Below are 56,483 nucleotides of genomic sequence, written 5' to 3'. Positions count from 1 at the left end.
CCCGGATGGAGCGGTCGGCGCGCCATGTGACGGGCGCACCGAACCGCGGATCCCCTTCTACAGACGCACATGGTCGCAATGGCCTGCTCAGGCCATTGTGACCGATCCTCAGCGGACCACGTCCCAGACAAGAGGCAAGTGGTATAGCGTGCCGTTCACACCTCCGTGGACACCCGCTTTCTCGCCAGGCTTGATCTGGAAATCGGGAATCCGCTTAAGCCATTCCTGAAGGAAAACCTTCAACTCCACGCGCGCAAGGAACGAGCCGGGACAACGATGCGCGCCATTGCCGAACGTCGAATGAATCGGCGTAGGCCGAGCGAAATCGACGCTCAGCGGAGCGTCGAACTTCCTCTCGTCCAGACCGTGCAGTGTCGTCGGCATGATGATCATGTCACCCGCCTTCATCTGCACGCCCTTGTACTCGAAATCGTGTGTGATCCGCCGCCCTTGATTGACCACCGGGAAGCGCCGCAGAAGCTCGTCCACGGCCTTCTGCGTCAGTTCGGGGTTGTCGATGAGCTGCTTGCGGTGGGCCGGGCTCCCGGCGAGGAATCGCGCGATAAAGCCCATTGCCGAGGCAACCGTGTCGAGGCCGCCAATCAGCACGAGACCACAGAGCCCCCGCACTTCTTCGTCGGTGAGCGCGCGCCCGTCGATCTTCGAATGGACAATCTTGCTGATGAGATCGTCACCCGGGTTCGCGCGGCGTTCCGCAATCTTCCCCCCCAGGTACTGAAAAATCGCACCGAGCGCCTTGAGCTTCTCGTTGGCATCGACCGGGCGGACCATCTTGTCAGCGAGGCCGAGCAAGTACTCGCGATCCTCGGCGGGCAGCGCCACCATGTTCATGAAAATGCCGATCGGAAGATGCTGCGCAAACCCCGCTACGAATTCCACCTCGCCCTTAAGATAAAAGCCGTCGATCAATTCGATCGCCATTTCGCGCGCCTTCTCCTCGAGCTTGCCGATTGCCTGCGGCATGAACGCGGGCGCGATCAGCGCGCGATAGGCGGTGTGCTGCGGAGGATCGAAGAAGATCGGCGGCAACGGTTGATGCTCGACGAGCGGCACTGTCAGCTGCTTCGACGAGAAATTCTCATAGTCCTTGAGGATGTGATAGATGTCATCGCCGCGCGTCGCGATCCAGTGTCCGCCGTTGCGGGGTGTCCAGAGAATGTCGGGAATGCCTTCGGCGTGCAACTGCTTGAGCGAGAGATGGTAGTCGTCTTCGGCACCCGGCGGATTGTAGATATCGATGTCGAACACTCGTTCAGGCAATACGTGCGCGGGAATTGGCGCCAGCTCCGGAGTCGCGCCATGAGCAGCTACTGACATCAGTTGTCTCCTTTCTTCAAATCGACCGGCATGTGCGGTCGGGACCATTCTTGTCGTCTGATTAACTGCAATTACAGGAACGCGCCGTACAGCTCGATATGGTGTTCGGTGTTTCCCCAAGTCATGTCGATGCAGGTGAGCCGCTTCACGTACCACCCCACCGCCAGTTCGTCCGTCATGCCCATCCCGCCGTGCAGTTGTACCGCTTGCTGCGCCACGAAGCGTGCACTACGGCCAATCAGCGCCTTTGCGGCAGTCACAGCACGATGGGCTTCCAGCTCGTCGTCATCGCCAAGTTTCGCCGCCGCAAAGTAGACCATCGATTTCGCCTGCTCTACGGCGGTCAAAATATCGGCGGCGCGATGCTGCAGCGCCTGGAATTTGCCGATCGGCGAACCAAACTGCTTTCGCGTGCGCAGGTATTCAAAGGTCAGATCGCTCAGCCGCGACATCGCGCCCACCGCTTCCGCACAGAGCGCGAAAATACCTTGATCGACGGTCCACTCGAGCAACGGATAGCCCTGATCGACGACGCCGATGACAGCACTTGCATCGACGCGCACGTCGTCCAGCACCACCTCGGCGACACGCTGCCCGTCGAGTGCCGGAAATCCTTTGACGCTGACGCCTTGCGTTCGCGCATCGACGGCGAACAGCGTGATGCCGTGCTTGTCGATCTGCTCGCCTGCGGTACGCGCCGAAACCAGCAGAATGTCCGCGCTGTCGCCGTGAAGTACAACGCCTTTGCGTCCATTCAGGATGAACCCGTCACGCGTTGGCTCGGCCCTCATCGCAACATCCCACAAATCGAAACGCGCGCCCGGTTCAAGCGTCGCCAGCGCGGTCTTCAGGCTGCCGTCCGCGATACCAGCCAGCCACTCCGCCTTGCGCGCCTCGTGTCCCGCGCGCCCGATCAGCTTCGCGCCGATTACGGCCGTCGAAACAAACGGCTCCAGTACGAGCCCACGGCCGAAGGCCTCCATCACGAGCATGGTCTCGACCGGCCCCGTGCCAAGGCCGCCATGATCCTGCGGCACGTTCAGCGCCAACACGCCCATTTCGGCCAGCGTCGTCCAGTGCGCAGCCGACCAGCCCTCGGGAGTAGCGGCGAGACGGCGCCTCGCCTCGAAGTCGTATTCCTTTTCGACGAAACGGCCGACCACGTCGGCCAGCATCTGTTCCTCTTCAACCAGCGTGAAGTCCATGGCGTGTCCTCAGATGCCGAGCGCCTGCTTGGCGATGATGTTTTTCTGCACTTCAGTCGAACCGCCGTAGATCGAAATCTTGCGCCAGTCCAGGTAGTGCGCGGCCAGCGCGTTGAGCAGCTCGCCGTTCGCGGTTTCGCCGCGCCAGTCCGCCTCCAGCGCTTCGCTTACAAAAGGCACCGCATAGGGGCCTGCGCATTCCATGATCAGCTCCGTAAGCTCCTGCTGAATCTCCGAACCGCGGATTTTCAGCACCGAAGCCTCCGGTCCGATGGGACGTCCTGCAGTTTCGGCTGAGACGACGCGCAGCAGCGACCATTCGTGCGCGATCAAATCGATTTCCACCCTGGCGATGCGATCGCGAAAGCGAACGTCCTCGATGAGAGGCTTGCCGTGCTTACGCTCGGTGCTGGCAATCTCCTTCAGACGTCGCATGAAACGCTTGCAGTTGCCGAGGCCGGCGATGTTGGTCCGCTCGTGGCCGAGCAGATACTTGGCGATCGACCAGCCGCGATGCTCCTCACCGACGAGATTGCTCACTGGCACTGCCACATTGTCGAAGAACACTTCGTTGACGTCGTGGCCGCCGTCAAGCGTGCGGATGGGTCTGACCGTCATGCCGGGCGTCGACATATCGATCAGCAGGAACGAGATGCCTTCCTGTGGGCGGCCGCTGCCATCCGTGCGGACCAGGCAGAAAATCCAGTTCGCCCATTGGGCAAACGAGGTCCAGATCTTCTGGCCGTTGACGACGTAGAACAGTTGACCGTCGCGCTCGACGCGGTCCGCACGCGTCTTGAGCGACGCCAGATCGGAACCCGCACCCGGCTCGGAGTAACCCTGACACCACCAGTCCTCCATCGAGATGATGCGCGGCAGGAACCGTTCGCGCTGCGCGTCGGTGCCGAACTTCTGGATGACAGGTCCAACCATCGAAAGGCCAAACGGCATCTGGCGCGGCGCGCCGGCGGTAAAGCATTCCTCGTCGAAAATGTTGCGCTGCGCGGCATTCCAGGCAGCGCCGCCGAATTGCGCGGGCCACGCAGGTGCGCCCCATCCCTTCCCGGCCAGAATGCGTTGCCAGCGCACGTAGTCTTCGCGCGGCACATGGCGGAAGTTCAGCACCCGTTCACGAATGTCGTCGGGCAAATGAGTCGCTACGAATTCGCGCACCGTGGCGCGAAATTCCTTGTCGGCGGGACTCTCTTTCAGGTCCATTTCAGCCTCCCGCCGGGCCGCCCCCAAGGGAGGCTGAAGCCCCCCCGGGGGGCCGCGAACAACAGTGAGCATGGGGGTCGTTTCATTTCAGGCTCCAGTCGCGGCCCGGCAAAGCACGTCGGCGCTGCCGGGCGCGGTTTCAGGCAATTTCCACGATTCCGTTGTTCAGCACCACCACATCGCGTGCGTCGACGCGCGCCCGCAGATGCAGACGCGTGTCACTGTCCCGCCAGAACTGGAAGCGCACTTCTTCGCCGGGGTACACCGGCGCGGTCAGGCGCAAGGCGAGTCGCTTCAGACGCTTTGCGTCGTTGCCCGCGAAGGTGCGAATCGCGGCGTAACCCGCCATGCCATAGGTCGCGAGGCCGTGAAGAATGGGCCGGTTGAATCCGGCTTTCGACGCCACCTCCGGGTCCGCGTGCAGGGGGTTGGCGTCGCCCGAAAGGCGGTAGATCAACGCTGCATGCGCGCCGGTCGAAAAGACGTATTCCGCGTCCGGCGCGCGCTCCGGCACAGCCGGAAGCGCTTCGGGCGGCGCGTCGCTCGCGCCCGACCCGGCGCTGAACCCTCCGTCGCCGCGCAGAAAGGACACCTGCCGGACTTCGGCAAGTTGTTCGCCCGTCGAGGCGTCGATGATGTCACGCTTGAGTTCGACGATCGCGCCCTTGCCCGCGCCCTTGTCCGAGATGCGGCTCACCCGCGTCTTGCTGACGATGGTCGCTGCAACCGGCATCGGGCGCATGAAGCGAACGTCCTGCTCACCGTGCACGAGCTTCAGGTAGTCGATGCCCGTGCGCGAATCGCGCATCCACGATTTCGGCCAAGCGAACGCGGCCGCGCAAGTCGGCATCGCTTGCAGGTCCTTTTCATAGACGTAGCGCAGCTGTTCTGCGTCCAGCGGGTCTGCGCCCAACCCGAGACCCAGCGAATACAGCATCACGTCTCGCTCGCTATATGTCTGCGTGACATCTTCGATCGGCCAGTTCTTGACGACTTCGTAGTTCAGCATGAGGTGGTAGTCCTATGTGTGCTCAGTAGTCCGTGAAGTTGGGCTTGCGCTTCTCGAGAAAGCTCGCCATGCCTTCCTTGTAGTCATCGCACTGGTTGGCGATCGGCATGTCCAACCCGGCGTGTATCACCGCCTCGTGGGGCGTCTGGAACGGCACCTCCCAGACCTGCTCCTTCATGATGCGCATCGAGCGCGGCGAGCAGTACTCCGCCATTTCACGCGCGTACGCATAGGTCTCCTCGACCAGCTTGTCCGCCGGAATTGCCCGATTCACGAGTCCCATACGTTCGGCTTCGCGCCCCTTGATCTTGCGTCCCGAAAGCAGCAGGTCGAGCGCGTGTGCCTGGCCGACGTGACGCGCGAGTATCCAGGCCATGCCGTATTCCGCGCTCAGGCCGCGGCGCGCGAATGCCGTCGTGATGGTCGCGTCTTCGGACGCAAAGCGGATGTCGCAGAAAAGGGCATGGATCAGGCCAATGCCGACGGTAGCGCCGTTGAGCATCGCGATCACCGGCTTCGGAATGGCCGGGTAGTAAGAGCAGCGCGTTTGCCAGTCGGCGCGCTTGCGCATGTCGAACGGACGCGGGAGCTTCGTCATGAGCGCGGCGGGATCACCGCCGAAGCTGTGAATATCGCCGCCCGCGCAAAACGCCTTGCCCGCGCCGGTGAAAACGATCACGCGCACGCCATGGTCCGCGCCCGCCGCTTGCATCGCCTCGTACACTTCGGTCGCCACCTGGTCGTTCCAGGTGTTCATGTGTTCCGGACGGTTCAGCGTGATCGTCGCTACCCGGTCCTTGACGTCGTACAGAATGGTCTCGAAGCGCATCAGATCCCTCCAAAGCTCAGAATGAACGCGGCAGGTCGAGCACGTGCTCGGCGACGTAGGACAGAATCAGGTTCGTCGAAATCGGCGCCACCTGATAGAGCCGGGTTTCGCGGAACTTGCGCTCGACATCGTATTCGCAGGCGAAACCGAAGCCGCCATGGGTCTGCAGACAGGCATTGGCGGCTTTCCACGAAGCCGTGGCCGCGAGATGCTTCGCCATGTTCGCTTCCGCGCCGCACGGTTGATGGTTGTCGAACAGTTCGCAGGCCTTGTAGCGCATCAGATCCGCCGCGCGCACGTCGATGTAGGCCTCGGCGATCGGGAACTGGATGCCCTGGTTCATACCGATGGGCCGGTCGAACACGATACGCTCGCTGGCGTACTTCGACGCGCGCTCGACGAACCAGTAGCCGTCGCCGATGCACTCGGCCGCGATCAGTGCGCGCTCGGCGTTGAGTCCGTCGAGGATGTACCTGAAGCCCTTGCCTTCCTCGCCAATCAGGTTCTCTTCAGGAATCTCCAGATTGTCGAAGAACAGCTCGTTCGTCTCGTGATTGACCATGTTCGGAATCGGCCGCACGGTCAGGCCATTGCCGATAGCCTGGTGCAGGTCCACGAGAAAGCACGACAGCCCATCCGACTTCTTCTTCACGTCCGACAACGGCGTGGTGCGTGCGAGCAGGATCATCATGTCCGAATGCTGCACGCGCGAAATCCATACCTTCTGGCCGTTCACCACGTACCGGTCGTCTCTTTTTACAGCAGTGGTCTTCAGCTTCGTCGTGTCCGTTCCGGTGGTCGGTTCGGTCACAGCCATCGATTGCAGACGCAATTCTCCGCTCGCGATCTTCGGCAGGTATTTGCGCTTTTGCGCCTCCGAGCCGTTTCTGAGCAGCGTATTCATGTTGTACATCTGGCCATGACAAAAGCCGGAGTTGCCGCCGTTGCGGTTGATCTCCTCCATGATCACGGACGCCTCGGTCAACCCGAGACCTGAACCGCCATACTCCTGAGGGATCAGCGCGGCCATCCAGCCGGCCTTCGTCAGCGCGTCCACAAACGCCTCGGGATAGACGCGCTCGTGATCGATGCGGCGCCAGTACTCGTCGGGGTACGCCTTCGAGAGGTCTCGCAAGGCGTCGCGCAGTTCCTGATATTGATCGGGCGGGGAAATTCGGCTCATGAATGGTTTCCGTTTGCTTGGCTGGACGCGCGGCTCACGCTGCTGCATCGATCAGTCCGCCTGCATTGGCGAGCTGGGTCAGATGATGTTCGGTCGAACCGAACTGGATATCGATCACGCTCAGGCGTCTCAGGTAGTGACCGATCTTGCACTCCTCGGTCATCCCGATGCCGCCGTGCAATTGCACGCCTTGTTGACCGACGAAGCGGCCCGAGCGCCCGATCTGCACTTTCGCCGCCGACATACTGCGATCGCGTTCCGCCGCGTCCGGCTCCTCGCTCATCATGGTCGCGAAGAGCGCCATGCTGCGCGCCTGCTCCACCATGACGAGCATGTCGATTGCACGATGCTGGAGCGCCTGGAATGATCCGATAGGCACCCCGAACTGCTTGCGGACCTTCAGATACTCCACGGTTTCTTCGTGCGCAGCTGCCATTGCACCTACGGCTTCCGCGCTCACTGCCGCAATCGCGTGCGCAACGACCGTGTCTATCAGCGGCAACGCGGCGCCCGCGGTGCCCAGAACGTCGCTATCTGGAACGCGCACGCCGGACAACTGAATGTCTGCCGCACGCAGTCGGTCTTGCGTCGGATACGGGTGGCGCGTCACGCCCTCTGCGTCGCCCCTGACCACGAACAGCCCGATGCCGTCACGCTCGCGCCTACCACCGGACACGCGCGCCGACACCACGAGAACGTCGGCGCTGCCGCCGTGAAGCACAACGCGCTTGGCGCCGTCGAGCACCCAGCCGGCGGCTTCGCGTCGTGCGGTGGTCGCAACGTCCGCGAGGTCGTACCGCGCCTGCGCCTCGTTGTGCGCGAACGCCATCTGCAACTCGCCCTGCGCAATCCGCGGCAGAATCGCCGCGCGTTGCGCCGCGTTGCCGCCAAGCCGCACCAAGCCGCCGCCCAGCACGACCGTCGCGAGATACGGTTCGACCGCGAGAGCGCGGCCCAACGCATCCATCACGATCATCGTTTCGACAGGGCCGCAGTGGCTGCCGCCGTATTCCTCGTCAAACGAAAGGCCCAACAGACCCATGTCGGCGTAACGCGCCCAAAGCTCGCGGCTGAAACCGTCCGGCTCAGCGAGATACTTCGCGCGCTGCTCGAACCCATACTCGTCTTTGACGAGCCGGTCGACGCTGTCCTTGAGCATGCGTTGCTCATCGGTGAAATCAAAGTCCATATCTGATGCTTCTCCGCAGTTCGCCCGTCGCTCAAAGTCCGAGTACGGACTTGGCGAGAATATTCTTCTGAATCTCGTTGGAGCCGCCCACGATCGAGACATGACGCGCGAAGTAGTGATTCGGCGCAACGGTGAGCGCCCATTCGGGTTCGCGAACCGGATCGGCAAGCCCACGCAGGAAGTCGAGATCGAGCGGTAAAGCATCCGGCCCTGCCACCTCGAGGAGCAATTCAGCTGCGAGTTGCTGCAGCTCCGAACCCTTGATCTTCAGGATCGAAGTCTTCGGGTCGGGCACATGGCTCTGCTGCGCGCTGCTCTCGGCGATCACGCGCATCTGCGTCATCTCCAGGGCCTTCAGTTCCACCTCGACTGCCGCGACACGTTCGCGAAAACGCGGGTCGTCCCATAGCACACCGTCGCCGCAGGGCACGCGCTTCGCAAGATCCTTCGCGTGACGCACGCGCATCTTCGAAACGCCCACGCGCGCAATGCCGCTGCGTTCGTTGCCAAGGAGATACTTCGCGTAATCCCAACCCTTGTTCTCTTCGCCAATTCGGTTCGCAACCGGCACGCGCACGTTGTCGAAGAACACCTCGTTGGTTTCATGGTGGCCGTCGATCGTGACGATCGGGCGCACGGTCAGGCCCGGTGTCTTCATGTCGATCAGCAGGTACGTGATGCCCTGCTGTTTCTTGCCGCTCGAATCCGTGCGTACGAGACAGAACATCCAGTCCGCGTGATGCGCCGTCGAAGTCCAGAGCTTCTGGCCGTTGATGACATAGTGGTCCCCGTCGCGCACCGCCTGGGTCCGCAGCGCGGCCAGGTCCGAACCGGCGCCGGGCTCGGAGAATCCCTGGCAGAACCAGTATTCGAGGCTCGCGATGCGAGGCAGGAAATGGCGCTTCTGCTCCTCGCTGCCGAACGCGATCAAAACCGGACCGATCATGTTCACGTTGAATGACAGCGTCTCGGGCGCCGGGGCCATGTGCAGCTCTTCCTTGAAGATGTATTGCTGCACCGCGCTCCAGCCCGTCCCGCCCCACGCCTTGTCCCACGCTGGCGTCGCCCAGCCGCGCTCGTAGAGCATGCGTTGCCAGCGGCGCAGGTCGGCCGCCGAATAGCGCTGCCCCAAGGTAGCTTTGCGTCGGATGTCGGCCGGCAGCGCTTCCTTGAAGAAGGCTCTGACCTCATTGCGGAACGCCAGCTCTTCGTCGGTATATCGCAGATCCATGAGTGTCTCGTTTCGTCTTTATGGGTCGCCTGTCGGGCGCGCCTCAGGCCAGCGTTCCCGCTTCTTTCAACTCGCCAATGCGGCCCGGTTCGAGCCATGCCGCCAGCGCGGCGTCGATCGTGGTCGCGTCGGGTGCCTCGGGCGCCGTCGGCTTCGCGGGCACCGTGGCGGAGAAGCGCGGCGCCGGCGCGGGCTGCACGATGCCGTCCACTTCGATGAACGTGCCGCGCGCCTTCAGATGCGCATGCCCGGGTGCCTCGGTCCACGACAGAACCGGTGCGAAGCACGCGTCCGTGTGTTCGAGCAAGGTGGTCCATTGCTCGCGTGTGCGTCGCTTGAATTTCAGCGCGAACAGTGCGCGCGCGGCGGGCCAGTTGCTGGCGTCGAGCTGCGTACCCAGGGTTTGCGGATCGATGTCGAGCAGGCGGAGGAGTTCGAGATAGAACTTGTCCTCGATGGGGCCGACCGTAATCCACTTGCCGTCCGCGCATTCATAAACGTCGTAGAAGTGCGATCCCGAATCCGTGATATTCGTCCCGCGCCCGTCGCGCCAGATGCCGGCAGCCTGCATGCCGAAGAACGTGGTAGCAAGGTTGGCCGTACCGTCGACGATCGCGGCATCCACGATCTGTCCCGCGCCGCCGTTGCGCGCATGCAGGATCGCCGACAGGAGCCCCATTGCAAGGTACAGCGAACCGCCCGCATAGTCGCCGATCAGATTCAGCGGTATCGACGGCGGCTGATCGCGGCGGCCAATTGCGTTGAGGACGCCGGTGATCGCGATGTAGTTCAGGTCATGCCCGGCGTACTGCGCGAGCGGACCTTCCTGGCCCCATCCCGTGATGCGCCCGTAAGCGAGCTTCGGATTGCGTTCGAGGCAGGCCTGCGGACCCAGCCCGAGTCGCTCGGTCACGCCGGGTCGGAAACCTTCTATCAGGGCATCGGCGCGCTCCGCCAGCGTGAGCACGAGTTCGACGGCCTCCGGGTCTTTCAGGTCGAGCGCAATCGTCTTTCGGTTGCGCAGCAACAGGTTGTAGCGCAGCGGACGCTCGATACCGAGCTTGACCGGCCGGCGACGTTCGATGCGCAACACCGTCGCACCCAGATCGGCGAGCAGCATCGCCGCCATGGGCCCCGGGCCGATGCCGGCCAGCTCGATGATTCGAACTCCTGCAAGCGGACCCATGGTTCAACCCTTGCGAGCGTGGGCGCGCATGGCGTCCCATTGCTCGTCGGTCCAGTCCTGCATCGCGCGGAAGGTCGGGCCGCCCACCCCCTGCATCCAGCGGCCGCCGTCGATCACGATCATGTCGCCGGTGATGTAGCCGGAGCCATTGGACGCCAGATACGCGTAAAGATTGGCAAGTTCCGCGTGATCGCCGAAGCGCCTCAGCGGCACCGAGCGCTCCTGCGGCTCGACCTGCGAGCCCGGCGGGTACAACTGCTCCCATGCGCCCGGCGTCGGGAACAGTCCGGGCGCCACCGCGTTCAGGCGAATGCCCTTCGGGCCCCACTCGACCGCGAGGCTGCGGGTCATGGCGAGAATACCCGCCTTCGCGGCCGCGGACGGCACGGTAAAGGCCGAGCCGGTCATCGTGGGCGTCGATACGGTACTGATCACGTTGCCCGGGTGACCCGCGTCGATCCAGCGCTTGCCCGCCGCGATCGTGCAATAGAAGCTGCCGTGCAGCACGATGTCGAGCACCGCATCCACCGCGCGCGCCGACAGGCTTTCCGTGCGCGCGATGAAGTTGGCCGCCGCGTTGTTCAGCAATACGTCGAGCGGACCATCGCGCCAGATGGTCTCCATCATCGACTCGACGGACTCGGCGCTGCGCACGTCCGCCTGCACCGTCGTGACACGCGCGCCAGGCACGACGCCGCGAAACTCGTAGGCCGTCGCATCCAGCACTTCCTTGCGGCGACCGCAGATGACGAGATCGGCGCCCAGTTCGAGGTAGCGCAGGCCGATACTCTTACCAAGGCCGGTGCCTCCCCCGGTGATGAGGATTCGTTTGTTCTTCAGCAGGTCAGGCGTAAACATATGCGTTGAACTTCCAGTAGGGACAGCAACGGAGAATGGCGGCGTCAGGCACCCGTGAAAACCGGCTTGCGTTTTTCCATGAAGGCCGTCACCGCCTCCGCGTGGTCGCTCGTTTGACGGGTCAGCGGATTGAGGTCAGTTTCGAGGCGGCATGCGTCTTCGATCGAATTGCCCGCGTTGACGAGGCTCGCCTTCAGGAGCGCCAGCGTCACTGGCGGATAGCTCGCGAAGCGCGCCGCGGCCTCGATCGCCGCATCGAGCGCGCCGCCGCTCGCGACCACCTCGCTGACCAGGCCGATGCGGCGCGCCGTGGCCGCGTCGATGACATCGCCTTTCAGCATCAACTCACGCGCCTTGCTGCCGCCGACCTTTTGCGGCAGCGTCCATAGAATTCCAGTGTCGGGAAGCAGTCCGACCTTGCCGAACGCACATGAGTACTTCGCGGTATCGGCACCGACCACGACATCGCATGCAGCCGCCAGCGACAGCCCCGCTCCATAGCACGTGCCCTCCACCGCCGCGACGACCGGCTTCGTGCCCGTATAAATCAGCTTGAACAGACGCACGCCCACCGCGATACGCTCACGAAGCGCCAGCAACTGTAGAGTGGTCGCGTGCATTTCGGACAGGTCGCCGCCCGCGCAAAAATGGCCGCCCGCGCCTGTCAGCACAATGGCGCGCGTTTGCGGATCGTCGTGCATTAGCCGGTGCAAGACCTCGGTCAGCGCAACGCGCATCCTCATGGAGAACGCGTTGCGGCGCTCGGGATAGTTCATCGTGACAATGCTCACGTCGCCTTGACGGCGCACCTGCACGATCTCGTCGGCGCCCGCGGCATTTTCCTTCTGCTCGATACTCATCGCGTTGCTCCCCGCGCTCACTCACCTGTGAAGACCGGTTCGGTCTTTTCCATAAACGCCTTACAGGCAGCCTGATGGTCTTTCGACTGACGCAGGATGGGCTGATAGTCGATCTCGGCTCGCAGCGCGCCTTCCATGGTCGTCGCCGCGTTGGTCAGCGCGTCCTTCAGCAGCGCCACGCCGAGCGGCGGCAAGTCGGCAAGACCGCGCGCAACTTCGATTGCCCTTGCGCGCGCAGTACCCGGCCCGACGACTTCGTTGGCAAGGTGAATCGTGCCGGCCTTGTCGCCGTCGATTTCAGTGGCGAGCGAGAGCATCTCCCTCGCGCGAGCCATGCCGATGCGCTTCGGAAGCGTCCACAGAATACCGGTGTCCGGAATCAGGCCGACGCGCAGAAACGCCGCGCAAAAGCGTGCATTCGACGCAGCCACGACATAGTCGGTCGCGACCGCGAGCGACAGCCCGGCGCCGAAGGCTACGCCTTCCACGGCTGCCACGACCGGCTTGGGTCCCGCCTGCATTTCACGCACTACCACGCACGACTCCGCCAGAATCTCGCGGCTTTGCAGGATCGTGCGCGTCGTCATCTCGGAGATGTCGGCGCCGGCGCAAAAGTGCTCGCCCGCGCCCGTCAGGACGATTGCCCGCGAGTCCGGATCGTCGACCATCAGCCGATGCATCGTGTCGAGCAACAACTGACGCATCTGACGTCCCATCGCGTTGCGGCGTCGGGGATTGTTTAGCGTCACGATCGCGACCGGTCCCTCGCGGGTCACCTCGATCAGCGACGTCGTATCGTTTTCTGCCGTTTCTTTTTCGCTCATGTTGGCTTCCTTCAGTCGGCCACGAACACCGGCTTGCGCTTTTCCATGAAGGCGCTCACGGCCTCCTGGTGTTCGCGGCTGCGGCGCAGGATGGGCTGCAGGTTGACTTCCGCTTCGATGGCGTCGTCGAGCGTACGGATGCCCGTGGCGAGCGCGGCCTTCAGGTGCGCGGTGGCCACCGTGGGCAGTTCCGCGTACTGTTGCGCCACCTTCGAGGCCGCGTTCAGCGCCTCGCCAGGCTCGACGACCTGATTGGCAAAACCGGTCTCGCCCGCTTCGACGCCGTTGAACTCCCGGGCACTCAGCATGAGCTCGCGTGCAAGGCCGCCGCCCACGCGCTGCGACAACGACCAATAGAGCCCCGTATCGGGCAGCAGCCCGACCTTGACGAACGCGCTCGCATAGCGCGCGGCTGATGATGTGACGACATAATCGCAAGCGGCGGCGAGCGACAGACCAGCGCCAAACGCAAACCCTTCGACGGCGGCGACGATCGCTTTCGGGCCTTCCACCATCAGTCTGAATATATCGAGCGGCAGTTCATTGCGCTGTCGATATTCGAGCACCTTGCGCGTCTGCATCTCCGAGATGTCCCCACCCGCGCAAAACGTATTGCCCGCGCCGGTCAGTACGATCGCACGGCAGGCTTCCTCATGATGCATCAGGCGATAAAGCTGCGCGTACAACGTCTCGCGCATCTTTAGCGAAAACGCGTTTCGCCGTTGGGGATAGTTCAATGTGACGATCGCGATTGCACCGTCTTGCCGGACCTGTACGATCTCTGCTGCATCGCTGCTGGTCTCTTCGCTCATCTGTCCGTCTCCTGTCGATCGGGGTTGGCGCTTTAGCGCTTACTCCGATCCCATGCAAAGCTGTTGACAGTGACCCTGGCGGGCGGCGTGTCTTACAGCGTGTCTTTACAGGGTTTCCTGCGTCCCGAGAATCACCGTGGCCTGGCTCGAGAGCACACCACCGTTACCGTGCGCGATCGCCAGTTTCGCACCGGGTATCTGGCGCTCACCAGCGCGGCCCGTCAATTGCCGCATCGATTCTTCCATCAGGAACAGCCCATACATGCCGGGGTGAACGCACGACAAACCGCCGCCGTTCGTATTGACCGCGAGCCGGCCGCCCGGCGCGATGCCGCCGTCCGAAACGAAGCGGCCGCCTTCGCCTTTAGGGCAAAAGCCGAGGTCTTCGAGAAACAGAATGGTGTTGATCGTGAAGGCGTCGTACAGCATCGCGACGTCGATATCGTTCGCCTTCACGCCCGCCATTTGATACGCACGCCTGCCCGATTCCGCTGCGGCAGTCACCGTGAGATCCGGCATGCTCGCGATTTCGCGGTGCGAAGTGGCCGAAGCCGCGCCGAGCAGATACACCGGCTTGTCGGTGAGATCACGCGCTCGATCGGCGCGCACCATGACGATCGCTGCCGCGCCATCCGTCACGAGGCAGCAATCGCGCACGGAAAGCGGATCCGACACGAGGCGCGCGCCCATCACGTCGTCGATCGACATGGGCGTGCGCATATACGCATCCGGATTCAGTTGCGCCCACTTGCGCGCGGCGACGGCCACCTCGGCCAGATGCTCACGCTTCGTGCCGTATTGATGCATATGACGCGCCGCCGCAAGCGCATACGACGACACCGGATTCATCGGCTTATACGGGCTCTCCCACGGCGAAGGACGCGACGACTGCACGAGCTTGCCCGCCGCGCTGCGCTGATTGCTCCCATATGCAATCAAGGCAACCTCGATCTGTCCCGTACACAACGCCATGGCCGCCGTGTGCGCGTAGATTTCGAACGCCGATCCGCCGCTTCGGTTGTTGTCGGTGAACTTCGGGTTAATACCGAGGTATTCGGCAAACGTGAGACCCGACAGCATGTCGTCCGGCGTGCACACGAAAAGGCCGTCTACATCGCCAGGCGTAAGTCCCACCTGGACGAGCGCGTCAACGGACGCACGCGCAGCAAGGTCCAGCGACGACAAGCCAGGTGCTTCCCCCATCCCATAGGTGGCGCCTGCCACCAGTGCGGTACGCCCGCGCAAGTTGAATTCCATTCGATCTACCTTTCATCGGTGTGACCGGCTGATGACGGCCGGCTGCGGGTTAGCGGGCGTCAGGCTGGTTCGAACACAAGCAATGCCGCATCCCCTCGGTACACGATCTTCGCCTGCACCGGCATGCCAATGCGCACGGCCTCCGGCTCGATGCCCTCCACACAACTCAGCATGCGCACACCTTCTTCCAGATCGATCACTGCGACGTTGTAGCTGGGCGTGGGCGATTTCTGGCGCACCACGGTAGTGGAATAAACCGTGCCCTTCCCGCAGGCTTCGACCCACTCCAGATCGCGCATCCCGGTAACCGGCTCAGCCACCCGCGGGTAGAAGACATAGCGGCCGCTGCCGCGGCTGCGCTGGATCATCAAGCGGCCCTCGGCCAGGAATTTCTGATAATCGACTTCAGGACAAAGAGAGTCCATTCCCCGCTCCTTCAAATCGTTTTGCCATGGGCTCACGCCGAATCGAGCCGCTCTGTCGGGCCAAAATGGAACCAATAACCGAACACTGTTCCAAATCTTAAACGCACTGGGAGCGCGCTGTCAACGGCGGGAAAGCCCTGCCGTGCCCCGCCGCGCAAGGCTGAAACTACATCCCGACCAAATTCCCGACGCACCTCGGACAAACCCGCGGGAGCCGGTTTCAGCGCTTGACGATCACCTGGCCCTTCGTTTACTTTATCGAACATTGTTCATAAACGTGAAGACTTCGAATGTGATCAGGAAGTGGCCGGCGGGGGCGACGGATCCCCACTCCGGAGACGAATCCGGGGGCCGGCCCGAAAAAACCGTTGGCAAGAGAGCTCGAAGTGACATACGAACTAACAGACGACCAGCTTCAGATCCGCGACCTCATCCGTCGCGTCGCACGGGAGCGCGTGGCGCCGCGGGCCGACGAGATCGACCGTACGGCCGGGTATCCGCACGACATGTACGCACTGCTCAAGGAGCTTGGCCTCTTCACGTTGCCGTTTCCTGAAGCGTACGGCGGCGCCGGGAGTTTGATGTCGGCGTGCATCGCCGTCGAGGAGTTCGGGCGGGTTTGCTACAACACGGGCTATCTGCTGGTCGTGCAATGGACACCGTTCGGAGCCATTCTTGAAGGCGGCACGGAAGAGCAGAAGGCCCGCCTTCTGCCGGGGCTCGCCTCCGGTGACTTACGCGGTGCTCTCTCCATTACCGAAGCGCAAAGCGGCTCCGACGTTTCGGGCATTCGCACGACAGCGCGCCGCAAGAACGGCGGCTATGTGCTCAACGGCTCAAAGATCTGGTGCACGAATTCGCATATCGCCGACTTCATTCTCGTCGCCGCCAGGACGCTCGACGAGGAAGGACAGGCGCTGGGGATCAATCTTTTCATCGTCGATCGCAACACGCCGGGCCTGACGATCGGCAACGAAGAAGACAAGATGGGCGCGCGCGGCGTGGCGTCGTGCCCCCTTTATTTCGACGATGCCTTCATCCGCGCGGAAGACCGTCTCGGGCCGGAAGGCGGCCAGGGGTTCAAGGTGGCAATGGAGGCGCTCAACACGAGCCGTCCCATCGTGGCCGCGCGCGCGGTTGGCATCGCGCAGGGCGCGATCGATCACACCGTCAAATTCATTCAGGACCGCGTTGCATTCGGCCAGAGCATCAGCAGCTTTCAGGGTGTGCGCTGGATGATCGCTGACATGGTCACCCAGACCGAGGCCGCGCGCCAACTCGTCTATCGCACGGCGTCGCTCGTCGATGCGGGCGTTAGCGGCCGTGAACTCGCCCCAATGGCGGCGATGGCGAAGATGTTCGCGTCGGATGTCGCCATGAAGGTCGCGACCGATGCCGTGCAGCTATTCGGCGCCGCAGGCATCTCCAACGAGTACCCGATCAACCGTTATTTCCGCGACGCGAAGGTGGTGCAGATCATCGAAGGGACCAACCAGATCCAACGCAACATCGTCGCGGACAGCGTGCTGGGCCGCATCAAGAAGAACTGACAACGACAGCTCAGCTAACAGCCGAGCCGACAACGACAGAGGACAGGCAATGGAAGAAATCGAAACGGTTGGTCTGGGAATTCACTGGGAGGACCTGCCCGTTGGACGCAAGTTCAAGACCGTGGGCCGCACGGTGACCGAAACGGATGTCGTGAATTTTGTTTCGGTGACCGGCATGCTGGAAGTTCTGTTCACCAACACCGAGTTTCTTCGCGAGCAGTCGGCCATCAAGGGGCGCGTCGCGCCGGGCGCGCTGGTCTTCACGCTGATGGAAGGGCTGCTCACGCAGGCCACCATGCAGGGCGTCGGCTTCGCGTTCCTCAACATGGAACTCGACATCAAAGGCCCGACCTATGTGGGCGACACGATTCACGTGGAATGCGAGGTGATCGAATGCAGGCCTAGCAAGGGGCGCCCCGGACTTGGGCTGGTGCGCACCCGCAACCGCGTGATCAGGCAGGACGGCACGGAAGTGATGGTGTACACGCCGCTCAGACTCGTTAAAGGCAAGGGATACAAGGCCTGAGCATGGAAAATCCCCAACAACCCCTCGAACCGGCGACCGGCCCGTTAGCCGGTGTCCGCGTGATCGACCTGACCATCAACGTGCTCGGTCCGGTCGCCACGCAGCTACTCGGCGACATGGGCGCGGACGTCATCAAGATCGAACCGCCCGAAGGCGACCAGAACCGCAAGAATGGCCCTGGCCGCAACCCCGACATGGCCGTGTTCTATACGATCATGAACCGCAACAAGCGCAGCGTGATCCTGAACCTGAAGCAGGCCGAATGCCGCGAAGCGCTGCTCAAGCTCGTCGAGACCGCCGACGTCATCGTGCACAGCATGCGCCCGAGTGCCGCCGAGCGCCTCGGCATCGACTATGAAACCGTGCGGGCGCGCAACCCACGCATCGTGTACGCGTCGGGTGCCGGCTATCGAATCGACGGACCCTACAAGGACCGCCCCGCTTTCGACGACGTGATTCAGGGCGAAACCGGCATTGCCGCGATGAACCGCGACGCGGACGGCTCGCCGCGGTACTTCCCCACCGTGATCGTCGACAAGTTCTGCGGCTACGTGCTGGCGTCGTCGATCGGCATGGCGCTCTATCACCGCGAGCGGACCGGTGTCGGCCAGCTCGTCCATGTGCCGATGTTCGAAACGATGCTGCAATTCAATCTTTTCGAGCATCTTTGGGAAGGTGCGCTGGGCTCCAATGACGGAACCGGCCTGGGCTATCCGCGCATGTTCTCGCCGCACCGCCGGCCCTACGCGACAAAAGACGGGCATATCTGCCTGCTCGCCGTGAATAACGAGCAATGGCGCCGCGTGCTGTGCGCAATCGATGCAGCGCATCTGCTCGACGACCCGCGCTTTCACCACATGGCCGAGCGTATGCGCAACATCAGCGAGCTGTATCGCATCGTCGGCGACGCCATCCGCAACAAGACGACTGCGGAATGGAATGCGATCTTCGCCTCGGCAGACGTGCCGCACGGTCCCGTGCGCGACCTGAAAGACCTGATGCACGACGCGTACATCAAGGAGACCGGGTTCTTCCAGCGCTTCGAGCACCCGACCGAAGGCGACATGGTCATGACCTCGATACCGGTGCACTTCTCCGAGTCGCCCGGCAACGTTCGCTATCTGCCGCCGAATCTCGGCGAGCACAGCATCCAGGTTCTGGTCGAAGCGGGATATAGCGCGGACGAAGCGAGCGCGCTCCTCGCCCGGGCCACAGGAAGGGGCGAAGCCGTATCGGAAGCGCTGAGCAAGGATTAACTGGCGCGACAGCGCCTCGCACATCACGGAGGGAATCAATGAAGGGGCTCAAGGAGAAGGTCGTCGTCGTCACTGGCGCGGCAGGTGGGATCGGAACCGCCATCAGCAGACGATTCGGCGACGAAGGTTCGACCGTCGCGCTGTTCGACCTGAACGAAGAAGGCGCCGTGCGTGTCGCGGCGGAAATCGAGGCGGCGGGCGGCAAGGCGCGAGCCTACCGCGTCGACATCACGGATCACGAAGGTGTGCATGCTGCGGTGGCGAGAGTCGAGGAAGAACTGGGACCGATCGAGGTTCTCGTGAACAACGCCGGCTGGGACATGGGTGCGTTCTTCCTGCAAACCGAGAAACCGTTCTGGGACAAGGTGGTGGCAATCAATCTGTACGGACCGCTGAACATGCACCATGCCGTGCTGCGACGGATGGCCGAACGCGGCCGTGGCCGCGTCGTCAACATCTCGTCGGATGCGGGACGCGTGGGCTCCTCGATGGAAGCGGTGTACTCGTTCTGCAAAGGCGGCCTCATCGCCTTCACGAAGACGATGGCACGCGAAATGGCCCGCCAGATGATTCCCGTCAACGTCGTTTGCCCCGGCCCGACCGCGACCCCGCTTCTCGACAACCTCGCGCAGGGCGAGAAAGGCGAGCGCATCAAGGCCGCCCTCGTGAAGGCCGTGCCGTTCGGCCGCATGGGCGAACCTGGCGACATCCCGGGGGTGGTGGCCTTTCTAGCGAGTGACGACGCCGCGTTCATCAGCGGTCAGGTCATCAGCGTGTCGGGCGGTCTGACGATGGCCGGATAAACGGCAGCGCGAACGCAATCAATCAACAACATTGGAATACGACATGGAATTCAAGGACATCGGCTATCAGGAGGCGGACGGGGTCGCGACGATCACCATCAATCGCCCGAAGGTGTACAACGCATTCAGCGCCAACACCGTTGAGGAGCTCATCAAGGCCTTCGGCCTCGCGGGATGGAACAAGGATATCGGCGTCGTGGTGCTCACGGGCGCCGGCGACAAGGCGTTCTGCACCGGCGGCGACCAGTCCGGCGACGGCTACAACGGGCGCGGCACCGTCGGTCTGCCGATCGAGGAACTGCAAAGCATCATCCGCGACATTCCGAAGCCCGTGATCGCACGCGTGAACGGCTATGCAATCGGCGGCGGCAACGTGCTGGTGACGCTCTGCGATCTCGCCATCGCTGCCGAGACCGCGGTCTTCGGTCAGGTCGGCCCGAAGGTCGGGTCGGTCGATCCGGGCTTCGGCACCGCCTACCTCGCGCGCATCGTCGGCGAGAAGCGCGCGCGCGAAATCTGGTACCTGTGCCGCAAATACAGCGCGAAACAGGCGCTCGACTGGGGTCTCATCAACGCCGTCGTGCCCGCGGAACAACTCGACGCCGAAACGAAGAAGTGGTGCGACGAGATTCTGCAGATGAGCCCCACCGCTATTGCGCTCGCAAAGCGCTCGTTCAATATCGATACCGAGAACATCCGCGGCATCGGCGCGTTCGCGATGCAGGCGCTTGCGATGTACTACGACACCGACGAATCGAAGGAAGGCGGCAATGCGTTCCGCGAAAAGCGCAAGCCGGAGTTTCGCAAGTACGTGAAGTGACCGGCGGAAATGCCGGCAGGGCGACGCTCAGCTTCGGCGTCGCCCTTTGCGCATACGCGCGCCGAAGTTCAGTATTTGCGGAAGTTCACGCCGACACGCGTGCCAAGCCCCGGGAGCCGGTTGATGGGGCGGCTGCCATGCTCCGGGGCGGCTTCGCCCCATGCGAACCACACGTCAGGCTCGCGCGCATCGCCCACGCGCCGCCAGCGGCCGTCCACCTGCGGATTCTTGAGCGTCCCGAGACCGACCAGACGCCCGCGCGGATCGGGCATGAACTCCCACTCTTCGCCGAACGCTGAGTAACGGATGCCTTCCTGCCAATACCCATTCGCGCCGAAATCGATGGTGCCCGTCACGTCATAGGTAAAGCGCACCTCGCCCTTCTCGTTGCCGAGAATCGCGAAGCCGAACATGTCGTTACCTAGCGTGAAGTGCCCGAAGTCGATGCTGCCGTCCTTATAACGCGTCGCCCACGTGTACCAGACGAGTTCCAGCTTCTCCTGCACCAGCGCATCTTTCGTCTTGTAGATCTCGCCGCCCTCGTACATATGGATCGGATCGAAGCCGATCATGCCGCGCACCTTCTTTCCAAGTATCGTCCCTTCCATCTCGAAGATGTTCGCGACGTAGTACATGCCCGCGTCGCGGCCCGGCAGATACCAGTGCATGCCGGGCTTGACGAGCTTGCCCTTGATATCCATGCCGTTCTCTTCGTACCAGCTGCAATCCTCGGGCGTCCAGGTGACGTGAAAGCGATTGCCGGGCGCCTGCGGATGGCTTCGCCAGTGGATGCGCTCCTCTTCGAGCGTTCTTGCGAATCCATCGTTCGGCACCGATTCCTTGCCTACCGGATGCATATGCATGCCGTCGTCGTGGCCGAGCGTCGTGCACAGGTAGAAACGCCGCCGCGTGTCCTTCGCGTCGGTCCGCAGGCCAGCGGGAATCCTCCGCATCGGGCAATAGATCTCGCCATCCTCGTCGCGCAGCGTTCCCCACAGGTAGAGCGCTTCGGGCGGCATGCCGAAGTAGGCGCGGTTGGACAGCATGTCCTCGATGGTGGGCTCGAAGGCGCTGACAAGAGGCTGCCAGCCAAAGTCGCCGCGGCGCGGCATGGATAGTTTGGTGTCGCTCATGGTCGTTACACCCGTCACGATGGTGAAGTGGTTGGAGCGGCTCACTATAGGTATCCTCGCGCGTGGCTGAAAACCGGTCGATCCGCTCGTCTGCCCACGAGCACGCCCGGCGCGCGATCAGCACAGGGGCACAGGAGCTAACGTATTGATTTACCGGTTTTCTCTCCGGTCCGGAAACCCGCGCTGCCTGCGCGCACGAAAGCTTCGTTACACGTAACGATCATGTGCGATATATTGAACGACGTTCGCATTTAATACTGAACCCGGACATGCCAAAGTCGTCTGCCGAACGCGTCGCCGCTTATCGCACCCGCAAGAAGGCCGAAGGCATGGTGAGCCTGACACTGGTCGTCCCGGCAGCCGACGTCGCCCTCTTCAGCCAGTTCGCCGCGCAACGCCGCGAAAAGCTGCGCGACAACATGCATCCTGGCCAAGCCCCGCGCCAGCAGTGGCTCTCGATGCTGGCCGCGATGACGCCTGCGCTGCCCCAAACTGCCGAGTCGCGCCGCAAGCGCAATGCGATCGGCGCACCGATCACGCGCGCGCAGACGCTCTTCATGGCGCTGCTGAAGCACATCATCGATCTGGGATGGCCGGCAGGACTACCGCTCGGCTCCGAGCAGGAATTGATGAAGGTCCATGGAGTAAGTCGCGCTGCGTTGCGCGGAGCGATCCGCTTGCTCGAGCACCACTGCATCGTGAGGGTGCAGCGCGGCACCGGAGGCGGCGTGATCGTCGCCCAGCCGGACCTGAGCGCGACGATGCAGGCAGTCAGCGTCTATCTGGAGTATGCGGGCATCGCGCCGCGCGATATTCTCGCGACGCGCCGCACGCTCGAACTGGCCGTCCTGGATCTCGTCATCGAACGGCTCGACCATGAAGGTGAGCGACGCGTGCACGACCAGGTTCAGGCCGAGGCGCAACTCGACGGCCGTGCCGGCGCCGATGAGTTGCTGCGATTTCATTTCCTGCTCGCTGAACTTTGCGGCGATCCCGCACTGTGTCTCTTCGACGGCATCGTCCTGCAACTTGCCGATGCGCATTCCACGTTTCATCGGCGCAGCCGAACGGACCGCGACCGCGTCGTGGCGAGGATCAAGGAATACCATCGCGAGATCGCGCGCGCGATCATTGCCCGCGATAAAGAGCAGGCTCGCAGGCAAATGGCCGACTACATCGCGGGGATCAGGACGTGGCTGGAGTAGCGGCCGCGCTGCACTTGCCTGTCCGCCTCAACCCTCCTGCAGGTCAGCGAAACGAGATCGTGTGGCCGCCATCCACTGCGATCGTCTGGCCGTTGATATAGCCGCCCGAACGCGATGCGAGCATCACGGCTAGCCCAGCGATCTCGTCGACCTCGCCGAAGCGCTGTGATGGATTGCGACCACGGTACCATTCGACCATCGCCTCGTCCTCCCATTGCGATCGCGCCATCTCGGTCTTGAAGGTGCCGGGCGCGATGCAATTGGCGGTGACGCCCTTTGCGGCGAATTCCATTGCGAGGTTTCTCACGAGCTGCATGTCGGCGGCTTTGGTGAGCCCGTAGGTTCCCGTCACGGCATCGCCGAACAGGCCAACCACGGATGCCACCGAAATAAAGCGCCCATAGCCACGCTCGATCATGCCGGGCACAGTCATCTGCGCGAGCCAGATATTGCTCTGGACGTTGACCTGCATGAACTTGTTGAACGTTTCGTCTTGCAGATCGAGTGCCGAGCCTATCCACGGATGAATCGCGGCATTGGCCATCACGATGTCGACCCTGCCCCACTCGCCGTTCGCCGCAGCCACGAGACCTTGCAATTCCGCTTTACGGCCTATGTTGCAGGCAAACGGCAAGGCCACCCGAGTTCCGATCTTTTCGTTGATGGCTTGCGCGGCAGTTTCGCAGGCGTCGGCGTTACGGCCGGAAACGACGACTTTGGCGCCATGTTCCGCCATGCCGAGCGCACTGGCATAGCCAATGCCGCGACTCGATCCGGTGACGATTGCGACCTTGTCCGTGAGGTCAAAAAGCGATGAGGGCATACGTACTCCACAAAAATGGAGGCTTGTCGATGAAAGCCCTCGCGTCGCGCGCGTCGCTCAGGCAAGCGATTATTTCCCCACCTGCCACGCCATGCCGCCGCTTTGCTTTCTTTGCGCCAATGCCGCCTTCTCGATCCGCAACGCCTCTTCCAGCGAAGCTAGCGCACCCTGATCGATCACGCGCTTGACCGTCGCGACGAGCTCGGGTCGGCGGCTCGCAATCGTCTTCGCTAGTGACGCTGCCCGCTCCATCAGTTGATCGTGGCTGACCACCTCGTTCACGAGGGCGATGCGCAACGCGGTGGCCGCGTCAATCGGATCGCTCGTCAAGCTGAACTGCTTCGCCCACCGCGGACCCACGATATACGGCAACCTCGCGGTCATGCCGCCCCCCGCGAGCGCGCCGATTTTCGTGTGCGTGTCGGCAAAACGCGCACGTTCGGACGCGATGATGAAATCGCACCCCATTGCAAGTTCCAGCCCGCCTGTAACGGCAGCGCCGTTGACCGCCGCGATTACCGGCTTGGTGAGGCGCGGCCACATATCGATCATGTCCGCGACCCGCGTGCGCGGCGCATCGGGCGCGGAAAAATCATTCAGGTCGAGCCCAGCACAAAAGGCCGGATCGGCGCCCGTCACGATCAGGACGCGCAGGCTTTGGTCCGCTTCGAAACGATGCATTGCGTCGATCAGCGCTTCGGTCAATGCGAGGTTCAGTGCGTTGCGGGCCGCGGGCCGGTTCAGTGTCAACATGAGAACCGTTCCGTCACTCTGCACGCCGAGCAGATCGGTTGCTTTTGCGTTCATGGCAATGCCTCGAAAGGGTTCACGCCGCCGCGACCATTGCCTCGTGCTGAATCTGGCGGGCGTAGCGATTCAGGTGATAGTCCGCGTTGCCGAACAATGCGTCGAGCACCAGATGACGGCGATAGTGATGGCCCACCTTGTATTCATCCGTGATGCCGTAGCCACCGTGCAACTGGATACCCTGTTGCGTGACGAACTTCGCGCCACGAGTGGTCTGTGCCTTGCAGCCCGAGATTTCGACGCTCCGGTTCTCCCTGTCCTCGCTGATAGCGAGCAACGCACGGTGCAGTGTTGCGCGCGCCTGCATCGCTTCGATCGCCATGTCGGCCATCCGGTGTTGCAGCGCCTGGAAGCTGCCAATCGCCACCCCGAACTGCTTGCGCGTTTTCAAGTACTCCGACGCGAGCTCGATAGCGTCTTCCATATCCCCCACCAGTTCGGCACAGATCGCAACGACCGCTTCGTCAACGGCGGCCTGCAGTCCTTCGAACGCTCGCCCAGCCTCACCCAGAACATTCGATTCTGCGACGATCACACCATCGAGCAGCAAGTCGGCAGATGGCGTGCCGTCGAGCAACGCGCAAGTCTTCAGCGTCACGCCTGCCTGCTTCGGATCGACGACGAAAACCCCGATGCCGTCCGTAGCATCGGCTGCACCCGCCGCGCGAGCGACGACGAGCAGACGGTCTGCAACGGGCGCTCCAACCACGAGCGTCTTATAGCCGTCCAGCCGCCACGACCCGTCCTCGGTCTTCTTCGCGGTGGCCGTCACGTAATGCACCTGACCCCGCGCTTCACGTTCACTTTGCGCGACTGCATAGACAGTCTCGCCCGAAACGATCTCGCCAAGTATCGCCTCGCGCTGCCCGTCTCGCCCGCAGCGCGTGACAAGCGACGCAGGAAACACACCACACATCACGTATGGCTCCAGCACCAGCGCGCGCCCGATCTGCTCGGCCACGATGGCGCTTTCGACTGACGAGAAACCGAGCCCGCCCAATTCATCCGGCACCGCGACACCGAGCCAACCCATTTCGCCGAAGGTACGCCACGTCTCGCGCGAAAATCCGCCTCCTTGCGAAGCAAGATTGCGACGATGTTCGAACGTATAGCTCTTTTGCAAGAAGCGTTGCGCGCTTTCCTGCAACATCCGCTGTTCGTCGCTCAACTCGAAGTCCATGCTGCACCCTCTTTATGCCGGCAATTGATGCGATCCCACGTCTCGGGGATCGAAGACCGTTCGTGACTCGATACGGCGTCAAAGATCGAACAGTGCTTTGGCGATGATGTTTCGCTGAATTTCGGCCGTCCCGCCATAGATCGAGCAAGCCCGCCGATAGAAGACCTCTGCCGCCAGGCCTGGCGCGTATTCAGGTCCGATGAACTGGGCCTCGCGCAGCTCTCGCTCTTCATTCGGATCGGGATAGAACACGGCGCCATAATCGCCGATCACCTCGAGCAGCATCTCCGTGAGCTTCTGATGGAGTTCAGATCCGCGCACTTTGAGCATGGATCCGATCGCCATACCGCCGCTGCGCTCGTCTATCCCTTGATGCAGGATTTTCTGCACCGCCATGTCGATAGCGCGAACCTCCAATTCGTGCTGCGCCAAACGTGCCGCAAACGTCGGATCCTGGATCAATGGCTTGCCGGCCATCCGTTCGCGCGAGGCGTAGTGCCGGATCTTGCGCAGATAGCGCTTGAGGGCAGGCGCTTCAGCGCCAAGAAACGCCCGCTCGTTAAAGAGCAGAAACTTGGTGTATCCCCACCCCTTGTTGACCTCGCCGATAAGGTTTTCAGCGGGCACGCGCACGTTGTCGTAGAAGACTTCCGCCAGATGATGGCAGCCATCGAGCGACGCGATCGGCCGTACGGTAACGCCCGGCGACGACATGTCGAGCAGCAGGAAGGAAATGCCCTTTTGTGGCTTCGCTTCGCTATCCGTGCGGACCAGCACGAAATTCCATTGACCGTAGGCGCCGAAGCTGGTCCAGATCTTCTGTCCATTGACGATGTAGTGGTCTCCATCGAGAACCGCCGTCGTACGTAGCGATGCAAGATCGGAACCCGAGCCCGGCTCTGAAAAACCCTGTACCCAGAACACTTCACCACGCCGGATAGGAGGAAGAAAGCGCCGCTTCTGCTCTTCGTTGCCAAACTCGCAAATCACGGGTCCGACGAGCGACACGCCCGCCTGATTCTGTATCGGTGCGCCTGCCAGATAGCATTCTTCCTCGAAGATGTAACGCTGCATCGCGGTCCACCCCGTGCCGCCGTCAGCAACCGGCCAATGCGGCACTGACCAGCCGTGCGTTTCGTGCAAGATGCGAGTCCAGCGCTGTGAATCGTCGTCACCTGCCAGAAAGCCCTGCTGCCCGCGAAAGGCCAGGTCGGCCGGCAAATGCTCGTTGAGAAACGCACGAACTTCTTTGCGGAACGCGATGTCCGCGGGATCTACGCGAAAATCCATGGTTTAACTTCCGGCGTTTTCAGTACGTTGAACCGCGGCGCGCGCCTCGATCTGCGCCCGCTGCTGCGCCAGCGTTGCCGACCAATGTGCGCGGCGTGGGCGGCACGCAATAAAGCTCGTCCACGACAGCGCGCCGTCGCTCGAGCACATTGCGTTGGCTGATTGCGCTCTTTGCACTCAATTCGCCGTTATCGAGCGTCGGCTGCTCGCTTTCGAGCACGATGCGCGCAATGCGCGTAGAGCTGCCGCCAGGACGCGCGGCGAGCTGGTCGAGTCCGGTCTGGAAGAACGCGCGCACGCCGCGGCTGTTGATGATCTGGTCGGCGCCCGGCATCGGATCGTGAAGGTCGTCGCAAAGCGCACGGCACGCTTCGATGTCAGGGAAGACGAGCGCGCTCAGGTAGTCGCGGTCGTGCCCGGCAATCACGATATCCCGCGCATACGGGCCCAACACGTTCAGCGCATACAGTCGCAACTCGGCGACGTTGACCCAAGTGCCCGAGGACAGCTTGAAATTTTCCGCAATGCGTCCGTCGAAGCGCAGTCCCAGTTCGAGGCGCTGCGGGTCGATGAACGTTGCTGCGTCACCGGAGCGGAAATAGCCTTCCTCGTCGAACGCGGCGGCGGTGCGCTCGGGATCTTTCCAATAGCCGGGCGTCACACAGTCGCCGAGGAAACGGATTTCCAGCTTCGCGCCGACCGGCGCCACCTTCACTTTGACGCCGGGCACGGGCAACCCCGCAATCGCTTCCCGTCGCGGATCCCAGGCCGCCGATAGCGGCGTTGGGCCTGCTTCCGTGCTGCCGATGCCCGACATGATGAGCACACGCTGGCCGATGGTACGCACCGCGAGCTCGTCGAGTTGAGCCCAGATGTATTTCGGCAGACTTGCGCCGCCGTAGTAGATGAGCGCGAGTTTGCTAAAGAATTTCTCGCGCAGTGCCTTGTCCGCCTGCAGATGCGGAATGAGCGAGGCCAACCCTTGCGGCGTATTGAGGTAGACCGCCGGCGCGATTTCACGCAATGCCTGCACCGTCGGGCCAATTTCCTCCGGCGTTGGCTTGCCTGGGTCCAGGTAGTAAGTCCCCCCGCCGTACAGCACCATGCCGAAGTTATGCGTGCCGCCAAAAGTGTGATGCCAGGGCAGCCAGTCGACGAGATCCGATGGCCCGTCCTGAAGAAACGCGAACACCTGGGCGACTTGCTGTCGATTGCTGCACAACATGCGCTGCGAATAGATCACGCCTTTCGGTGCGCCTGTCGTTCCCGAAGTAAACATGATCTTGCCCACCGTATCCGGGCCGACTGCCTTGAACGCCTTGTCGACGTCGGCTGTAACCGGCGTCTTCAGCCACTGCGCGACGCGCGAACCGCCACGACCCTCCGGCAACGGACCGACGACGACACATTCCACGTCGCCGAACACCTCACGCAATGCGCGGCCATACTGCGCGCCGTCCTCCGCGAAGACGAGGCCGGGCGTGCATACGGCCGCGAGTTGCCTGAGCTTCGAAAAGTCCTGCGATAACAGCGAATACGCGGGCGTCACCGGGATATAGGGAATCCCGACGTGCAATGCGGCGAGCGCGAAGAGCGCGTGTTCAAAGCTTCGATCGGAAAGAATCATCAACGGACGAGACGGCGACAATCCTCGATCGAGCAGCGCCTGCCCCAGCGCACGCGCACCGTCGAACGCCTGCCGGTAGGTCAGAGACTCCCATGACTTGCCGTCCGGGGTCCGCCGCGCAAGCAACGCGCGCTCGGGCGTGACGCTCGCCCAGTGTTCGAGCCGCTCCGTCAAGCGGACGGGATACGCCTGGAGCGGTTCCTTCAGTTCATACACCACGCTTCCGTCTGGCCTTCGCTCGACGATGGCATCCATGCTGCCGACGCGAATCGGGCGAAACGGCACATCCATCAGCGCATCGTGCGAAGCCGTACCTGCATCCATCTGAGTCGTCCTGTTGTTATCTGGCAAGTCATGTCCCGCGAGCGCTCGCATCGCCTTCCGATACCTGGAAATGTTGCGGGCCAAGAGCAACCAATAATTGAACGTCGATCATCTTGCTGAACCAGAATAACGCGAAATCCCAGCCACGTCTATCCGTTGTCACCCACAAGACGCGCGCAAATGTCCGGCACGATCGCAGCCTTGCGCATCGCACAACAACGTGGACAGAAAACAAGAAATACGCTACGTTCTGAACGCTATTCGTATTGTTAAACATGACACCGGATCGTAACCGATTGCCGGAACCAAGGAGCCATCATGTCGGAAGAGGTTGTCGTCACCGCTGCCGTTCGCACCGCTATTGGAGACTTCGGTGGCGCGCTATCGAGCATTCCGCCCACGACGCTAGGCGCAACGGTCGTTCGCGCGCTGCTCGAGCGTTCGCATCTGCCGGGTGAAGAGGTGGGTCAAGTGGTGTTCGGCAACGTGATCCATACCGAGCCTCGCGACATGTATCTCGCGCGCGTCGCTGCGATGGAAGGCGGCGTCAGCGCGGACGCACCGGCGCTGACGCTCAACAGGCTATGCGGCTCCGGCCTTCAGGCAATCATCTCCGCTGCGCAAGCCATCGCGCACGGCGACACGGAAATTGCGATCGGCGCTGGTGCAGAAAGCATGTCGCGCGCAGCATACGTTGCGAGCGGCGCGCGTTGGGGTTCGCGCATGGGCGACATCCGCCTGATCGACATGATGGTCGGTGCGTTGACCGATCCGTTCAGCGCTTGCCATATGGGCGTAACCGCAGAGAACGTCGCAAAGAAGTACGGCATTTCGCGCGACGACCAGGACCTGCTCGCCGTCGAATCGCACCGGCGCGCTGCGCAAGCTATTCATGACGGCAACTTCCGCGAGCAGATCGTGCCCGTAGCACTGCGCACGAAAAAGGGCGAAGCCGTTTTTGACACCGATGAGCATGTGCGGTCGGGCACGACCATCGCCGATCTCGCCAAATTGCGCCCGGCGTTCCAGAAAGACGGTACGGTGACGGCCGGCAATGCGTCGGGTCTCAACGACGGCGCGGCTGCAGTCCTGCTGATGGCCCGTCGCAGCGCCGAACAACGGGGCCTTCGTCCGCTTGCGCGACTCGTTTGCTGGGCTCACGCGGGCGTCGATCCGCAATACATGGGCATCGGCCCGGTCCCTGCGACACGCAAGGCGCTGCAGCGCGCGGGTTTGACCGTCGCAAATCTCGATGTGATCGAAGCGAACGAGGCGTTTGCCGCTCAAGCTTGCGCCGTGGCGAAGGAGTTGGAACTCGACAGCGCTAAGGTCAACCCGAACGGATCGGGCATCGCGCTCGGCCATCCGATCGGCGCAACCGGCGCCGTCATTGCGGTCAAGGCCATTCACGAGTTGCATCGTTGCGGTGGGCGCTATGCGCTCGTGACAATGTGCATCGGCGGAGGTCAAGGCATCGCGGCCATCTTCGAGCGCATTTAGGGCTTCGCACAGCGTTATCCATTCAACCAGAGGGACAAACGTGGTACGCCCCGAACAACGACCCCGCTTCTGAGAAACGTGATGCGGTTGACCGCCAGCAACAGCGGCTTGATGACGGGCCCAGGCACGAATAGCTACATCGTCGGCACGATGGCGACCGGCTTCATCGTGATCGATCCGGGGCCGGACGACCAGGCGCATCTTCAACGCATCTTCGCAGCTACGGGCGGCGCTATTCGAATGATCGTCTGCACGCACTCCCACGTGGATCACGCGCCCGGGGCGAGGCCACTGCAGTCCATGTGTCCGCACAAGCCACCAGTCCTCGGTCGGTCGGCCGGGCCCGCCGACAGGGCAAGCCATCACTTCGTTCCGGACCGCGAATTGCTCGATGGCGATGTGCTGACACTTGCGCATGACGGCGAGACGCATCGATTGCTGGTCGTCTCGACACCGGGGCACGCAAGCAACCACGTGTGCCTGGTCCTTCTGGAAGACGGACTGCTATTCAGCGGCGATCACATTCTGAATGGCAGCACGACCATCATCGATCCTCCCGACGGCAACATGACGGCGTACCTTACGTCACTCGACCGGTTGAACGCGATCTGCACCGAACGTGACATCGACTTTATTCTGCCCGCCCATGGGTACGTGCTGGACCGACCGCATGACCAGATCGCCCGCCTCAAGGCACACCGTCTCGCCCGGGAAGCAAAGATCGCCGGCGCGGTAAAGGCACTGCCGACCGGTTCGATCGACGACTGGCTGCGTCTTGCTTATACCGATGTTCCCGAAAGGCTCTGGCCAGCGGCATCCCGGTCGCTGCTTGCGCATCTCGAACGACTCGACGAACAAGGTCGTCCGACTTCGCAGGCCTGATTGCGATCGTCATGCATGCATCGGCTGCCACGCCCGCTAAAACCGGGGGCGCGGGCAGCCTTGTTCGACGGTCGTCTTGTTGCGGACTCAGCTCTCTTCTACAAGCGCGGCCAGCCGGCCATGAATGAGTGCGCGCGCCTCGCCGACCATCCGACTCACGAGTTCCGCGCAGGTGGGAATGTCCTCGATAAGCCCGATTGCGAGGCCAGCCGGAAACGTTCCGTCTTCGGTGTCACCCGTCTCGTACACTCGCTTACCGCGCTCACCGCTCACCAGCGGCTTGAGATCCGCAAACGTCACCCCCTCTTTTTGCTCGATTTCCAACACCTGCTCCGCTACCGAATTCCTGAAGATACGCGACGTGTTCTTCAGCGTGCGGAAGATCAACGCCGTATTGCGCTCGTCATGCTCTACGAGCCTGCGCTTGACGTTCTCGTGAATCGGTGCCTCCCGCGTTGCCATGAAGCGCGTACCCATATTGATTCCATCCGCGCCGAGCGCGAGCGCGGCAACCATGCCGCGCGCATCGGCAATGCCGCCTGACGCAAGCATCGGAATATGCAGTTTCGCGGCCGCGGCCGGCAACAGGATCAGATTGGGCACGTCGTCCTCGCCCGGATGTCCGGCGCACTCGAATCCGTCCACGCTCACGGCGTCGCAGCCCAACGCCTCCGCTTTCAGCGCGTGACGCACCGACGTGCACTTGTGGATGACCTTGATTCCCGCAGCCTTGAATGCGGGCATATATGGCTCGGGATTGCGTCCCGCCGTCTCGACGATCTTCACACCGTTCTCCACGACCGCTTGCACGTACTCGTCGTACGGCACTGGCTTGATCGTCGGCAGAATGGTCAGGTTGACGGCGAACGGCTGATCCGTCATTGAGCGAACCCGAGCGATCTCGTTGCGCAGCGCCTCGGGCGTGGGCTGCGTCAGAGCGGTGATGGTGCCGAGCGCACCGGCGTTCGAGACGGCGGCGGCAAGTTCAGCGCGACCCACCCACATCATGCCCCCTTGAACAATGGGGTATCGAATCCCAAGCAGCTCTGTAATGCGCGTTTTCATGTGCTGATCCCTGTGTAAGTGCAACCTGATCTTTCGACCGGCAATGGTCGAACGCCGCGTGCAAGATGCGCCGGTAGTTTGTATTTACGAACACCGTGCAATTATATACACTTCCTCCACATCGCCGACACTCGTGTGCCGCACTCGCGGACGCCGATGCGATTGCACGAGGCATGAATGATCAGGAGAGTTGATGAACAAACGAGACAATCAGATTGGCGCTGAGGAAGTGTCGATTCGCCCCACGCAGGACGAGGCGGAACAGGCCGTGCGCACGCTGATCCGATGGGCCGGTGACGATCCCGAAAGGGAAGGTCTCATTCAAACACCCGCACGGGTGGCGCGCGCATACCGCGAGTTCTTCTCGGGCTATGACTCCGATCCGATGCAGATTCTCGCCACCACGTTTTCCGAAGTGGATGGCTACGACGAGATGGTGGTGCTAAAGGACATCCGTTTCGAGAGCTACTGCGAACACCATATGGTGCCCATCATCGGACGTGCGCACGTTGCCTACTTGCCCGAGCATCGCGTGGTCGGCATCTCCAAACTCGCCCGCCTCGTCGATGTCTATGCCAAGCGCCTACAGATTCAGGAGAAGATGACCGTTCAGATCGCCGATGCGCTGAACACCGTGCTCCAGCCGAAGGGAGTCGCTGTCATTCTCGAAGCTGCGCATCAGTGCATGAGTACGCGAGGCGTGCAAAAGCCCGGCGCATCGCTGGTGACGAGCCGAATGCTGGGCGCATTCCGTGACGATCCTTCCACTCGCCGCGAGTTTCTGTCGATTGTCGGTCACAGCACGATTGCGCCATTACCCAATAGCTGAAAGCCAACGTCGGCTTCCTGCCGACGTTGGCTTTCATGGCAAATCGATGCTGGTATCCGTGGCGAGCGTCGTTGCAGGCTTGCGTCTGGCCTTAAACCTCGCTGGGTTGGCGCGTCTTTAAAGGCCGTTCGTAAGAGACGTCTTCACGATTTCGTGCACTGACGCCATTGCCCATCAGGATTTCGCGCCACGCAGTGGGCACTTCCGCAGGGGTCAGTTCGTTGATCGCTTCGGAAATGCAGACGCGGGCGGCAATCGCCCATACGCCATCACGCTTTTCGAAGCGGTCGATATAGCGCCCCACCGCTAGCGTGTCTGGCTTGACGCGATTTTCTCCGAAAAAAAGCCAGTACGTCTCCCCGTGCGCCTCGTCGCCCTGCAATTCGACGCTGTGATTGAACACCATATGGTGGTGCGACAACTGATGCTCGGTATGGTACGCAAAGGCCCAGTCGACGAATTCCTCTGCATCTCCGACGAATGCGCCGTGGTCGTCGATCGCGTCCGGATGGTACGCCGACAGCGTCAACTTCCGGTCCATGCGATCGACCCCGCGGCAATAGCGGTGCACGCATTCGAGTATGTCCTGCTTATCCAACAGTGCTTCGACGCGTGCGCTCAGTTCTTCATTCATGGCTTCTACCGTTAGATAGTCATGGCGACAAAAAAGACGACCGCACCGATCACGGCGCCAATGAAGCAACAATCCTCGCCTGTCGACAAATCGGCTTCCTGCGCTCGCGCACGGCTCGCAATCGCACATCCGATGATGCCCGCCAATGCCGTCGCCCCGAGCACGGCAAACATCATCACGACGTCGAAGAGTGCGGACCGGCCTAGCTCTTCCATGCGCAGATCACGTTGCAGCAGCCAGACCGCCGCCGCCGAAATCGACAGGAGAATGAGTGGGAGCCATACTCTACGCGCTTCCCGAGCGCTCTCGCGAGTCAGCGTTTTCATCGCGCCCGGCCCTCCGTCCGCAGCTTGCCCAGAGCACGAAGCGCCACCGCGCCCAACACGCGCGCCGCCCAATTCGATTGTTTTGCGCGAGCCGATTCGTCCGACGACGGAGCGCCCTTTTCAGCGCGCTGGCGACGATAGTCGTACGTATAGTCCGCAAGAGGACCACGAAAATCGCTGTCGAGAAAGTACATCGCATGTCTCCGATCAGGCTTATGCCTCTCGGGCGCTTGCATGGCGCCTCTTGATGGATATCCTAGGCCATGGAATATGGTTATGCAACAAGTCGTTCAATTAATGGCGTCGGTGTTTTCACTACCCGACAAGGCACAGACCGACGCGCATGCGCGAGCGCCCGCTGCGCACATGGACGTGTGTGCGAACGGGTCGGCAATCAATGGGGGAAAGGGAATTGCAGCGCCAAGCCGCGTTCTCGACGCAGCTTGGCGATTCGAACATGACACGCAGACGAGTAATCAGGAGACCTGGAAGCCGCCGTCGACAGCGAGAAGCTGACCGGTGACATAGTCCGATGCCGGCGACGCGAAAAACAACACTGCCCTGGCGATATCGGAGGCGACGCCGATGCGGCCCAGCGGCATGCGACCAGGTTGGGTGATCGGCCCGTGAGCCTGATGAACCTTCGTCGATGCGGCCGCGCCCTCGGTTGCCACGCCGCCGGGCAGCACTGCGTTCACGCGAATTCCGTCTGCTGCGAATTCGAGCGCTGCCACCTTGGTGAGGTTGTTGACACCCGCCTTCGACGCGCCGTAGTCACCGTTGTCGAAAATCACCGGCTGCAGCGAAGCCACCGACGAAATATTGATAATGGAACCGCCGTTTTTGGCACCTTGCATTCGCTTGATCGCTTCGCGCATGCAGAGGAAGGTGCCGCGCAGGTTGATGCCGAGCACCTTGTCCCACTTTTCTGCCGACGTTTCGACGAATTGCGTCTTCGGATAGATGCCCGCGTTGTTCACGAGAATGTCGAGGCGCCCAAGCTTCGCCTGCACCGTTTCGTACATCGCAAGAATCGACGATTCATCGCCGATGTCCACCTTGATCGCGATAGCCTTGCCAGACGCACTTTCGATTTGTCTGGCCGTCTGCTGCGCCGCTTCCTCATTCAGGTCCGCCGCGACCACCGCCGCGCCGGCCGACGCCAGCAGCAAAGCCGTCTCGCGGCCGATGCCTGAGCCCGCCCCTGTTACCACCGCCACTTTCTGATCGAGATTGAAAAGACTCGCCACATTCGTGCTCATTGCTCCTCCTTTGGCTCGCCGCGCGAGCGGGTTGTTTTCTGAACGTCATTCGCAAAGATAAACACACCACTTTGGAGTGTCAAGATGAACGAGAAGCGGATGACGAAAGGAGCAGCATGGACGAAGCTGTCGAGCAGTGCGGCGCGTATCACCCCGCCGCCGGCGACGCGATATCGCGCATGATGTCGAGCATCGAACGGTGGTAGGGCTTGTGAGGTCTATCGGCCCACACCAGCGACACCTCAGTTTCGCCTGAAGCCGGAACATCCTCGATGTCGACGAAGGCGACACCCTCCACGGGCAGGTATCGCGCCGAGTCCAGCATCAGACCGATGCCCAGTTCATGAGACACGAGGTTGAGCATCGTGTATGGATGGCGCGCTTGCTGGGTCACCCGCGGCGACAGCCCCGCCTCGCGGCGCGCTGTCTCGAACGCAGCGAACAGCGGCTGCGACATCTGCTGAGGGAACATGATGAGCGGGTATCGCGCGAGATCCGCGATACGAATTGAAGGCTGCGCCGCCACGGGCCACTTCGCCGGAACCGCGGCCACCACACGCAGACGCTCGATGACCACGCTTTCCAAACCGGAGACGTCCGCCGAGCTGGTGACTACCACGCCCAGGTCGATGCTGCCGTTTTTCACGCTGGCGACGGTCAAAGCACTGCCGCGCTCGATCAACCGGACGTCAACGCCCGGCCATTGCTTGCGAAGCCCCTGAATGGCTAGCGGCATGATTCGCAGCGCACACATCGGCACGAACGCTACGCTCAGGCTCGCCAGTTCGTCGGCGGCTTGCCGCACGCGCCGCTCGGCCAGCTCCGCTTGCGCGATCAGTGGCTTCGCTTCCGCGAGCAACGCGGCTCCGGCGGCTGTGAGCGAAACGCCTCGCGGTGTACGTTCGAGCAGCTTGATACCGAGCTGCTCCTCCAGCCGCATGATCGACTGGCTGAGCGGCGGCTGCGCCATGCCCAGGCGCGCAGCCGCGCGGCCAAAGTGCTGGGTCTCCGCAACCGCAACGAAGTGTCTGAGATGCCGCAATTCCATGACGTGATATGGCTTTGATATCGGGTGTCCCCAGCATATCGCCTTTGTCCCGTTGCGGTGCACTACGGACGAACCCTGGTCATATCGGGTGCGCACTATCTTGACGTCCAGCACCGTTCAACATACATTTTAGAATGTCGTTCTACAATACGAACAATGACCAAGGCGGCTCGGGTGAGTCGCATCCGCTATCAATAGCCGCGCCGCCGCGGTTAAACAGGAGACACAAGTGAAGAGCCTCGAAGAAAAACTCGCCTATGGCTTAAAGGTATTCGGCGAAATCATGGGTGAAGACAAGGCAGCCGGCTTACGTGCCGCAAGCGAGTCCACCGGCTTCGGATCCGACATTTCACGCCTTGCCATCAACTACGCGTTCGCGGATGTCTGGGGCGACGACAAACTCGAGCGCAAGCAGCGCAGCCTCGTCACGCTGGGCATTCTCATCGCCAGCCGGCAGACGCTCGAACTGAAGAACCACGTCCGCATTGCCGTGCGCAATGGTCTGAGCGCACGCGAACTCGAAGGGGTGCTGATTCAGGCGCTTCCGTATGCCGGGTTCCCCGCCGTCGCCTCCGCTACCACGGCCGTTCTGGAGACACTGCGGGAACTTGGCATCGACACCACGACCCGCACTTCGGAAGAACGCGGATTGCTGTGAGCCGACATCAGAGCGCCCCCGCGACCAAAGGAGACAATTTATGAGCACACCAAGCGTGGATATCGTGCCGACGATGCGCGAATTCAACGTTTCCAATGGCCTGCTCGGCAATCACGCCGAGTTGCAAGAACGCTGGAACGACGACGGCTACCTGTTCTTTCGCGACGTTCTCGACCACGAGCCGCTGGAGCGCATGCGCGGTCTGCTTGTTGATCACCTCGACAGCAACGGCTTCGTGGACCGCAACGACCGAGACGTGCGATGGACTGGCAAAGACCGCGAAAATTTCAGCTTTTTTCCCGTGAAGGCGATGAACGAGCAGGGTGCGGCACGCACCGTGATGGAAGACCCCGCAGTTCGTGCATTCTTTCAGCGGCTGTTCGGCGTACCGCTTTATTGGGTACCTTTCACCGAATACCGCACGTCGCCGCCCGCTATCGACAAAAGCCGCACACGGTTCGACTTCATTCATGAAGATGCGATCTACAGCGACCGCCTCGATTTCATCATTTGCTGGATTCCGCTCAGCGATATCGATGCGCGAGTCGGCGGACTGGCCGTCGCGGAAGGATTGCATAAGCTTCCGTGCCTGCACAGGAAGGACGGCGACAAAATCGTTCCCATCGATCTCGCGAGCGTGCCAGAAGACGCATGGCGCCGCACGAACTACCGCTTGGGCGACGTCCTGTTGATGAGCCGACGCACGCCGCACTCTGGTCTCAGCAATCATTCGGACCGTTTTCGTCTGTCACTCGACACGCGCATCCTGCCGCACGGCGGAAGTTTCCCGTTTGAGCCCCGCCTGCCCTATGTGGGCACGCTGACGTCGATCGCATCGGACCAGATCGTTGTGCGCGACGCGCATGGTGAACATCTGTTGCGACTCGACGACACGAGTTATCTGCGCGGCCTCCAGGGCAACCGCCTGCGCGGAGACGAAATTGCCGGGGTTTATCAGCCGGGGTCCGAGGTGATCGTTGCACATGAAGGCGGCCTCGTTCAAACGCTGCGCCCGCAGCATTGATCGTCGTGTCAGGCGCAAAGACGAAGCTTCGTCTTTGCGCCTCGCGCCATTCGCCTTGCTCTCTGGCGTGGCAGCTCTGAGGCATCGATCACTGGCATCCTTTGCTCGTTGATTTATGAACATCGTGCTAATATCGGAACGAATGCTTGTGAGCAACCAGGCCGCGAGCCTGCAATGGCTGTCACAGGGTTAGCGGCATCGCGCGCAAGCCGCCCAGGCGTGACACGCCTGGCCAACGTCTAAGGTTCGACCTCGGGACAAGTCATGATCGATTCATCCGCCGCGGTACTCGTCATCGGCGCCACTGGCGCACAAGGAGGCGCCGCGGCTCGCCATCTTCTTGCGGCTGGACGCAAGGTACGCTTCCTGACACGCAATCCAGACTCGCCGGCTGCGCGGGCACTCGTCGACATGGATGCGCAGGCGCTACGGGGAGATCTGGACGACCGCGACTTGCTCGCAAAAGCGATGGAGGGCGTCGGTTCCGTCTTCTCCGTTCTCCTGCCTGATTTTGATCGCAGCGACAGGGAACGCCGCCAGGGTTTTGCGCTCGTCAACGCAGCGCGCAACGCGGAGGTCCCGCAGTTCGTTCACACCTCCGTGGCGCAGGCCGGCAATCATGAGACGTTTCCTGGCTGGAGCGAGCAACGTTGGAACCGAAAATACTGGACGGACAAATGGGACGTGGAAGAGGCCGTTCGCGCCGCGGGTTTCGAATCGTGGACGGTCTTGCAACCGGCATTCATGATGGACAATCTCGCTGAGCCGAAAGCGGGTGCGATGTTTCCGCACCTGCGCGAAGGCTTGCTGCTCAGCGCATTGCTACCCGACGCACGACTCGACTGGATTGCCGCCGACGACGTGGGCGCGCTCGCGGCCAGCGCGCTAAACGATCCGCAACGCTGGCACGGTGAGACCGTGCCGCTGGCGTCGGAAAGACTCACGATGTCTGAAGTTGCGAATCGCCTCGGCAACGTTCTGGGCGCACAGATCAACGTTTCGCACGTGTCACCGGATGAAGCCCGAGCAAAGGGTCTCGCACCTGGATGGGTGAATGCACAGGAATGGATCAACGCGGTCGGGTACCGCGTCGATATCGATTCGCTTTCCGAACGTGGTGTCCAGCTCACCCCGATGGTGGACTGGATCGATGCGAATCGACAGCACATCGTACTCGCATAGCTGGTCGATGGACCGCGTGTGCAAGCCTCAGGTAATGGAAAATCCGCAATGAACGATCGTGTCCCCTCATGGTTCGACCACGCCATGGCCCAGCCGCGTCGATCTCACTTCACCGAAGGCGGCGGGGTGACTGTCCATTATGTCTCGTGGAACGCCGCAGACACCGGTAAGCCGCCACTTGTCTTCGCACACGGTTTTCTCGGGCACACGCACTGGTGGGACTTCATTGCGCCCTTCTTCACCGATCGCTTTCGCGTCTTTGCTCTGGATTTCCGCGGCATGGGCGAGAGCGCCTACAGGCAGGAATACAGCGCCGACGTTTTCGTGCGCGACCTCGTCGCTGTCGTGGATGCAATCGGCTCTGGACCGTGCGTCTCGGTGGGCCACAGTTTCGGCGGATCGCGTCTGCTCCAGGCGTGCGCGACCTTTCCCGATCGTCTCTCGCATGCAGTCGTGCTCGATTCGTATTTCATGCTACGCGGCGAAACCTTGCCTGCAGTGGAACGACGCCCGCCGCCCCGCCCCTATCCGGACTGGCGTACTGCACTCAGTCGCTTTCGACTCATCCCGGAACAAGATTGCGAGCCGTGGCTGCTCGAGCATCTCGCGCGGACATCACTTCGTCAAACCGCCGACGGCTGGGTATGGCGCTTCGACCCGAAGTTGCGGAATCTCCAGCCGGTCGAAGGCGAAGAAGACCTGCTGACCCGCATCGCGGTTCCCGTCAGCTACGTGCACGCCGAGTGCAGCAGCGTGGTCAGCGCCGATCGCGCGCGCCGCATCGTAGCTGCGATTCCCGGCGCGAACGGTCCCATCACGATGCCACGCGCAGGCCATCACATGATGCTTGACCAGCCACTCGCGCTGGTGAGCCTCTTGCGAGCCTTGCTAGCATGAATTCCAATCCGGGCGAATCGAAAACTGCGCCGTGGTCGAGCGGTTTGCCTCTTGCGGCCCTGATTGCGCGCGCCGTCGAAAAGCACGGTGCGACGCCACTCCATTTTCATACCCAGGCCGGTGCCTACACTTGCACCACCGAGTCCCTGCTGCACGACGCGAAAGAGATTGGCAAGGCACTCACAGCCCTCGGTCTGCGTCGAGGCGATGTGATCGCGATACAGCTTCCCACTCAGCGCGAGACTGCGCTTCTGTATCTGGCTGCACTGGAGATCGGTGCGGTACTCGTGCCGATCGTACACATCTACGGTCCCGCCGAAGTCGGCTTCATCCTTCGGCAATCCCGCGCCCGCGTTCTGTGCGTGCCCGATTTCTGGTCCCGAACCGACTACCTGGAGCGTGTCGCCGCGCTCGGCGACACGCCCGACCTCGAGCGCGTGATCGTCGTTGGCAATCGGGCGCCCTCGAACGGCATCACGTTTGGCGCGCTGCAACGACTCGCCGCGACAACGCATGAACAACGCCCTGCTGACCCGCCAACGTCGGAAGACATCTGCCTGCTGCTGTACACGTCAGGAACGACAGCTTCGCCCAAAGGCGTGCAGCACTCTCATCGCACAGTAGGCGCAGAGTGGCAGATTCCGTTCATCGACGGGCCTGGTCCGTATCTCACGCCCTTCCCTGCTGGCCATATTGCAGGCTTCAATTTCCTGTTGCGTCCATTCATTACAGGCACCGAGATGGTGTTCATGGACCGATGGGACGCCTCGCTTGCCGCGCGACTGGTCGATGAGTATCGCGTGCGCCTCTCGGGCGGCACACCGTTTCATCTCCAGGGGCTCCTCGAAGCCGCCCGCCGCGACGGGCGCAGCCTGGCGTCCCTCGCTTCTTACGGTCTCGGCGGCACGGGTGTCACGCCGGAGCACGTCGCCATGGCCGATCGGGCCGGCTTCGCGGGAACCCGCGCATACGGGCTGACCGAGCATTCGACAGTGAGTGTCGGCTGGGCCGATTCGCCTTTTGATATCCGGGCCTGCACGGACGGTCGCATTCAACCCGGCTCGCAGGTGCGCGTTGTCGACGAGTTGGACTGCGACCTGCCTGCCGGACGCAACGGCGAGATTCTGATCAAGGGACCGGAGCTGTTTGTCGGCTACACCGACCCGGCGCTCAATGCGGTCGCGTTCACTCACGACGGATGGTTCCGGACCGGCGATATCGGCCGTCTCGACGCAAACGGCTGCCTGACCATCATGGACCGAAAGAAGGACATCGTCATTCGCGGAGGAGAAAATATATCGTCGCTCGAAGTAGAGCGAGTTCTTGCCACTCACCCGGCCGTGCGCGATGTCGCCGTCGTGGCGCAGCCAGACGCACGATATGGAGAAAGAGTCTGTGCGGTCGTCGTCTTGCACGAACGCATGTCGCTCGACCTGATCGCAGTCCAGACCCACTTTGCCGGCGCGGGCGTGGCGAAGCAAAAGACGCCCGAGCAACTTTGCATCGTTGCAGAACTGCCGCGCACGCCTTCGGGAAAGGTGCGAAAAGGCGATCTGCGCGAGCAACTTTCCGCGTAGTAGCAAATCAGCGGGTGCTTATCGAGCGGAGCCGTCCCGGCGCGACTTGAAAAACCGATCTCGTTGCATTGACACCTGATCGGACGAAACGAGCCGATCGTAGATCGCACGCGCTGCGGCCATGCCGGCATCGAAATCGGGTGACTCGGCTGCGGCGGCGATGGCATCCAGACACTGGCTTTCTATTGCATCGCTACAGCTGAGGCGTGAGCGCGCTTTAGCGACAATGGAAACCGGATCGCCATCAGGCAATGGCAACCGGCGAATCAATGGCAACGATGTACCGCCTATCTTCTCACGCGCAAGCTCGATCGCAAGGCGCGACATTTCATGCCCATCGCCATCGACGATCCGGTCAAATAACGCGCTGCCCCGGAAGGTTCCCGCGCGCACGATTTGAGCACCAAGAATGAATTCGATCGACTTCGCGAAGCCCAGCACACGCGGCAAGCGCTGCGTGCCGGACAAAGGGATCACGCCGAGCTTGCATTCGGGCAGACCGATCTGCGCATTGTCCGCGACCACACGGTAGTGGCACACCAACGCGGTTTCCAGACCACCGCCAATGGCAAACCCGTGGATAGCGGCTACAACCGGCTTGTCGCTCGCCTCGATCACCGGATGAACGTGCAGCGACAATGCTGGCCAAGCTGTGGCAGCGGAAGTGCCGAACTCGCGAATATCACCTCCCGCGGAAAAGCCGCGTCCACTGCCATTGAGTACGATCGCGCGAACCCGCGCGTCGCACCGGGCCGCTTCAAACGCAGCAACGAGTCCGCGACGGATTCCCAGACCTAATCCGTTGACTGGCGGATGGCTCATCGTGACGATAGCGATTTCGTCTTCTACACGATACTCGACGTCGGCGAAGCGATGCGGCTTGCAATGCGTCATCGGTTATCCGCTGTGGCGTTTGACGATGGCGGGCACTGTGCGCCTAACGGTTGTTAGCAAGCCCCTGCCCACGCATACACGCTGGGCCAGTTGTGCTGCGTCGAGCGACCATTTCCGACATGCTTTGCCTCCTACATTATTCCCGGCATTCACATTTTTGAATATCGATCTCAAAACTGTACTCCTGCGGAGATGGCGACGTCAAGTGCGTGTCGCTCAGCGCCTGGTGGGTTATCGGCCCATGAGGTCATGAATCTCGTGATCGAGTGCCGCCATCGCGAACCGAGGCGCAACTGCACAATTGTTGACTTCGACCTGCCACTCCACCGGATTCACGAGCCAGAAGAACAGCCCATAGACGATGTGGCGCCGGTAGGCATCTAGCGCGCTTTCAAATGACGGCGGGTTGTTGACGCCGTGAAAGGAGAGCCGCTCAAGATAGTATTCGAGCAACGCGCGCTCCCATCTCGGCCGATCCGCGATATCCAGAGCCGATATCAGGAAGTACGTGACGTCATGAGCCCACGGTCCGCGTCGATATGACTGCCAGTCGAGAAAGCCGGGCGTGCCGTCGCGGTCGAAATACAGGTTTCCGAGGTGAACATCGCCATGGAGAAACGTCATCGGCCCGATGCGGTCGAAAGCGCGCAGATCGAGGAGCGCCCGCTCCATCCAGTCACGATCGTGAAACCGCTTTGGCACGGCGGCCCCGCGCGGCAACTGTGTATAGCTGGCGAACACCTCGGGTTTCAACTGGCCCCAGTGATAGGTGCCGGACTCGCCATCGGGCAGCGGGTCTTGCGACGCGAGCCACGCCAGTTCGCCATCGCTTTCGAGCGCAGGCGATTGCCAGAACTGCGCGTGCCACCGCGCTTGCGCGTCCAGGTTTGCCGCCGCCTGCGCAAACGTCAGCGTCCGCTGCACGCGACAGAATTCCACTTCCCGTGAACGTAGATCCTCGAGGATCACGATCGACTGCCCGCTTCGACTGTCGGTCTCTGCATAGAAGCAGGCAGGCACATTTGCACGCAAGCAGGGATGGACTTCCTTGAAGAACTTCGCCTCGTATTCGTATATGTAGGCGTTCAAGTTCCGGTACTCGGGTACGAAACCGCCCTTGACGATCAGAGACTCCGGCAAGCGAAGCTCGCGCCCTGTTGCGTTGTAAGCAAGACGCACCCTGACTTTGGTAGCCGTGCCGTACATCACCTCGTCGATGGCCAGTGATTCGACGGCTACCCCTTCATGGCTGCGCGCGAGCGCCGACGTCAGCCACGAAGAGGTGATGTCCTCAACCTGCAAAGGAAGCGTGCCGGTACCTGGCTGCGGTCGGTGCGATTCCATCCGGGCGGGGCTTCTTTTCGCAACATTCATCTTGGCGCCTTCCTGTGAGGTTGTATGTGCGTTCGTGCCGACATCATCATTGCCGGACCGACGTTCTCCACGCGCATGTTGTGCGGCACGTCTGAAGACCCGCAACGAGGGAAATCCCGGCTGGTATTATCGTTGCGTTTTTGGAACGATGTGCGTATTTTCGCTCACCGTTTCGACGAGGCCCGCTAGCACCGCGCTGAGTCGCTTCATTCCTGCCGTTCGTTAGAGCGCGGGATTGGTGAAACCAGCTCACTCTAATTGTTCCCCACGGTAACCATTGCGCGTCGGACGTTGTCGCTAGAATTCGTAAAAAACGACACGCAGCCCCCTGGAGATAACTCGATGACCACATCCTTGCTTGAGCGGCTATTCGGCATCAGCGGAAAAATCGCTGTCGTGACTGACAAGGGATGCAATTCCAGCATCGATATCGCCCCTGTGCTGGCCGAGGCTGGCGCACGGGTCGTAGTCGCCGATCACAGCGCAGCGCACATGCAATCGGTCGTCGACAAGATCGTTTCGGCGGGCGGCGAAGCAATCGCTATCGAGGCAGACGTGGAACGTGAAGCCTCCGTGATTGCGTTGTTCAATCAGGTCAGCGCAGCCTGGGGTAGCCCGGACATCGTGGTCAATTGCGCGGCCATGACCAATAACGGGCCGCTTACGGAGTTCTCCGAAGCCGCCTGGGACGAAGTGATGGCGATCGACCTGAAGTCTGTGTTCTTTTGCATGCGAGAAGCGCTCAGGCACATGCTCGCCGCAGGCCGGGGTGGACGCATCGTGAACGTGACTACCATGGGAGCCACGCATGCCGTACTGAATGGTAATGGCGCCTACGGTGCCGCGCGAGCAGGCGTAGCGGGTTTAGTGCGCTCCGCAGCGCTGGACTATGCCCGCGACCAGATTCTCGTCAACTGCGTGCTTCCCGGTGCAGTGCCCGGCAAGGTTCAGTTTCATCCGGATATGCAGGCTCGCCTGAAAACAGGAAAGCTCACGGGACCCGGTACGGATGTGGAGCGACGTCTGCCGCTTGGATGGGGCGATCCCGCCGATATTGCCGCCGCGGTGCTGTACCTCGCAGGGCCGTCAGGCCGCTACATGACGGGCCAATCGATTACGCTCGACGGCGGATTTCTGCTTAGCTGAAGACGTCCGCACCCAATCATCTTCACTGTCTGGTGAATTCCGATGAACTACAAACGATTGGGCCAGAGCGGCAAGACTGAAGCGAACCGAACAGCGCGACCTTCATCGACACTCGAAACGGAGCATTCCATGTTTAGTGAAACCCAGATCGGCGCGCACCTCGCGCAGAGGTTCAATCTCACGGGCAAGACCGCCGTTGTTACCGGCTCTGCGCAAGGTCTCGGTCGCGAGACTGCGCGACTGCTCGCCGAGGCCGGCGCCAAGGTCGTGATTGCCGACTTGAACCCCGATGCGGCGTCTGCAACAGCGTCGGATATCGATGCGGACGGCGGCATTGCGATGCCATGCAAAGTCGACGTGGCCGACGAAGCATCCGTCAAGGCACTATTCGCAGCCGTCGATACGAAGTTTGGCGGTGTCGACATTCTGATCAACAACGCGGCGCATCGTTCGAAGGCCGAATTCTTTGAAATGTCCGTCGAACAATGGGACCAGATGCAAGACGTCACGCTGCGGGGCACGTTCCTGTGTTGCCGAGAGGCTATCACGCGCATGAAGGCGAACGGCGGCGGCTCGATCGTCAACATCTCCTCCGTTGGCGCGCTTCGACCCACGCTGTGGGGCGTCAACGCCCATTACGACGCCGCCAAGGCCGGCGTGGACAGCATCACGCGATCACTGGCCAGCGAGTTCGCGGCCGACGGAATCCGCGTCAATTCAATCCTTCCAGGCGGCATGGCCAGCGAGGGCGGCAAGAACATCAGCGCGACGTTCAAGATTCGAGGGCCGATCGTAGGCGCAGGACGGATTCCGATGGGACGAATGGCCGCCCCGATCGAAATTGCACAGAGCGTATTCTTTCTCGCAAGCCCTGCCGCAAGCTATGTCACCGGGCAGATCATCGCCGCGGACGGCGGCTTCACGGTCAGCTAGGCGGACTCCACGACCATCGCGGATCGCCCTCTATCCACGACCCGACCCATAGTTCGCTCGCGATCGACTGCTACCGATACAGATTGCTATTCGTGCGCAAAGACACGCGCTTGTCACGATCTCTTCGAAAGGCTTATCTCAGCAAGGGGTCTTCTCTAATTTTTCCATCAGTGTCAGAGCATTAGGTACCGCCTCACCGCGCGCGGTATTGTCGAAAATACACCAGACCTCGGAGTTAGAGTTTCGAGCGTCCAAAATCCGCGCAGCCACCGCTTCGATGAACGGCTCGTCGTATGCCGAATAATAGATCTCCGGCGAGCCATGCAAACGGATGTACAGCGTACCCGGATCACCGACCGGTTCGACGCCGGCGATCGGCGACGGATGCGCGCGCACGCAAGCGATCCCCGCATTTTTCAGCGTTTGCGCGCCCTCCTCGGTAAACCACGTTGCGTGGCGCGGTTCGCAGACGATATGCGCTGCCGTGAGGCCGCGCAGCAGCGAAAAAAAATCTCGCGCCGGGACCGTATCCAACGCCAGGCGGGGCGGCAACTGAAGCAACAGGCACCCCAGTTTTTCACCCAACGGCGTGACCTCACGCACGAATTCTTTAACGGTGGCATCCGCGTCGCGCAACCTGAGCTCGTGCGAAATCCTCCGTGGAACCTTGACAGAGAACCGGAATGCATCGGGCACGCTTGCAGCCCACCGAGCATACGTCTTCGGCTGGTGCGAACGATAGAACGACGAATTGATTTCAACCGCAGAAAAGATCCGGGCATACCGCTCGAGATGGCTTCCGTGCGCAGGAAACCGCGCCGCTACCTTGGCCGACAGTCCCCATCCTGCACAACCGATTCGTATCGGCGATGCCGTGCAACGGTTCTCGCGAGGCGTCGCATGATTCGGGGGGGTTTTATCCGGCAAGGTCGGAGCCCATATTGGGTTTCTCAGTACGCGGAGTGACCGACAGATTCTCGCACTGACGTGAATTCAAGGTAGCGGGAACAGGAGATGCATAGCTCTGCAGGATAGCCCGACGAGTGCTGTCCGATTGCGTCGCAAGTATTGATCGGATGCCACCCAACCACAGGAGATGTCATGAAACCCATCCTCTACCGCCGGCTACTCGCGAGCGCGATCACGATAGCTATCGCCGCGATGTGCGCGGGCTGCAAGCCCGCCGATAAGGCGGGTGGAACAGCCAACTCGGATTCGGCGGCGAGCAGTTCGCCGTCCGCCGCAAGTCAGTGACAAACAGATGACCGCATTGCCGTGCGTGGACGTGGCAGTCCTGTCCACGCACGTCCACCCTGCTTCACCGCTTTGCTATTGCGGCAACGCATAGGCAATCACGTAGTCGCCGAGCTTCGTACCGAATGAGCCGTGACCGCCTGCCGCAATCACCACGAACTGACGTCCGTTGACCGAATAGCTCATCGGCGTTGCCTGCCCGCCGGCGGGCAGACGCGCCTGCCAGAGCTGCCTGCCGTTGTTCACGTCGAAGCCGCGAATGTAGTTGTCGGCCGTCGCGCCGATGAACGCCACGCCGCCCGCCGTGATGATCGGGCCGCCGAGCATCGGCATCCCCATCTTGAACGGCAACGGAATCGGCGAGCTGTCCCGCACCGTTCCGATCCGCTTCTTCCATACGATATGGTTGGTCTTCAGATCGATCGCCGAAATGAAGCCCCAGGCAGGTTGCTTGCAAGGAAGACCGACCGGCGACATGAACGCATTCAGTGTCACGCCGAACGGAACGCCGTATTGCGGCTGAATTCCGGTCTCCGTCCCCGAACCTTTCGCGCCCGGTACCGGCTGAATCGGATTGCCCGGGCCACGCGGAATCAGCCGCGAAACGAACGGCAGCGCAATCGGATTGGCGACCGCAATCTGGCGATCTGTGTCGACCGCCATGCCGCCCCACTCGAACATGCCGAGATTGCCGGGAAAAACCAGCGTCCCCTGCACCGACGGAGGTGTGAAGGTGCCTTCATAGCGCAGCTTGTGGAACATGATCCGGCATACCAGCTGGTCGTACATCGTGGCGCCCCACATGTCGGCATCGGTGAGATCCTTCGATGGCCGGAATGTCAGTCCGGAGAACGGCTGGGTAGGCGAAACATGGTCGCCGGGCGCCGCACCCTGCGGCACCGGACGCTCCGGAGCCGGCACCACCGGCACGCCCGTGCGCCGGTCGAGCACGAACAGGTTGCCGGTTTTGGCCGGCGCATACACGACAGGCACGGTATTGCCCTTGACGTCGGTAATGTCCGCGAGCGTGGGCTGCGATGGCAGGTCCATGTCCCACAGGTCGTGGTGGACCGTCTGATAGAACCACGCGAGCTTGCCCGTCGACGCGTGCAGCGCGAGCAGGCCACTCGCGAAACGCTCCTGCTCCGCCGTCCGGTTGCCGCCCCAGATGTCCGGCGTGGTCACGCCCATCGGCAGATAGACGATGTCCAGCTTGGGATCGTATGCAGCGGGCGCCCACGAGTTCGGGGACGTGAGCGTGTAGTGACCGCCGGCGGGAGGATTCTGATTCGGGTCCTTCGCGCCCGGGTCGAACACCCACAGCAGTTCGCCGGAACGCACATCGAAGCCGCGGATCACGCCCGACGGCTCGCGCGTCGAATAGTTGTCCTCGACCGCGCCCGCGACGACGATCACGTCGTTCGTGATGACCGACGGCGAGGTCGGCTCATACATGCCGGGGGTCGTCACCGGCTGGTTGTGCTGGAGATCGAGATCGCCGCCGTTGGCAAAGGTTTTGCACAGCGCCCCTGTCTCCGCGTCGAGCGCATACAGGTGGCCATCGTTGACGGGCAGATAGATGCGGCGCATGCAGGCCCCGGCGGTCGCGGCAGTCGCAGCGGGCGCCGCGGCCGATGCTGCCTGCTGATCCGGCGCAGCGGCCGATGCGCCCGAGGGCTGATCAGCCCTCGGCGCGGGACCTGCCGCGGAAAGATCGACGTAAGACACACCACGGCAGGTCACGTGCTGGAACGACGGATCGGCCTTCAGTTGCGGATCGAATTTCCATTTCAACTTGCCGGTCCGCGCATCCAACGCCCATAGGATCTGATGCGGCGAGCATAGAAACAAGGTCTCGCCGATCTTGATCGGCGTGACTTCGTCCGTAATCTCGACGGGGTCGTTGGGGCCTTTGCTATCCCCGGTCCGGAAGGTCCACGCGACCTGTAAGTCCTTGACGTTTGCAGGCGTGATTTGAGTCAGCGGGGAATAGCGGGTACCGGCCTGGGTGCGCGCGTAGGCCGGCCAGTCGGCGGCGCTATCACCGGTCTCTGCGGGGGCCGCCGATGCCGCACTGAAGCTCCCGTTGACCGTTTGCGGGTCGTTGAAGTTCGCGTAGATGAGCACGCCCGCCCAGACAGCCAATGCAACGACGAGCGAACCAATGCCGAGCCCGCGTGCGCCCTCCATCCGCCAGCTCACGAGCAGCAGTAGCCACACGCCGAAAATGACCAGCACCCCGGAGCGCGGAGCCAATGCCCAGAAGTCCGTGCCGGACTCCCACAGTGCCCAGACCGCCGTCGCAATCATCACGAGCGCATAGAGAACGAGCGCAGCGGGCTTGCGCCGGTAAAGCAACCACGTCACTACTGCGAGCAGCAGGCCCGTGATCAGGTAGTACCACGACCCGCCTACGGCAATCAGCCATGCTCCGCCGATCACGAGGTAAAGCGAAGTGAGCGCGAGAAACACAAGTGTGATGGCACCGATGACGACTGACCAACCGGGCTGTCTCGACATGATGATCTTCCACCCTAATCAAGAACGACGTGCGCGCGCAGACCGCAAAAGATGGGCCTGGTCTGTCCTGTTGTTCGATGCAGGCGCCTGACTTCTCGCGGGTTATCGCGCGTGCAGCGATGAGATCGAACCTGCCGCGGACATGCAACCGATACCTCGCTATCTGACCTGTTGGCCCAGGTGGTCGAGAGCATAGCGTCGGCAATGCTCAAGATATGCCGCTTCGTTGGCGACGGTCAATTGAATCATGCTGCGCCACAGCGATGATGACGCATCGAGCGATCTCGGCCCCTTGCCTGTCAGCCCCGCATAAAAGCCCTTGGCGCCCGCTGGGCAGGAGGCGGGAGATCTTTTGAGGGCGCTTTTTTCACCCTTCGAATACGGCGCCGATGATCGCCAGACTGCTGGGCACGAAGAGCGCCGCGCCAATGCCCTGCACCGCGCGGGCGGCGATCAGCGAACCCGCGTTCGGCGCAAGCCCGCAAGCGGCCGACGCCAGCGTGAAGACCCCGATGTCTCGCACGGGCTCGCTTGCGCAGCGACGATGTGCGCGGTCTTCGCTGTCGTGGCGCGCGATCTTCTTCCTCAACGTCCCGCTTGCAGCGGTGACGATTGCGCTCGCGATTTTGTCGGTGCCGAACAGCCACAAGCTCGATGCGCCTCAACAGTCGGACTGGCCCGGCGCGCTGAGCGCGGCAGCGGGGCTCGCCGCTCTCACCGATGGCCTGACCCAGGCGTTGGCGCATGGCTTCGGGCATCCGCTCGTACTGTGCGCGATCGGCGTCGGCGTGTTTGTGCTGGCCGCATTCGTGATGATCGAAGCGAACAGCCGTCACCCCATGATGCCGCTCGACGTGTTCCGCTCGCGCGATTTCACCAGCGCCAGCCTCGTGACGTTGCTGCTCCACTTCGGTCTGGGCGGCGTACTGTTCTTCCTGCCGTTCACGCTGATCCGCGCACATGGCTACACCGCAACCGAAGCGGGCGCGGCGCTGCTGCCAGTGCCGGTCATCATCGGCTCGTTGTCGCGCTTCACCGGCAACCTGACGAGCCGCTTCGGTTCACGGGCGCTGTTGAGCGCTGCCCCGGGCGTCGCCGGAATCGGGTTCGTGATGCTCGCGCTGCCTTTCGTGCGCGGTAGCTAGTGGGCCGGATTCCCCTGCGCTTGCCGTGCTCGGACTCGGCATGACCATCACGGTCGTGCCACTCACGACGACAGTGATGGAGTCGGTGCCGGCCGACCGCGCAGGCGTCGCATCCGGCATCAACAACGCGGTTGCACGCGTAGCCAGCCTGCTGGCGATCGCGGTGCTCGGCATCGTGTTCGTGTGGTCACACCACGCGGAACTGTCGGCGCGGCTCGACGAACTGCACGTTCCTCAGGGCGCACGCCAGACCGGGCGGTTGCTGGAGCCGGACGCGCAAACCGGGGCGGCAGCCGGCGATGCTCATACGGCGCCGCAGACACCCGTGGCGCAGGCGGAAGCCGACGCCATCACTGACGCGCTGCGCGCCGTCGCGCTGGTGTCCGCCGCGTGCGCATTCGCAGGAGCGGGTCTCGCGGTGGCGACCATCCAGCCCGCAAGTGATGTGCTTGGCGTCGCCGGACGCGCCTGCTTTCGGCATCCATACTTCGATATCCGCTGAAACGTACGGCCTTCAGGCAGGCAACGATTATGCGCGGCCCGCTGACGGATCGCCGTGTACACGTTTACTACCAATCGCGCCGCAACCATGTGCAGGGACTGAGCCGTGGACAAGGTGCGGAACCCTTCCTGAAAATCCCGTGAAGCAATGAGGGGGGTGGCCGAGTCCTGACGAATGCTCTGCGCATTCTTTCGGTATCGCCAAATCCGGTCTCTCTGGCGATCACTGCAAGTGAGAGTTCTCCGGTATCGACGAGGCTGCGAGCGGCATCGACCCGCAGGATGAGCAAGACCGACCAGGTTTTGTACGCCAGCAAGACGCGTACGTCGTCGGGCGGCCGCGACGGCGAAAGATAGCCGCCCACGCCCGTGCCGAGCTCCAGCTCGGCGTCGACCGTCAGGTCGGCCGGCAGCGCAACCTTCAACATCGACATCGTCTGAACGCCGTCTCCATGACGAAATGCGGTGCCTGGAGCGCGCGGGGTGTGCGCTACTCGAATGCAACGAGGGCTTGCGGCGAAGGTGGCAGCGGCGTCACCGTTACGTTGGAAAAGCCGGCTTCGCGGCCCATTTGCTCGAGTTCGCGCGCGGTGTACGCGTCGCCTTGCGGCGTGGACGCAAGCATCATAAAGGAAAACGCGGCTGCGAACGGCGGCGACACGCGATCCTCGTCGGGAACAAATTCCACCGCGAGCGCTCGCCCTGCGGGACTGAGGCTCCTGCGGACTTTGGAGAGTAATTCCACGCAGGTTGGCGGATCGAAGTGGTGCAGGAAGTTCGTGACCAGCGCCAGATCGAAATTCGTACCCCAATCGACTTCGAACGCACTGCCGGCGACCGTGCGGTAACGCGAACTGACACCGGCCGCTGCGGCGTTCTCCGTCGCGACCTCGAGAACCGGTTGCCAGTCGGTCGCCACGATTTCCGCGCCGGGGATCGCTTCGGCGATCGCGATTCCGAACAGCCCATGCCCGGCTGCAATGTCCAGCACGCGCTTCAATGCCTGAGGCCGCGCACTCACGTGTTGCGCGATGCTCTGTGCGGTTTGTGTCACGAACGGTGCCATCGCACGCGCGAACTTCACCCAGACGGGATGCTCCGGCGCGATGTTGCCCAGCCCCACGGCTCCTCCGTTGCGAACGAACGCGGCGGGGTCGTCCAGCCACAGTGCCGTCATTTCAGGAGCCGCCAGGAAATCCACGATGCTCCCCATCCAGGCCGGCGAGGAAGTCGTCAGGAATGCGGTGGTCGACGGCGTCAATCGGTACTGTCCCGTTTCCTTCTGCAGAAACCCGTGCACGGTCAGAAAGTCGCAGAGTATGCGCACACCGCGCTCGGCGGCCTTTACCCGCTCGGCTATACGCTTAACGTCGCCGTGCTCGTCCGCTATCGCGGTGAACAGATCGAGCTCGACGGCGGCTTTCACCGCGGCAGTCTTCTGATAGGCGATCGCGGCATCGACGAAGGCCTGCGGAGAGATGTCGTCCATGGGTCGGTAGCTTATCGTGAGATAGCCTGCAATCAGGTGTTTGAATCGAATCTTTCCTGGCGGGTTTTCAACGCGTTTGTGCAGCATGGGGCTTCTGATAAGCCTAGTCGAATAATGGCTACGTGTCGAACCTCTGGTTGGAGCGGGGGCGAGCGGCCACTCCGCAGGCCTGCTCGCACTCGGCGGAATCCCGAATTGGTGGCGCTGGCGCGCTCCGTTACTCTCGGCCGGAACCCGAATTTCCGGGTTGGGCCGCAAGCGGTCCTCTGCAAACGCATGACGAACGTCTCTTGATGAGACGCGACCCGCCATTCGGCCAAGGGACCTCGAAAAACGATTCCTAAGTCGAGGCAGTTTATTTTTCAAGCGCCGTGTTAGGCGGCTTAGACTTCGATTGCCATGCTGATCTATGACGCCTTCGGGCAATTCGTTCCCTGTGCTGCTCGCCCAATTTCTGGCGCATGCGTTCGATGTAGTCGTTAGCACCGCTGACACCCTCGGCGTTCAGTGCGTTGGTCGACGCCATCAACGATGAAGCCGCCAGCTTCTACAAAAAGTACGGCTTCGTGCCGCTTACCGATGAACCGCTCGCGCTGTTCCTGCCGGTAACGGGCCGCATCGGCGAACCCGCAAGCCGCGACGATGCCGCTCGCCGTGTGTCACCGGGCCGGGCGGTTGAAAGCGCCCGGCCACCCGGCTGATCGCCAATCAACTTCCTTTGTAGATCGAATGATCGGAGGCCCACTGGGTCGGTCGCCCCGAAGCGGCCGAACCCGATTTCACGCCACCGTAGCCACTGGACGCCTGCTGCTGGGCCGCCACGCTCGCCAGCGCTGCCTGGATGTTTGCCGGGTAGTGCGCGTCACTGTGGTTGCGGTCGTAGCCCGCTTTCTGCAGCTGGACGAGTTCCGCGCGCACCTGCTCGCGCGTCAGGGGACCGTTGTTGTGAGCGGACGCAACCGTGGGCAGAGCGAGGACCGACACGAGCGCGAGAACGGGGATGAGTGCTTTAGCCATGATGAAATCTCCAATTTTGAGCGTCAGAAACAGAAAGAAAAGACTGGTTAGCGAAACAACGACCGCCGGGGCGGAAGCCTGTGCTAAGTCGTTGAAGCAGTTTATCTGCTTACCATCTCATTACAATCACCTTTCACCCAACAGAGCGTTTCCGCGTCTGCAACGTCGCTAGGCTTCTATCCGCACAAAAACGCTTGAACGGAATGGCGGTTAGCAGTTCGGCATCAAGTTTGACGGCTTAATGCCGTATACAAACATCATGTGTGATTTGTTTATCAACCGTGTGTTGGCGCTTGCGCTGCCCGCTTCCTTCGTCTTGCGCCTTGCGCACGCCTCGTCATCGGCTTCCCATTTAATTTATCCATGTTCAAGAATCTAAGTATCCGTGCCCGCCTAGCGCTGGTAATGGCTTTTCTCGCCGTGCTGCTGATCCTCGGCGGCGTCATGGGGATCGTCGGCGTGTCGATGGCCAACAACGATGTGCAAGAGCTTTATTCCAACAACCTGGCCTCTTCGGAGGCGCTCGGTCGGGCGAGCGTTTCACTAGCGAGAGCGCGCATCTGGACGTTCTGCATCGCACTGGATCCGACCGGTTCCGTCGTACCGCAACAAGCGCAGGACGCGCGGGATCTGCTCGCCGCGTCGAAGCAGGCGTGGGACGCGTATCGTGCGCTGCCGTTCTCCGGACCCGAGGAGGCGAGCCGCGCGGCTGACGTGAATTCGAAGCTTGAAAAGCTCCTCGCGGATGGCTTCGAGCCGATGTTCAGCGCGATTGCCGCTCACGATGTGGCGAAGCTCTCCGACCTTACCTTGCACCAACCACCATCCCTGTTCACCGATGTGACCAACGGCATGGACGCACTTGGCCAGACCCAGGTCACGGCTGCCCGCGCGACGTTTGAGGCTGCGCGGGCCCGCTTCCACGCGTTCGTCTGGGTAGCCCTCGCCGGTATGCTGATGGCGCTCGGTGCGGCGGCACTGGCCTGGCGGTCGCTGCAGCGGGCAATCGGCACGCCCCTTGCCCAGGCACTGGGCCATTTCAGGGCGATTGCCGACGGCGACCTGACGACGCAGGTCGAGGTCCGCACGCGCGACGAGATGGGGCAGCTGATGAGCGGCCTGCAGGCGATGCAAGGCAAGCTGGTGCAGACCATCAGTGTCGTGCGGGACGGCTCCCGGTCGATCGACACCGCCGCGCAGGAAATCTCGGCCGGCAACCTGGACCTGTCGCAACGGACCGAAGAGCAGGCCGCGTCGCTGGAGGAAACCGCCTCGTCCATGGAGGAACTGACCTCGACGGTGCGCCAGAACGCCGACAACGCGAGGCAGGCGACCACGCTGGCCAGTACGGCTTCGGGCGTCGCGCAACACGGCGGGGAAGTGATCGGACGCGTGGTCGAGACGATGCACGGAATCTCCGATAGCTCAGCCAGGGTGGCCGAGATCATCAGCGTGATTGAAGGCATCGCGTTCCAGACCAACATCCTCGCGCTCAATGCCGCGGTCGAGGCGGCCCGCGCTGGTGAACAGGGTCGCGGCTTCGCGGTCGTGGCGGGCGAGGTCCGCACGCTCGCCCAGCGCAGCGCCACGGCGGCCAAAGAGATCAAGGACCTGATTGGCGAGTCGGTGACCCGGGTTGACGCCGGCTCGAAGCTGGTCGAGGAAGCCGGCAGCACGATCAACGAAATTGTCCAGTCGGTGAAGCGCGTGACCGACATCATGAGCGAGATCGCTGCAGCATCGCAAGAGCAGAGCATCGGCATCGGACAGGTCAACACGGCCGTCACCCAGATGGACGAGGTGACCCAGCAGAATGCGGCGCTGGTCGAGCAAGCCTCGGCGGCAGCACAGTCGCTGGCCCAGCAGGCCCAGGGATTGCGTGACGCGGTGGCCGTCTTCAAGGTCGACAACCGGGGCACTTCCCCGTCACGGGTGATTGCCGCGGGGAGCGAACCGCAGCGGCCTGCACCGAAAGCCCGCACGTCCCGTCCCGCCACGTTGACAAGGCTAGAGACGGCGCCCCTGGTTACCCCGGACAGGCCTGCAGTGGTTGCGGCCGGCACCGGTGCTGCAGACTGGCAGTCATTCTGAGCGGAACTGAAAATTGAACCAAACCAACGACGCACTTGAACAGATGGCCAAGCTCGTGACCGCCAACACGAAGGCAATGAGCGCGCTTGGGGCGCGGGCGATGGTGCTGGGCAAGTTTCGTGATGCCGCCTTGCCCCACCTGACGGCGTTACAGCGCGCCGGGATTGCCAGAGCATTCCGGCAGGGCATTGAAGAAACCATGTCACTGATGGACGACGTGCCCCTGCCCGCGGAATATCATTCGGCGATGCTCGAACTCACCAATGTCATCCTCGCCACACTCGGCCCAAGCCGGGCCTCGCCCCTTTGAGCGAGCCGGAACGGCCGCTTTTGAATGGCGGATTCAACCGGTCGATGCAATAGTTTGCTGGAATCGGTCGCGGGCAGCAACTGCGCTGTCGCGCAGTGTTGATCCGGGAAGGATCAACAGCGAAACACGCCCGCGAAAATCAACAGGATGGATCGCT

54 protein-coding genes and 2 pseudogenes are annotated in these 56,483 nt (G+C 62.2%); 21 read left to right on the top strand and 35 right to left on the bottom strand.

What is annotated here, in order from left to right:
- Window positions 1-108: 108 nt before the first annotated feature.
- From HDG32_RS05870 to HDG32_RS05800, 15 genes are all read right to left on the bottom strand, one after another.
- Window positions 109-1,338, bottom strand: a complete 1,230-nt coding sequence (locus HDG32_RS05870; RefSeq protein WP_184064984.1) for a cytochrome P450 — start codon at window positions 1,336-1,338, stop codon at window positions 109-111.
- Between the two features lie 71 nt (window positions 1,339-1,409).
- Complete coding sequence (locus HDG32_RS05865; RefSeq protein WP_260336258.1) at window positions 1,410-2,513, bottom strand: acyl-CoA dehydrogenase family protein; 1,104 nt, start codon at window positions 2,511-2,513, stop codon at window positions 1,410-1,412.
- Window positions 2,514-2,552: 39 nt separating this feature from the next.
- The gene (locus HDG32_RS05860) at window positions 2,553-3,761 is read right to left on the bottom strand and encodes an acyl-CoA dehydrogenase family protein (protein ID WP_184064981.1); all 1,209 of its coding nucleotides are present in this window, start codon (window positions 3,759-3,761) and stop codon (window positions 2,553-2,555) included.
- 139 nt (window positions 3,762-3,900) lie between these two features.
- The gene (locus HDG32_RS05855) at window positions 3,901-4,770 is read right to left on the bottom strand and encodes a MaoC/PaaZ C-terminal domain-containing protein (protein WP_090808783.1); all 870 of its coding nucleotides are present in this window, start codon (window positions 4,768-4,770) and stop codon (window positions 3,901-3,903) included.
- 22 nt (window positions 4,771-4,792) lie between these two features.
- On the bottom strand, window positions 4,793-5,599 hold the full coding sequence (locus HDG32_RS05850; protein WP_090808781.1) for an enoyl-CoA hydratase: 807 nt from the start codon (window positions 5,597-5,599) through the stop codon (window positions 4,793-4,795).
- Between the two features lie 16 nt (window positions 5,600-5,615).
- Window positions 5,616-6,782: an acyl-CoA dehydrogenase family protein gene (locus HDG32_RS05845; protein ID WP_184064303.1), complete on the bottom strand. Its 1,167-nt coding sequence runs from the start codon at window positions 6,780-6,782 to the stop codon at window positions 5,616-5,618.
- Window positions 6,783-6,816: 34 nt separating this feature from the next.
- The gene (locus HDG32_RS05840; RefSeq protein WP_184064300.1) at window positions 6,817-7,971 is read right to left on the bottom strand and encodes an acyl-CoA dehydrogenase family protein; all 1,155 of its coding nucleotides are present in this window, start codon (window positions 7,969-7,971) and stop codon (window positions 6,817-6,819) included.
- Between the two features lie 31 nt (window positions 7,972-8,002).
- Window positions 8,003-9,202 (bottom strand): acyl-CoA dehydrogenase family protein, encoded by a 1,200-nt coding sequence (locus tag HDG32_RS05835; protein ID WP_184064298.1) that lies wholly within the window; start codon window positions 9,200-9,202, stop codon window positions 8,003-8,005.
- Between the two features lie 43 nt (window positions 9,203-9,245).
- Window positions 9,246-10,388, bottom strand: a complete 1,143-nt coding sequence (locus HDG32_RS05830; protein WP_184064295.1) for a CaiB/BaiF CoA-transferase family protein — start codon at window positions 10,386-10,388, stop codon at window positions 9,246-9,248.
- Window positions 10,389-10,391: 3 nt separating this feature from the next.
- Window positions 10,392-11,246, bottom strand: a complete 855-nt coding sequence (locus HDG32_RS05825) for an SDR family oxidoreductase (RefSeq protein ID WP_184064292.1) — start codon at window positions 11,244-11,246, stop codon at window positions 10,392-10,394.
- Between the two features lie 44 nt (window positions 11,247-11,290).
- Entirely contained in the window at window positions 11,291-12,106 is an 816-nt protein-coding gene (locus HDG32_RS05820) for an enoyl-CoA hydratase/isomerase family protein (RefSeq protein ID WP_184064289.1), read from the bottom strand.
- 17 nt (window positions 12,107-12,123) lie between these two features.
- On the bottom strand, window positions 12,124-12,930 hold the full coding sequence (locus tag HDG32_RS05815; RefSeq protein ID WP_184064286.1) for an enoyl-CoA hydratase/isomerase family protein: 807 nt from the start codon (window positions 12,928-12,930) through the stop codon (window positions 12,124-12,126).
- Window positions 12,931-12,941: 11 nt separating this feature from the next.
- Window positions 12,942-13,742, bottom strand: a complete 801-nt coding sequence (locus HDG32_RS05810) for an enoyl-CoA hydratase/isomerase family protein (RefSeq protein ID WP_184064284.1) — start codon at window positions 13,740-13,742, stop codon at window positions 12,942-12,944.
- A 105-nt stretch (window positions 13,743-13,847) separates the two neighbouring features.
- Window positions 13,848-14,999, bottom strand: coding sequence for a thiolase (locus tag HDG32_RS05805; RefSeq protein WP_184064281.1), 1,152 nt, complete (start codon window positions 14,997-14,999; stop codon window positions 13,848-13,850).
- A gap of 59 nt (window positions 15,000-15,058) precedes the next feature.
- Window positions 15,059-15,424 carry a Zn-ribbon domain-containing OB-fold protein gene (locus HDG32_RS05800; RefSeq protein ID WP_018425526.1) on the bottom strand — a complete coding sequence of 122 codons (366 nt, stop codon included), beginning with the start codon at window positions 15,422-15,424 and terminating at the stop codon, window positions 15,059-15,061.
- 386 nt (window positions 15,425-15,810) lie between these two features.
- Between HDG32_RS05800 and HDG32_RS05795 the strand changes: the two genes are divergently transcribed.
- Genes HDG32_RS05795 through HDG32_RS05775 form a run of 5 tightly spaced genes read left to right on the top strand, consistent with a single transcriptional unit; the run spans window position 15,811 to window position 20,379 of the window.
- Complete coding sequence (locus HDG32_RS05795; RefSeq protein WP_184064278.1) at window positions 15,811-16,974, top strand: acyl-CoA dehydrogenase family protein; 1,164 nt, start codon at window positions 15,811-15,813, stop codon at window positions 16,972-16,974.
- Window positions 16,975-17,023: 49 nt separating this feature from the next.
- Window positions 17,024-17,500 carry a MaoC/PaaZ C-terminal domain-containing protein gene (locus tag HDG32_RS05790; protein WP_184064275.1) on the top strand — a complete coding sequence of 159 codons (477 nt, stop codon included), beginning with the start codon at window positions 17,024-17,026 and terminating at the stop codon, window positions 17,498-17,500.
- Between the two features lie 2 nt (window positions 17,501-17,502).
- The gene (locus HDG32_RS05785) at window positions 17,503-18,756 is read left to right on the top strand and encodes a CaiB/BaiF CoA-transferase family protein (protein WP_184032199.1); all 1,254 of its coding nucleotides are present in this window, start codon (window positions 17,503-17,505) and stop codon (window positions 18,754-18,756) included.
- A 38-nt stretch (window positions 18,757-18,794) separates the two neighbouring features.
- Complete coding sequence (locus HDG32_RS05780) at window positions 18,795-19,559, top strand: glucose 1-dehydrogenase (RefSeq protein WP_018425530.1); 765 nt, start codon at window positions 18,795-18,797, stop codon at window positions 19,557-19,559.
- 43 nt (window positions 19,560-19,602) lie between these two features.
- Window positions 19,603-20,379, top strand: a complete 777-nt coding sequence (locus HDG32_RS05775; protein WP_184032198.1) for an enoyl-CoA hydratase-related protein — start codon at window positions 19,603-19,605, stop codon at window positions 20,377-20,379.
- 68 nt (window positions 20,380-20,447) lie between these two features.
- On the opposite strand, the gene HDG32_RS05770 is transcribed toward HDG32_RS05775, so the two are convergent.
- Entirely contained in the window at window positions 20,448-21,512 is a 1,065-nt protein-coding gene (locus tag HDG32_RS05770) for a hypothetical protein (RefSeq protein ID WP_221307639.1), read from the bottom strand.
- Between the two features lie 269 nt (window positions 21,513-21,781).
- On the opposite strand from HDG32_RS05770, the gene HDG32_RS05765 reads away from it, so the two are divergent.
- The gene (locus HDG32_RS05765) at window positions 21,782-22,717 is read left to right on the top strand and encodes a FadR/GntR family transcriptional regulator (RefSeq protein WP_184064270.1); all 936 of its coding nucleotides are present in this window, start codon (window positions 21,782-21,784) and stop codon (window positions 22,715-22,717) included.
- A 43-nt stretch (window positions 22,718-22,760) separates the two neighbouring features.
- Here the strand turns inward: HDG32_RS05765 and HDG32_RS05760 are convergent, their stop codons facing one another.
- The 5 genes from HDG32_RS05760 to HDG32_RS05740 form a co-directional block, all read right to left on the bottom strand.
- Window positions 22,761-23,540, bottom strand: a complete 780-nt coding sequence (locus tag HDG32_RS05760) for an SDR family NAD(P)-dependent oxidoreductase (protein WP_184064267.1) — start codon at window positions 23,538-23,540, stop codon at window positions 22,761-22,763.
- A 69-nt stretch (window positions 23,541-23,609) separates the two neighbouring features.
- Window positions 23,610-24,347, bottom strand: coding sequence for an enoyl-CoA hydratase (locus HDG32_RS05755; RefSeq protein WP_184064264.1), 738 nt, complete (start codon window positions 24,345-24,347; stop codon window positions 23,610-23,612).
- A gap of 19 nt (window positions 24,348-24,366) precedes the next feature.
- Window positions 24,367-25,527 (bottom strand): acyl-CoA dehydrogenase family protein, encoded by a 1,161-nt coding sequence (locus HDG32_RS05750; RefSeq protein WP_184064261.1) that lies wholly within the window; start codon window positions 25,525-25,527, stop codon window positions 24,367-24,369.
- Window positions 25,528-25,605: 78 nt separating this feature from the next.
- Complete coding sequence (locus HDG32_RS05745; protein WP_184064258.1) at window positions 25,606-26,817, bottom strand: acyl-CoA dehydrogenase family protein; 1,212 nt, start codon at window positions 26,815-26,817, stop codon at window positions 25,606-25,608.
- A 19-nt stretch (window positions 26,818-26,836) separates the two neighbouring features.
- Window positions 26,837-28,768: an AMP-binding protein gene (locus HDG32_RS05740; protein ID WP_260335918.1), complete on the bottom strand. Its 1,932-nt coding sequence runs from the start codon at window positions 28,766-28,768 to the stop codon at window positions 26,837-26,839.
- Window positions 28,769-29,086: 318 nt separating this feature from the next.
- On the opposite strand from HDG32_RS05740, the gene bktB reads away from it, so the two are divergent.
- Together bktB and HDG32_RS05730 are read left to right on the top strand one after the other, a co-directional pair.
- Complete coding sequence (bktB, locus tag HDG32_RS05735) at window positions 29,087-30,268, top strand: beta-ketothiolase BktB (protein ID WP_184064255.1); 1,182 nt, start codon at window positions 29,087-29,089, stop codon at window positions 30,266-30,268.
- 60 nt (window positions 30,269-30,328) lie between these two features.
- Window positions 30,329-31,150: pseudogene (locus HDG32_RS05730) on the top strand (MBL fold metallo-hydrolase); the annotation flags it as partial.
- Window positions 31,151-31,237: 87 nt separating this feature from the next.
- Here HDG32_RS05730 and HDG32_RS05725 read toward each other — a convergent pair.
- On the bottom strand, window positions 31,238-32,215 hold the full coding sequence (locus tag HDG32_RS05725) for a nitronate monooxygenase family protein (RefSeq protein ID WP_184064252.1): 978 nt from the start codon (window positions 32,213-32,215) through the stop codon (window positions 31,238-31,240).
- 193 nt (window positions 32,216-32,408) lie between these two features.
- Between HDG32_RS05725 and folE the strand changes: the two genes are divergently transcribed.
- Window positions 32,409-33,044: a GTP cyclohydrolase I FolE gene (gene folE / locus HDG32_RS05720; protein ID WP_184064248.1), complete on the top strand. Its 636-nt coding sequence runs from the start codon at window positions 32,409-32,411 to the stop codon at window positions 33,042-33,044.
- A gap of 91 nt (window positions 33,045-33,135) precedes the next feature.
- Here folE and HDG32_RS05715 read toward each other — a convergent pair whose 3' ends face one another.
- From HDG32_RS05715 to HDG32_RS05695, 5 genes are all read right to left on the bottom strand, one after another.
- Window positions 33,136-33,678 (bottom strand): nuclear transport factor 2 family protein, encoded by a 543-nt coding sequence (locus HDG32_RS05715; protein WP_184032187.1) that lies wholly within the window; start codon window positions 33,676-33,678, stop codon window positions 33,136-33,138.
- An 11-nt stretch (window positions 33,679-33,689) separates the two neighbouring features.
- The gene (locus HDG32_RS05710; RefSeq protein ID WP_184064245.1) at window positions 33,690-34,004 is read right to left on the bottom strand and encodes a hypothetical protein; all 315 of its coding nucleotides are present in this window, start codon (window positions 34,002-34,004) and stop codon (window positions 33,690-33,692) included.
- Complete coding sequence (locus tag HDG32_RS05705; protein WP_184064242.1) at window positions 34,001-34,198, bottom strand: hypothetical protein; 198 nt, start codon at window positions 34,196-34,198, stop codon at window positions 34,001-34,003. The genes HDG32_RS05710 and HDG32_RS05705 overlap by 4 nt, the downstream gene beginning before the upstream one ends.
- Before the next feature lie 282 nt (window positions 34,199-34,480).
- Window positions 34,481-35,266: an SDR family NAD(P)-dependent oxidoreductase gene (locus HDG32_RS05700; RefSeq protein ID WP_184032185.1), complete on the bottom strand. Its 786-nt coding sequence runs from the start codon at window positions 35,264-35,266 to the stop codon at window positions 34,481-34,483.
- A 148-nt stretch (window positions 35,267-35,414) separates the two neighbouring features.
- Window positions 35,415-36,314 carry a LysR family transcriptional regulator gene (locus HDG32_RS05695; RefSeq protein ID WP_090808726.1) on the bottom strand — a complete coding sequence of 300 codons (900 nt, stop codon included), beginning with the start codon at window positions 36,312-36,314 and terminating at the stop codon, window positions 35,415-35,417.
- Between the two features lie 229 nt (window positions 36,315-36,543).
- Here HDG32_RS05695 and HDG32_RS05690 point away from each other — a divergent pair, with 229 nt between their 5' ends.
- From HDG32_RS05690 to HDG32_RS05670, 5 genes are all read left to right on the top strand, one after another.
- Window positions 36,544-36,972 (top strand): carboxymuconolactone decarboxylase family protein, encoded by a 429-nt coding sequence (locus HDG32_RS05690; protein WP_008917662.1) that lies wholly within the window; start codon window positions 36,544-36,546, stop codon window positions 36,970-36,972.
- Between the two features lie 73 nt (window positions 36,973-37,045).
- Window positions 37,046-37,996, top strand: a complete 951-nt coding sequence (locus HDG32_RS05685; RefSeq protein ID WP_260335904.1) for a phytanoyl-CoA dioxygenase family protein — start codon at window positions 37,046-37,048, stop codon at window positions 37,994-37,996.
- 264 nt (window positions 37,997-38,260) lie between these two features.
- Window positions 38,261-39,178, top strand: a complete 918-nt coding sequence (locus tag HDG32_RS05680) for an NmrA family NAD(P)-binding protein (RefSeq protein ID WP_184064239.1) — start codon at window positions 38,261-38,263, stop codon at window positions 39,176-39,178.
- A 48-nt stretch (window positions 39,179-39,226) separates the two neighbouring features.
- Entirely contained in the window at window positions 39,227-40,075 is an 849-nt protein-coding gene (locus HDG32_RS05675; RefSeq protein ID WP_184064236.1) for an alpha/beta fold hydrolase, read from the top strand.
- Complete coding sequence (locus HDG32_RS05670; protein ID WP_184064233.1) at window positions 40,072-41,652, top strand: AMP-binding protein; 1,581 nt, start codon at window positions 40,072-40,074, stop codon at window positions 41,650-41,652. Before HDG32_RS05675 ends, HDG32_RS05670 begins: the two co-directional genes overlap by 4 nt.
- Window positions 41,653-41,670: 18 nt before the next feature.
- Here the strand turns inward: HDG32_RS05670 and HDG32_RS05665 are convergent, their stop codons facing one another.
- Window positions 41,671-42,546, bottom strand: coding sequence for an enoyl-CoA hydratase-related protein (locus HDG32_RS05665; protein ID WP_184064230.1), 876 nt, complete (start codon window positions 42,544-42,546; stop codon window positions 41,671-41,673).
- A 231-nt stretch (window positions 42,547-42,777) separates the two neighbouring features.
- Entirely contained in the window at window positions 42,778-43,920 is a 1,143-nt protein-coding gene (locus HDG32_RS05660) for an aminoglycoside phosphotransferase family protein (RefSeq protein ID WP_221307638.1), read from the bottom strand.
- A gap of 342 nt (window positions 43,921-44,262) precedes the next feature.
- Here HDG32_RS05660 and HDG32_RS05655 point away from each other — a divergent pair, with 342 nt between their 5' ends.
- Both HDG32_RS05655 and HDG32_RS05650 read left to right on the top strand, forming a co-directional pair.
- On the top strand, window positions 44,263-45,066 hold the full coding sequence (locus HDG32_RS05655) for an SDR family NAD(P)-dependent oxidoreductase (RefSeq protein WP_184064227.1): 804 nt from the start codon (window positions 44,263-44,265) through the stop codon (window positions 45,064-45,066).
- Window positions 45,067-45,123: 57 nt separating this feature from the next.
- The gene (locus HDG32_RS05650; protein WP_260335891.1) at window positions 45,124-45,999 is read left to right on the top strand and encodes an SDR family NAD(P)-dependent oxidoreductase; all 876 of its coding nucleotides are present in this window, start codon (window positions 45,124-45,126) and stop codon (window positions 45,997-45,999) included.
- Between the two features lie 138 nt (window positions 46,000-46,137).
- Here HDG32_RS05650 and HDG32_RS05645 read toward each other — a convergent pair whose 3' ends face one another.
- Window positions 46,138-46,926, bottom strand: coding sequence for a DUF72 domain-containing protein (locus HDG32_RS05645; protein WP_184064224.1), 789 nt, complete (start codon window positions 46,924-46,926; stop codon window positions 46,138-46,140).
- A gap of 174 nt (window positions 46,927-47,100) precedes the next feature.
- Here HDG32_RS05645 and HDG32_RS05640 point away from each other — a divergent pair, with 174 nt between their 5' ends.
- Entirely contained in the window at window positions 47,101-47,253 is a 153-nt protein-coding gene (locus tag HDG32_RS05640; RefSeq protein WP_184064222.1) for a hypothetical protein, read from the top strand.
- A 75-nt stretch (window positions 47,254-47,328) separates the two neighbouring features.
- On the opposite strand, the gene HDG32_RS05635 is transcribed toward HDG32_RS05640, so the two are convergent.
- A complete protein-coding gene (locus HDG32_RS05635; protein WP_184064219.1) occupies window positions 47,329-49,773 on the bottom strand; it encodes a glucose/quinate/shikimate family membrane-bound PQQ-dependent dehydrogenase in 2,445 nt (814 codons plus the stop codon).
- A 367-nt stretch (window positions 49,774-50,140) separates the two neighbouring features.
- Window positions 50,141-50,296 (bottom strand): hypothetical protein, encoded by a 156-nt coding sequence (locus HDG32_RS05630; RefSeq protein WP_184065046.1) that lies wholly within the window; start codon window positions 50,294-50,296, stop codon window positions 50,141-50,143.
- A gap of 37 nt (window positions 50,297-50,333) precedes the next feature.
- On the opposite strand from HDG32_RS05630, the pseudogene HDG32_RS05625 reads away from it, so the two are divergent.
- Window positions 50,334-51,420 (top strand): annotated as a pseudogene (locus HDG32_RS05625) (MFS transporter); the annotation flags it as partial.
- Window positions 51,421-51,487: 67 nt separating this feature from the next.
- On the opposite strand, the gene HDG32_RS37185 reads toward HDG32_RS05625, so the two are convergent.
- Both HDG32_RS37185 and HDG32_RS05615 read right to left on the bottom strand, forming a co-directional pair.
- Window positions 51,488-51,853, bottom strand: a complete 366-nt coding sequence (locus HDG32_RS37185) for a hypothetical protein (RefSeq protein WP_184064216.1) — start codon at window positions 51,851-51,853, stop codon at window positions 51,488-51,490.
- 56 nt (window positions 51,854-51,909) lie between these two features.
- Window positions 51,910-52,995, bottom strand: a complete 1,086-nt coding sequence (locus HDG32_RS05615) for a class I SAM-dependent methyltransferase (RefSeq protein ID WP_260335890.1) — start codon at window positions 52,993-52,995, stop codon at window positions 51,910-51,912.
- A gap of 425 nt (window positions 52,996-53,420) precedes the next feature.
- On the opposite strand from HDG32_RS05615, the gene HDG32_RS05610 reads away from it, so the two are divergent.
- Window positions 53,421-53,609: a hypothetical protein gene (locus tag HDG32_RS05610; RefSeq protein WP_184064213.1), complete on the top strand. Its 189-nt coding sequence runs from the start codon at window positions 53,421-53,423 to the stop codon at window positions 53,607-53,609.
- Between the two features lie 7 nt (window positions 53,610-53,616).
- On the opposite strand, the gene HDG32_RS05605 is transcribed toward HDG32_RS05610, so the two are convergent.
- A complete protein-coding gene (locus HDG32_RS05605) occupies window positions 53,617-53,925 on the bottom strand; it encodes a DUF4148 domain-containing protein (protein ID WP_184032175.1) in 309 nt (102 codons plus the stop codon).
- 363 nt (window positions 53,926-54,288) lie between these two features.
- Between HDG32_RS05605 and HDG32_RS05600 the strand changes: the two genes are divergently transcribed.
- Window positions 54,289-56,016: a methyl-accepting chemotaxis protein gene (locus HDG32_RS05600; RefSeq protein ID WP_184064210.1), complete on the top strand. Its 1,728-nt coding sequence runs from the start codon at window positions 54,289-54,291 to the stop codon at window positions 56,014-56,016.
- A gap of 13 nt (window positions 56,017-56,029) precedes the next feature.
- Window positions 56,030-56,326, top strand: coding sequence for a hypothetical protein (locus HDG32_RS05595; protein ID WP_184064207.1), 297 nt, complete (start codon window positions 56,030-56,032; stop codon window positions 56,324-56,326).
- Window positions 56,327-56,483 lie beyond the last annotated feature (157 nt).

The organism is Paraburkholderia sp. CI2 (genome assembly GCF_014201055.1).
Lineage (GTDB): Bacteria > Pseudomonadota > Gammaproteobacteria > Burkholderiales > Burkholderiaceae > Paraburkholderia > Paraburkholderia tuberum.
Note: the sequence above shows the minus strand (reverse complement) of the source record. Positions and strands in the feature narration are given on the sequence as shown.

Excerpts from the sequence above, each read along its gene's own strand:
- HDG32_RS05870 (WP_184064984.1), bottom strand. The coding sequence starts at position 1,338 with ATGTCAGTAGCTGCTCATGGCGCGACTCCGGAGCTGGCGCCAATTCCC.
- HDG32_RS05865 (WP_260336258.1), bottom strand. The coding sequence starts at position 2,513 with ATGCTGGCCGACGTGGTCGGCCGTTTCGTCGAAAAGGAATACGACTTC.
- HDG32_RS05860 (WP_184064981.1), bottom strand. The coding sequence starts at position 3,761 with ATGGACCTGAAAGAGAGTCCCGCCGACAAGGAATTTCGCGCCACGGTG.
- HDG32_RS05855 (WP_090808783.1), bottom strand. The coding sequence starts at position 4,770 with ATGCTGAACTACGAAGTCGTCAAGAACTGGCCGATCGAAGATGTCACG.
- HDG32_RS05850 (WP_090808781.1), bottom strand. The coding sequence starts at position 5,599 with ATGCGCTTCGAGACCATTCTGTACGACGTCAAGGACCGGGTAGCGACG.
- HDG32_RS05845 (WP_184064303.1), bottom strand. The coding sequence starts at position 6,782 with ATGAGCCGAATTTCCCCGCCCGATCAATATCAGGAACTGCGCGACGCC.
- HDG32_RS05840 (WP_184064300.1), bottom strand. The coding sequence starts at position 7,971 with ATGGACTTTGATTTCACCGATGAGCAACGCATGCTCAAGGACAGCGTC.
- HDG32_RS05835 (WP_184064298.1), bottom strand. The coding sequence starts at position 9,202 with ATGGATCTGCGATATACCGACGAAGAGCTGGCGTTCCGCAATGAGGTC.
- HDG32_RS05830 (WP_184064295.1), bottom strand. The coding sequence starts at position 10,388 with ATGGGTCCGCTTGCAGGAGTTCGAATCATCGAGCTGGCCGGCATCGGC.
- HDG32_RS05825 (WP_184064292.1), bottom strand. The coding sequence starts at position 11,246 with ATGTTTACGCCTGACCTGCTGAAGAACAAACGAATCCTCATCACCGGG.
- HDG32_RS05820 (WP_184064289.1), bottom strand. The coding sequence starts at position 12,106 with ATGAGTATCGAGCAGAAGGAAAATGCCGCGGGCGCCGACGAGATCGTG.
- HDG32_RS05815 (WP_184064286.1), bottom strand. The coding sequence starts at position 12,930 with ATGAGCGAAAAAGAAACGGCAGAAAACGATACGACGTCGCTGATCGAG.
- HDG32_RS05810 (WP_184064284.1), bottom strand. The coding sequence starts at position 13,742 with ATGAGCGAAGAGACCAGCAGCGATGCAGCAGAGATCGTACAGGTCCGG.
- HDG32_RS05805 (WP_184064281.1), bottom strand. The coding sequence starts at position 14,999 with ATGGAATTCAACTTGCGCGGGCGTACCGCACTGGTGGCAGGCGCCACC.
- HDG32_RS05800 (WP_018425526.1), bottom strand. The coding sequence starts at position 15,424 with ATGGACTCTCTTTGTCCTGAAGTCGATTATCAGAAATTCCTGGCCGAG.
- HDG32_RS05790 (WP_184064275.1), top strand. The coding sequence starts at position 17,024 with ATGGAAGAAATCGAAACGGTTGGTCTGGGAATTCACTGGGAGGACCTG.
- HDG32_RS05785 (WP_184032199.1), top strand. The coding sequence starts at position 17,503 with ATGGAAAATCCCCAACAACCCCTCGAACCGGCGACCGGCCCGTTAGCC.
- HDG32_RS05780 (WP_018425530.1), top strand. The coding sequence starts at position 18,795 with ATGAAGGGGCTCAAGGAGAAGGTCGTCGTCGTCACTGGCGCGGCAGGT.
- HDG32_RS05775 (WP_184032198.1), top strand. The coding sequence starts at position 19,603 with ATGGAATTCAAGGACATCGGCTATCAGGAGGCGGACGGGGTCGCGACG.
- HDG32_RS05770 (WP_221307639.1), bottom strand. The coding sequence starts at position 21,512 with ATGAGCGACACCAAACTATCCATGCCGCGCCGCGGCGACTTTGGCTGG.
- HDG32_RS05765 (WP_184064270.1), top strand. The coding sequence starts at position 21,782 with ATGCCAAAGTCGTCTGCCGAACGCGTCGCCGCTTATCGCACCCGCAAG.
- HDG32_RS05760 (WP_184064267.1), bottom strand. The coding sequence starts at position 23,540 with ATGCCCTCATCGCTTTTTGACCTCACGGACAAGGTCGCAATCGTCACC.
- HDG32_RS05755 (WP_184064264.1), bottom strand. The coding sequence starts at position 24,347 with ATGAACGCAAAAGCAACCGATCTGCTCGGCGTGCAGAGTGACGGAACG.
- HDG32_RS05750 (WP_184064261.1), bottom strand. The coding sequence starts at position 25,527 with ATGGACTTCGAGTTGAGCGACGAACAGCGGATGTTGCAGGAAAGCGCG.
- HDG32_RS05745 (WP_184064258.1), bottom strand. The coding sequence starts at position 26,817 with ATGGATTTTCGCGTAGATCCCGCGGACATCGCGTTCCGCAAAGAAGTT.
- HDG32_RS05740 (WP_260335918.1), bottom strand. The coding sequence starts at position 28,768 with ATGGATGCAGGTACGGCTTCGCACGATGCGCTGATGGATGTGCCGTTT.
- bktB (WP_184064255.1), top strand. The coding sequence starts at position 29,087 with ATGTCGGAAGAGGTTGTCGTCACCGCTGCCGTTCGCACCGCTATTGGA.
- HDG32_RS05725 (WP_184064252.1), bottom strand. The coding sequence starts at position 32,215 with ATGAAAACGCGCATTACAGAGCTGCTTGGGATTCGATACCCCATTGTT.
- folE (WP_184064248.1), top strand. The coding sequence starts at position 32,409 with ATGAACAAACGAGACAATCAGATTGGCGCTGAGGAAGTGTCGATTCGC.
- HDG32_RS05715 (WP_184032187.1), bottom strand. The coding sequence starts at position 33,678 with ATGAATGAAGAACTGAGCGCACGCGTCGAAGCACTGTTGGATAAGCAG.
- HDG32_RS05710 (WP_184064245.1), bottom strand. The coding sequence starts at position 34,004 with ATGAAAACGCTGACTCGCGAGAGCGCTCGGGAAGCGCGTAGAGTATGG.
- HDG32_RS05705 (WP_184064242.1), bottom strand. The coding sequence starts at position 34,198 with ATGTACTTTCTCGACAGCGATTTTCGTGGTCCTCTTGCGGACTATACG.
- HDG32_RS05700 (WP_184032185.1), bottom strand. The coding sequence starts at position 35,266 with ATGAGCACGAATGTGGCGAGTCTTTTCAATCTCGATCAGAAAGTGGCG.
- HDG32_RS05695 (WP_090808726.1), bottom strand. The coding sequence starts at position 36,314 with ATGGAATTGCGGCATCTCAGACACTTCGTTGCGGTTGCGGAGACCCAG.
- HDG32_RS05685 (WP_260335904.1), top strand. The coding sequence starts at position 37,046 with ATGCGCGAATTCAACGTTTCCAATGGCCTGCTCGGCAATCACGCCGAG.
- HDG32_RS05680 (WP_184064239.1), top strand. The coding sequence starts at position 38,261 with ATGATCGATTCATCCGCCGCGGTACTCGTCATCGGCGCCACTGGCGCA.
- HDG32_RS05675 (WP_184064236.1), top strand. The coding sequence starts at position 39,227 with ATGAACGATCGTGTCCCCTCATGGTTCGACCACGCCATGGCCCAGCCG.
- HDG32_RS05670 (WP_184064233.1), top strand. The coding sequence starts at position 40,072 with ATGAATTCCAATCCGGGCGAATCGAAAACTGCGCCGTGGTCGAGCGGT.
- HDG32_RS05665 (WP_184064230.1), bottom strand. The coding sequence starts at position 42,546 with ATGACGCATTGCAAGCCGCATCGCTTCGCCGACGTCGAGTATCGTGTA.
- HDG32_RS05660 (WP_221307638.1), bottom strand. The coding sequence starts at position 43,920 with ATGAATGTTGCGAAAAGAAGCCCCGCCCGGATGGAATCGCACCGACCG.
- HDG32_RS05655 (WP_184064227.1), top strand. The coding sequence starts at position 44,263 with ATGACCACATCCTTGCTTGAGCGGCTATTCGGCATCAGCGGAAAAATC.
- HDG32_RS05640 (WP_184064222.1), top strand. The coding sequence starts at position 47,101 with ATGAAACCCATCCTCTACCGCCGGCTACTCGCGAGCGCGATCACGATA.
- HDG32_RS05635 (WP_184064219.1), bottom strand. The coding sequence starts at position 49,773 with ATGTCGAGACAGCCCGGTTGGTCAGTCGTCATCGGTGCCATCACACTT.
- HDG32_RS37185 (WP_184064216.1), bottom strand. The coding sequence starts at position 51,853 with ATGTCGATGTTGAAGGTTGCGCTGCCGGCCGACCTGACGGTCGACGCC.
- HDG32_RS05615 (WP_260335890.1), bottom strand. The coding sequence starts at position 52,995 with ATGCTGCACAAACGCGTTGAAAACCCGCCAGGAAAGATTCGATTCAAA.
- HDG32_RS05605 (WP_184032175.1), bottom strand. The coding sequence starts at position 53,925 with ATGGCTAAAGCACTCATCCCCGTTCTCGCGCTCGTGTCGGTCCTCGCT.
- HDG32_RS05600 (WP_184064210.1), top strand. The coding sequence starts at position 54,289 with ATGTTCAAGAATCTAAGTATCCGTGCCCGCCTAGCGCTGGTAATGGCT.